Raw genomic sequence first — 56,809 nt, 5'->3', positions numbered from 1 at the left:
CGTACCTGCAGTTCCTGCGCGAACGGAACATGTCGGTGGGGCTGTACGCGCTCGACGCGGGCGCGCTGGACCCGCAGTCGCCGCACGGCCAGGACGAGGTGTACTTCGTGGTGTCCGGGCGGGCGGCGATCACCGTCGGGGAGGAGACGACGCAGGTGGCGCGGGGCAGCGTGGTCTACGTGCCGGCCGGCGTGCCGCACCGCTTCCACCACATCAGCGAGGACCTGCGGGTCCTGGTGGTGTTCTCCCCGCCGGAGGCGTGACCGGTCACGCGCGTGCTCTCCCCCGGGTCTCGGGGGCGGACCCCCTGGTTCCCCTAAGGGTCGGATCAGGGGAGAGCCCGGGCCCCTGAGGCCCCGCCGGGACGGGTGCCCCGCCTAGCCTTGAGGTGTCGGGGACGAAGGGTTCCGGACGGGGCTTCGTGAGTGAAGGAGAGAGCCATGGCCGTACAGGAGATTCTCGCGGGGCTGCCGTGGTGGGTGAAGTGGATCGCCATACCCGCCCTCGTCCTGCTCGTCTTCGGCGGAGCCATCACCAGCGTCCTGACGTTCGTCGTCGGCCTGCTGTTCAAGGTGCTGCTCTTCGTCGCGCTGGTGGCCGGACTCATCTACGCCGTACGGAAGTTCGGCTCCCCGTCGAAGTCCGACCGCGACTGGTAGCACAAGCTACTCATCGGTATTCGGCCTCTGTCGGGCGTTAGCCCGGCAGAGGGAACGCGCTGGTGTAAACAGGGTGGGGGGCGAGGACGAGCCACTACAGTGACAGATCTCCGCCGAGTCGGGGGCTACGGGCGTAGATCTCCGGCAGACCAGCGGTTCCCCGCTCGTCCCTTGAGGGGTCCGTCCATCGGACCCCATCGGTGTACCAGGTCCCAGGCCCGGCGGGCGCGCGGGGGCGGCCCCCGCGAGCGGGTGCAGTCATGCACCCGTTGTCACGCCTGGGGGTGACCTTTGGCCATGGCTACGCAGACAGCTGCGCCGACCCTGATCGGCTCGGTGCAGCGGGCGCTGAGACTTCTGGAGGCCGTGGCCTCCCACGAGGACGGCGCCCCCGCCAAGCAGCTCGCCCGGGAGACGGGCCTTCCGCTCCCCACGACGTACCACCTCCTCCGCACCCTGACGCACGAGGGCTATCTGCTCCGCGACAAGGGTGCCTTCTATCTCGGGGAGGCAGCCGCCAGGCTGGCCGGCGGCGGGGCTGTGCAGAATCGTCGCATCAAGATCGAGGACTCCCTTGCCCGCTGGCGGGACGAGATCGGTGTGCCGGTCTACTTCGCGCTCTACCGCGACGGCGAGATCGAACTGGTCTCCGTGGCGGACACCCCCAACTCCCCCGCGGTGGAGGAGTGGGCCGATTTCCGCGAGACCGGCCACGCCCATGCGATCGGGCAGTGTCTGCTCAGTCAACTGGATCTGAAATCTCGTCAAGACCACCTCGATCGCCACCCGGTGGAAGCCATCACTCCGTACACGGTGCGTAACCGGCGGATGCTTTTGGAGCGTTTGGGCGGTTTGGGGCGAATGGAGGCCCTGGTGGAGCGTCAGGAATATGCGCTCGGCACGGTTTGTGCCGCCATCCCCATCACAGCGGGTTCCACGGCGGCCACTCTGGCCATTTCCCTCCCCCTTCACCAGGAAGAACGGTTGCTCCCAGCAGTCGAGCGGCTACGTACGGAGATCGGAAGCCTCTTCAGTTCGTTCGCCTTCTCTATCAGTATCTGAAAAATCACTCCTTGTGATCCGCTAGCGCGTACAGCACGATTGCGTCAAGAGGGCCACGGGGGATCATTCCTGGCCGTTTCGGTCACAGCTTTCAGCAGCTGTGTTTACACAACTGCTCCATCTACTGCGGGGTACATGATGCGAGAGTCGGTTCAGGCCGAGGTCCTGATGAGCTTCCTCGTCTCCGAGGAGCTCTCCTTCAAGATCCCAGTCGAACTGCGATACGAGACCCGGGATCCCTACGCGGTGCGGATGACCTTTCACCTTCCCGGAGACGCGCCCGTGACCTGGGCGTTCGGCAGAGAGCTGCTGCTCGACGGGATCAACCGCCCGAGCGGTGACGGCGACGTCCACATCGCCCCGACCGACCCCGAGGGCCTGTCGGACGTGTCCATCCGCCTTCAGGTGGGCGGCGACCGTGCCCTCTTCCGCGCCAGCGCCCCGCCGCTCGTCGCCTTCCTCGACCGCACGGACAAGCTCGTCCCGCTCGGTCAGGAACAGACACTCGGCGACTTCGAGGACAGCCTGGAGGCCGCGCTCGGCCGGATCCTCGCCGAGGAGAGCGCCGGCCCGGCCTGACCCGCGCCCGCTCCGTACGTCCGACCCGAGGCGCACCGTTCCGTACGGCCGCCGACCGGGCACGTCTCCCGCGGCCGCCGACCGGCCCCGCCCGCGTACGTCCTTCGTCCGGTCCCGTTCCGCACGTGCGTCGACCGGTCCACCACCCCGTACGGCCGCCGCGCGTCCGTCACTTCGCGGGGCGCCGCCGGCCGCCGCGGCCCGCCGGCCGGACGCCGGCGTTCTCCGCCGGGCGGTCGGCCGACACCACGAGCGCCGCGAGCGCCGTCGTGACCGGCACCGAGGCGACCAGGCCGATCGAGCCCACCAGGGTCCGGACGATCTCCTCCGCCACCAGCTCGCTGTTGGCCACCGTCCCCATGCTGCTCTGCGCGATGGTGAAGAGCAGGAGCAGCGGGAGCGCGGCACCGGCGTAGGCCAGGACGAGCGTGTTGACCACCGAGGCGATGTGGTCGCGGCCGATGCGGATCCCGGCGCGGTAGAGCGCGCGCGGACCCATGCCGGGATCGGCCTGGCGGAGCTCCCAGACCGCCGAGGTCTGGGTCACGGTCACGTCGTCCAGGACGCCGAGCGAGCCGATGATCACACCGGCGAGCAGCAGGCCCGACATGTCGATCTCCGGGTAGAGGCCGTGGATCAGCCCGGTGTAGTCGTCGGTGTTGCCGCTGAGCGAGGCCCAGCCGATGAAGAAGGAACCGAGCAGGCCGATCAACAGCAGCGAGATCAGCGTGCCGAGGACGGCGACCGAGGTGCGCGCGGAGAGGCCGTGGCACATGTAGAGCGCCAGCAGCATGATCGCGCTCGACCCGACCACGGCCACGACCAGCGGGTTCGAACCCTCCAGGATCGCGGGCAGGATGAAGAGCGTGAGCACCAGGAAGCTCACCGCGAGCGCGATCAGCGCCATCACGCCCCGGAACCGTCCGACGAGCACGACCGCGAGCGCGAAGATGCCGGCGAGGACCGCCATCGGCACCTTGCGGTTCACGTCCGTCACCGAATACTGCAGGTCCTCGGGGGCGTCGGGGGCGTAGGCGACCACCACGCCCGTGCCCTCGTCCAGTTGGCGCGGGGCGTCGGGCTGCACGATCTCGACGAAGCGGCGGCCCGCGTCGGGGCCGCTGGTGACCTCGATCGTCGCCTTCTCGCACTGTCCCTGCTGCCCGTTGACCGCCTCGCGCCCCTGCGGCGTGGAGGTGTCGCCGGTGGGCGGCACCTGCGCGGCGTTCACGTCCTTGCAGTCCACCTGCTCGACCGCCACGACCTTGCCCTGCTCGGTCTGCCGGTCGAAGCCGACGCCGGTCCGCTCGTGCGCGGGCGTGCCGCCGGGCCAGAGCACCACGAGGCCGACGACCACGGCGGTGGCGAAGGGGATGAGGACGGCCGCGATGACTCTGCGCAGATGGCGGGAGACGGGCGCGGCGGGCCCGTGGCTGTGGCTGTGACCGTGCCCGTGGCCGGAACCGTGCCCCGGATCGGGGCCGTGACCAGCGCCGTGAGCAGCGCCGTGGCCGGAGCCGGGCCCGTGCTCGTGGCCGTGCGGATCGGGGGTCTGCTGCGAGGAAGTCACCGCCCGATCATCGCAAGAACGGCGGGGGCCCACTGTTCAGCACGCCCGGGAGGGCGCTAGCCTCGTGACACCTTTACACACGCGGGAGCTCGGAGCACCGGGCTGAGAGGGCGCTGATCACCGTACGCGCGTACTGACTGACGTACGTACGGGAGGAGGCTGCGCCGACCGCCGAACCTGTTACCGGGTAATGCCGGCGTAGGGAGATTCGGTCTCATGACCATTCAGGACGCACGCACGCCTGCCTCCGACCAGAACGACCCGAACGGCGCGCGCACGCCGGGTTGGCACAAGGGCTACGTCGAGGGCTCCCGCCCCGACCTCCGGGTGCCGGTCCGCCAGGTGCACCTCACCAACGGCAAGGACGTGACGCTGTACGACACGTCCGGTCCGTACACCGACCCCGCCGTCGACACCGACGTCCGCCGGGGCCTGCTCCCGCTCCGCGAGAACTGGATCATCGCGCGCGGCGACACCGAGGAGTACGCGGGCCGTCCGGTCCGCCCCGAGGACGACGGCATCAAGCACACCTCGCCGCGCGGCGGCGGGCTGAAGAACCTCGACGCGGTCTTCCCCGGCCGCCCGCGGCTGCCCCGCCGGGGCCGCGCCGGCCAGGCCGTGACCCAGCTCGCGTACGCCCGCCGCGGGGAGATCACCCCGGAGATGGAGTACGTCGCGATCCGGGAGAACGTCTCCCCCGAGGTCGTCCGCGAGGAGATCGCGGCGGGCCGCGCGGTGCTGCCGGCCAACGTCAACCACCCGGAGATCGAGCCGATGATCATCGGCAAGCGGTTCCTGGTGAAGGTCAACGCCAACATCGGCAACTCCGCCGTCACCTCCTCCATCGAGGAGGAGGTGGAGAAGATGACCTGGGCGACCCGCTGGGGCGCCGACACGGTCATGGACCTGTCCACCGGCCGCAACATCCACACCACCCGCGAGTGGGTGCTGCGCAACTCCCCCGTGCCCATCGGCACCGTGCCGCTCTACCAGGCGCTGGAGAAGGTCGACGGCCGCGCCGAGGACCTGACCTGGGAGATCTACAAGGACACGGTCATCGAGCAGGCCGAGCAGGGCGTGGACTACATGACCGTGCACGCCGGCGTGCTCCTGCCGTACGTGCCGCTCACCGCGCGCCGCAAGACCGGCATCGTCTCGCGCGGCGGCTCGATCATGGCGGCCTGGTGCCTCGCGCACCACAAGGAGAACTTCCTCTACACGAACTTCGAGGAGCTCTGCGAGATCCTGGCGGCGTACGACGTCACCTACTCGCTCGGCGACGGTCTGCGGCCCGGCTCGATCGCCGACGCCAACGACGACGCCCAGTTCGCGGAGCTGCGTACCCTCGGCGAGCTCAACACGATCGCCAAGCGGCACAACGTGCAGACCATGATCGAGGGCCCGGGGCACGTCCCGATGCACAAGATCAAGGAGAACATCGACCTCCAGCAGGAGATCTGCGAGGAGGCGCCGTTCTACACGCTCGGCCCGCTGACCACGGACGTCGCGCCCGCCTACGACCACATCACCTCCGGCATCGGCGCCGCGATGATCGCCTGGTGGGGCACGGCGATGCTCTGCTACGTCACGCCCAAGGAGCACCTGGGCCTGCCGAACCGCGACGACGTGAAGACCGGTGTCATCACGTACAAGATCGCGGCGCACGCGGCGGACCTCGCCAAGGGGCACCCGGGGGCCCAGGAGTGGGACGACGCGCTCTCCGACGCGCGCTTCGAGTTCCGCTGGGAGGACCAGTTCAACCTGGCCCTCGACCCGGACACCGCCCGTGAGTTCCACGACGAGACGCTGCCGGCGGAGCCCGCGAAGACGGCCCACTTCTGCTCGATGTGCGGCCCGAAGTTCTGCTCGATGAAGATCTCCCAGGACATCCGCCGCGAACACGGCGGGGACCTGAAGAAGGAGGAGATCGAGGCCGGCATGGCCGAGAAGTCGGCGGAGTTCGCCGCCTCCGGCAACCGCGTCTACCTGCCGATGGCGGAGTAGCGGTCGGCCGTACGAGACCCACCCCGGCCCGCGGTCCACGGGGGGATCGCGGGCCGGGGTGCGTCCGGGGGGCGTCAGGTTTCTCGGGACGGTGGGTCGGTGGCGGTGAGGGCGGCCTGGAGGAAGGGGATGACGCCGCGCTCCAGGAGCGCCTCGCGCCAGTCGGCGCGGGCCCGGGCGAGCTCGTCGTCGGGGGCGCCGGACTCGGCCGGGCTGTTGCGGAGGGCCGTCAGGAGGAGGCCGGCGCCGGCGCAGAGGAGTCCGGCCGCGGCGAGCGCGCCGAAGACCAGGCCCGCGGTGAGCAGGGTGGTGCCGAGGGCGGCGTCCGGGGCGAGCAGGTGGACCGTCGCCCCGACCAGGAGGAAGATCGCGGCCGCCGTGCCGGCGAGCACCGGGACGAGGACGGTGAGGACCGCGACGGCGCCCGGCGACTCGTCCGGGCCGGAGCTCCGGGGGCGGTTGGAGGCGACGCGGTGCTCCTCGCGCACCTTGGTGAAGTGCTCGTACTCGCTCGCCGCCGCCGAGGTGATCAGCGTCGTCGCGTTCAGCGCCATCGCGCGGAGCTGGGCGGCCGTCAGCCGCGTGCCGGCACCGACGAGTTCCGGCCGTTCCGGTGCGGTGCGCAGTGCGTCGTCGAGGACCCGCTCGTACTCGGCGCGGTCCTCGGTCAGCAGGTGCGGAGCCACGTTCATGTGCATCCCCCGATGCTCGATGGGCCCGGGACCGGCCGTGGTGAACGGCGGTCCGGGCGGAAGCGGAGGAGAGCCTGCCTAGCTGGGGAGAACGATGGTAGGGCCGTGACCGTGCGCGCTGACAGGGGGTTTCCGGAATTCGCCTGCCGCGGATGCGCAGGGTGAGAGTCAGTCCGCCAGCGGGAGTTGGACCACCAGCAGCTTTCCGGCCATGGTGACGCCGCCGTCCATGGCGATGGCGAGCCCGTCGGCGTAGACGTGCGGACCTTCGACGGCCGGGCGGGAGTCCTCCTCGCCGTCCTCCGTGCCGACCTGGCCCAGGAGGTACGGGATCGGGCTGTGGCCGTGCACGATCCGCGAGCCGCCGTAGGTGCCGAGCAGCTCCTGGACGGCCTGCGGGCCCCCCTCGTCGCGGAAGGCGAAGCGCTTGGTGAACTTCCGGAACAGGTCCCAGACCTCGTCGGCGTCGTTGCGCCGGATGATCTCGTGGACCGTCTCGTTGACGTCCTCGATCGTCTCGCCGTACTCCAGGTACGCGGTGGTGTCCGAGTGCAGCAGCAGGTGGTCGTCCTCGCTGACGACGGCGTCGAGCCGGGACATCCACTGGAGGTGGACGTCCTGGAGGCGGTCCATGTCGTGCTTCTGCCCGCCGTTGAGCAGCCAGGCGGCCTGGAAGGTGGCGGTGCCGGCACCGGAGTTGACGGGGGTGTCGCCGAAGCGCTTGGCGCCGATGAGGAGCAGCTCGTGGTTGCCCATGAGCGCCTTGCAGTAGCCGCCGGCGGCGGCGGCCTCGGCGGAGAGCCGCATGACGAGGTCGATGACGCCGATGCCGTCGGGGCCGCGGTCGGTGAAGTCGCCGAGGAACCAGAGGCGGGCGTTGCCCGCGGCCCAGCCGCCGTTCTCGTCGACGAGGCCCTGGGCGCGCAGGGCGGCCACGAGTTCGTCGAGGTAGCCGTGGACGTCGCCGACGACGAAGAGCGGGCCGGGGCCGTCGCCCGTGGGGGCGGGCGCGGGCGCGGCGGCCGGGGTGACGGGCACCTGGAGGGTGTCGCCGCGCTGGATGACCGGCAGGTCGCGCTCGGTCGGGGTGTAGCCGTCCGGGAAGTCGGCCGGGTAGCCGCTGCCGGGGTGGGGCGCGGCGGCGTGCGCGGTGACGACGGGGGAGGCGGGGGCGGCCTGGGGTACGGCGGCGACGGGCGCGACCGTGTGACCGGCGGCGGCGTGCGCGGCGGGGGCGGCCGTTTCGCGGTACGCGGCGGGCTCGGGGCGCGGCGTCGGCTCCGGGTACGAGGCCGGCTCCGGGTACGAGGCGGGCTCGGGACGCACCGACGGCTCGGCGTACCCGACGGGTTCGGGGTGCGGCGTCGGCTCCGGACGCACCGGCGGTTCGGGGCGGGCCGGCGGCTCGGCGTACGCGACGGGCTCGGGGCGTACCGGCGGTTCGGGGCGGGCCGGGGGTTCCGGGAAGGTGACCGGTTCCGGGTACGCGGCCGGGCGGGTGCCCAGGTGGAGGGTGGGATCGGCGGGCGCGGCGGGCGGCTCGGCCGGGGTGCCCTGCACGGGCACCCGGGCGTACGGGGGTACGCGGAAGTCACGCAATGTCGCCGTGCGCTCCACGGGATCCTGCCCGGCCCCCTGAGTCATCGACCCCTCCACCACCGTCGCGATGCCCTGCACATCGCGGACCGGCCTGGTCGGGGGGTCCGCGGTGTCGTGCGCCCATCATAGGAATGAGGGTCCGCCTGTGTGACGCACCAGGGGTGGTGAATCCGGGTTCGCTCCGGGTTCATCGGTTGTTTCGCCCGAATTGAGAAGGTCCAGTCCAGGGTCGGGCCCGGTGGGGTGGCCGGTTTTGTCGCCTCCGCCCATGGGCAGGGGCGGATCGGCGCCCGTTCACCCGGTCGTGCTCGGCGCGTGCGCGGAGTTGAACACGGAGCGGGCGAGGGTCGTTCGGGGCGTGCGAGAAGCCGTGCGCGGGGAGCGTTCGGGGCGTGCGAAGGACGTACGGGAAGCCGCGCGCGGGGTGCGCGAGGGGTCTCGTACGAAGGGAGCGCGTGGGCCGCGCGGGGGCTTTCGGCGGGGCGTCGTCCCGGCCGCTCTTTCGGCGCGGCCGGGGTCCGGAGGGTGTCGTCAGTCGTTCGCGGGGGAGCGCGGCGGGCTGACCGTCGTCCGCGGCGACCGGCGCTGCGAGGAGGTGCGGACGATGAGTTCGGTCGGTATCACCTGCTCGACCGGTCCGTCCCCTTCGACCCCTTCGATGGCGTCGATGAGGAGCTGGACGACGGCCGTGCCGATGCGGCGCGGTTTGAGCGAGAGCGTCGTGATGGGCGGTTCGGTCGTGGCGTACACGTTGGACTCGCTGCAGCACACGATCAGCAGGTCGTCGGGGACGCGCAGGCCGTAGCGCCGGGCGGCGGCGAGGAGGTCGGTGCCGTTGGGGTCGAAGAGGCCGTAGACGGCGTCGGGACGGTCGGGGCGGGCGAGCAGCCGGTCGGCCGCGACGGCGCCCGCGCACGGATCGTGCGCCGGGTAGGCCTCGTAGACGGGGTCCTGTCCGACCCGCTCGCACCAGTTGAGGTACGCGGTGGTCGAGAGGCGGGTGTAGGTGTCGGTGGTGGTGCCGGTGAGGAGGCCGATGCGGCGTGCGCCGGCGTCGGCGAGGTGGTCGAGGAGGTCGAGGACGGCGGCCTCGTGGTCGTTGTCGACCCAGGCGGTCACCGGGAGCGTGCCCGCGGGGCGTCCGTCGGAGACGACGGGGAGGCCCTGCCGGACGAGCTCGGTGACGACCGGGTCGTGGTCGGAGGGGTCGATGACGACGGTGCCGTCGAGGGCGACGTTCGACCAGACGTCATGGCGTGAGGTCGCGGGGAGGATGACGAGGGCGTAGCCGCGGGCTAGCGCGGCCGAGGTGGCGGCCCTGGCCATCTCCGCGAAGTAGGCGAACTCCGTGAAGGTGAAAGGTTCATCCCCGTACGTGGTCACGGTCAGGCCGATCAGCCCCGACTTGCCGGTGCGGAGCGTGCGGGCCGCCGCGGAGGGCCGGTAGCCCAGCCGGTCGGCGACCTCGCGGACGTGCCGGCGGGTGGCGTCCGGGAGTCGGCCCTTGCCGTTGAGCGCGTCGGAGACAGTCGTGATGGAGACCCCGGCGGCGGCGGCCACGTCCCGGATGCCTGCCCGGCCCTGCCGGCTTCCCCGGGTCTGTGCCCGGCTCACCTGGTGCTTCCCTGCTGCTGTCATGGCGAGCCGATAGTAGGGCGATGAGGGGTGGGTGAGACGGCCGCATATGCAGGCGTTGACAGGCACGTTTCTGCATGGTCGAAAGGCATCAAGAGGAAGAGAATCCAAGGCAGTTGAGGGGTTCTCCATGCGAGTCGATGTCGTCGGACGGGATGGGCCTGGTGTGGGGGCGAGGTCTCGAAGAGGTCTCAACTCACCTCTACGGGGGATGCGCGCCACGGCGCTCGCCACCGGCGCACGCCACCCGACCGCGCGCCCCCTCCCCGGGGGGCGGGTGCCCGGGACGGGGGACCGCACCCTTCGGAGAGGGGAAGGGCGGGGAGAGGGGAAGCCGGCCGGGGGCTCGTCGGGGAGCGCCGGCGGGGAGGTTTTCCACAGCGTTGCAGGGCTGTTGTCCACAGCCCATTCGCAGCGGACGGGAATCCTCATAAAGTGAGAAGCATTGGCGGTACGGACGGTCGAGGAGGCCACACTGTGAGCGAGACGAGCGGGACGAGCGCGTCCACCCCGAAGCTGCGAGCCGAGCTGGACGGCGTCCCCACGTACAAGCCGGGCAAGCCGGCCGCGGCGGACGGCCCGGCCGCCTTCAAGCTGTCCTCCAACGAGAACCCCTACCCGCCGCTGCCGGGCGTGATGGAGAGCGCGCTGGCCGCCGCCGCGAACTTCAACCGGTACCCGGACATGGCCTGCACCGAGCTGGCGGCCGAGCTGGCCGACCGCTTCGGCGTCCCGGTCTCCCACATCGCCACCGGCACGGGCTCGGTCGGCGTCGCCCAGTCGCTGCTCCAGGCGACCTCGGGCCCGGGCGACGAGGTGATCTACGCCTGGCGCTCCTTCGAGGCGTACCCGATCATCACCCAGATCAGCGGGGCCACCTCGGTGCAGGTGCCGCTGACCGCCGACGAGGTGCACGACCTCGACGCGATGGCGGAGGCGATCACCGACCGGACCCGCCTGATCTTCGTCTGCAACCCCAACAACCCGACGGGCACCGCGGTGCGCCGGGCCGAGCTGGAGCGCTTCCTGGACCGGGTGCCCTCCGACGTCCTGGTGGTGATCGACGAGGCGTACAAGGAGTTCGTGCGCGACACCGACATCCCGGACGGCATCGAGCTCTACCGCGACCGGCCGAACGTGGCGGTGCTGCGCACCTTCTCCAAGGCGTACGGCCTGGCGGGGCTGCGGGTCGGCTTCGCGATCGCCCACGAGCCGGTGGCGGCCGCGCTGCGCAAGACGGCGGTGCCGTTCGGCGTGAGCCAGGTGGCGCAGGACGCGGCGGTGGCCTCGCTGCGCGCCGAGGACGAGCTGCTCGGCCGGGTCGGCTCGCTGGTGGCGGAGCGCGAGCGGGTCCGCGCCGGGCTCGTGGCCCAGGGCTGGACGGTGCCGGACGCCCAGGCGAACTTCGTCTGGCTGCGGCTCGGTGAGCGGACCATGGAGTTCGCGGCGGAGTGCGAGCGGCACGGCGTGGTGGTGCGTCCGTTCGCGGGGGAGGGCGTGCGCGTCACGATCGGCGAGACCGAGGCGAACGACCTGTTCCTCAAGGTGACGGAGGGCTTCCGCCAGGGCGCCTGACGGCCGGGCGCACGCCTCCGGGGGTTCCCGGAGCCCGGCGGCTCGGGGGCGTACGTCTCAGCGGGTCGCCCGGGCCCGACGGCTCTGGGGCGTACCCCTCAGGCGAGTTCCACGCGGATCGGGTCGCCGTCGCGGACGGTGGCCAGGATCCGGGGGTCGGCGTCGAGCGAGCCCAGCACGTTGCATGGGCTCGCCAGCCGGCATTCCTCGCCCCGCGAGATCGGGGTGGGTCCGTAGGGGAGGGCGAGGGCGTCGCCGTCGGTCCAGAAGGCCACGGTGCCGGGGTCGACGACCTGGCGCGCCCCGGCCTCGCGCGGGACCGAGACCGGGGTGTCGAAGTAGACCTCCTCGCCCCAGGTGCGGGCGGTGGAGACGATCGGCAGGGCCCCCAGGAGCGCGCTGCTCGTGGGGGTCTCGTCGAGGGTGGCCGTGGTGTGTCCGGCCGGCCAAGTGAGGCGTATCCGTAGGGTCATGGCCCGGATTCAACAATATGTTGAAGGTCTTGGGAAGGTGTGACCTTCGGTACAGCCCCCCGCTCTGCAGTACGGATTTCGTATGAGTCATAATGCTTGTGAATGTGAACGCGTTCACAAGCGTGTCCCTGTTCGTCCCGTAATGAGGGTGATCAAAGGGGCAAAATGCCGATGTGACCACGGCGATGTAAGGAGAAGACGCAGTGGACCTCGCTTTGGCGCCGGAGACCTTGGCGCGCTGGCAGTTCGGCATCACCACCGTCTACCACTTTCTCTTCGTCCCGCTGACGATCTCCCTCGCCGCACTCACCGCCGGTCTCCAGACCGCCTGGGTCCGGACCGGGAAGGAGAAGTACCTCAGGGCGACGAAGTTCTGGGGAAAGCTCTTCCTCATCAACATCGCGATGGGTGTCGTCACCGGCATCGTGCAGGAGTTCCAGTTCGGCATGAACTGGTCGGACTACTCCCGCTTCGTCGGTGACATCTTCGGCGCCCCGCTGGCCTTCGAGGCGCTCATCGCCTTCTTTTTCGAGTCCACCTTCATCGGCCTGTGGATCTTCGGCTGGGACAAGCTGCCGAAGAAGATCCACCTCGCCTGCATCTGGATGGTGTCGATCGGCACGATCCTCTCCGCGTACTTCATCCTGGCCGCCAACTCCTGGATGCAGCACCCGGTGGGCTACCGCATCAACGAGGACCGCGGCCAGGGCGCCCGGGCCGAACTCACCGACTTCTGGGCGGTGCTCACCCAGAACACCGCGCTCACCCAGTTCTTCCACACCATGACGGCCGCCTTCCTCGTCGGCGGCGCCTTCATGGTCGGCATCTCCGCCTTCCACCTGATGCGCAAGCGGCACGTTCCGGTGATGCGGACCTCGCTGCGGCTCGGCCTGATCACCCTGATCATCGCCGGCCTCGGCACCGCCATCAGCGGGGACATGCTCGGCAAGGTCATGTTCAAGCAGCAGCCGATGAAGATGGCCGCCGCCGAGGCGCTCTGGGACGGCGAGGCACCCGCGCCCTTCTCCATCTTCGCCATCGGCGACGTGGACAAGGGCCACAACGAGGTCGCCGTCGAGATCCCCGGGATACTGTCCTACCTCGCCAACGGCGACTTCCACTCGTACGTCCCCGGCATCAACGACGTCAACAAGGCCGAGCAGGAGAAGTACGGGCCCGGCGACTACCGGCCCAACATCCCCGTCGCCTACTGGGGCTTCCGGTGGATGATCGGCTTCGGCATGGCCTCGCTCGCCCTCGGCGTCCTCGGCCTCTGGCTGACCCGCAAGAAGTTCCTGATCGCCCCCGGACTGAGGACCGGTGAGGACGAAGTGCCGAACCTCGTCCTCTTCAAGAACAAGGCGCTGAGCCCGAAGCTCGGCAGGTGGTACTGGATCGTGGCCCTCTGGACCATGCTCTTCCCGCTGATCGCCAACTCCTGGGGCTGGATCTTCACCGAGATGGGCCGGCAGCCCTGGGTGGTCTACGGAGTGATGAAGACCAGCTCCGCCGTCTCCCCCGGGGTCTCCCAGGGCGAGGTGCTCACCTCGATGATCGTCTTCACCACGCTCTACGCGATCCTCGCCGTCATCGAGGTCAAGCTCCTCGTGAAGTACGTGAAGGCCGGCCCGCCCGAGCTCACCGAGAACGACCTCAACCCGCCCACCAGGATCGGCGGGGACACCCGTGACCCCGACCGGCCCATGGCCTTCTCGTACTGAGGCTCAGGAGATCGAGGCATGGAACTCCACGACGTCTGGTTCGTACTCATCGCGGTCCTGTGGACCGGCTACTTCTTCCTGGAGGGGTTCGACTTCGGGGTCGGCATCCTCACCAAGCTGCTCGCCCGGAACCGGGCCGAGAAGCGGGTTCTGATCAACACCATCGGACCCGTCTGGGACGGCAACGAGGTGTGGCTGCTGACCGCGGGCGGCGCGACCTTCGCCGCCTTCCCCGAGTGGTACGCGACCCTCTTCTCCGGCTTCTACCTGCCCCTGCTGATCATCCTGGTCTGCCTCATCATCCGCGGCGTCGCCTTCGAGTACCGCGCGAAGCGGCCCGAGGAGAACTGGCAGCGCAACTGGGAGCAGGCCATCTTCTGGACCTCGCTGATCCCCGCGATCCTGTGGGGCGTGGCCTTCGGCAACATCGTCCGGGGCGTGAAGATCGACCGGAACATGGAGTACGTCGGCACCTTCTGGGACCTGCTCAACCCGTACGCGATCCTCGGCGGGCTGGTCACGCTCACCCTCTTCACCTTCCACGGCACGGTCTTCGTCGCCCTCAAGACGGTCGGCGACATCCGGGTCCGCGCCCGGACGCTCGCGCTCCGGCTGGGCCTGGTCACGGCGGTCCTCGCGGTCGCCTTCCTGCTCTGGACCCAGGTCGACTCGGGTGACGGCTGGAGCCTCGCGGCCATGCTGATCGCGGCGGTCTCGCTGGTCGGCGCGATCGGGGCGATCAAGGCGGGACGCGAGGGCTGGTCCTTCGCGCTCTCGGGGGTGACGATCGCCGCCGCGGTCGCCATGCTGTTCCTGGCGCTCTTCCCGAACGTCATGCCGTCCTCGCTCGACCCCGCGTGGAGCCTGACGGTGACCAACGCGTCGTCGAGCCCGTACACGCTCAAGATCATGACGTGGTGCGCGGCCATCGCCACGCCGCTGGTCCTGCTCTACCAGGGCTGGACCTACTGGGTGTTCCGCAAGCGGATCGGCACCCAGCACATCGCCGACGCCCACTAGGGCACACGCCGGCGCCTGCCAGGGCCGTCGTCGCCCGGGCCCCCGAGGGCCCGGGCGCTCATCCAGAGGGGCATGTTTCACGTGAAACCGATCGACCCGCGTCTGCTCCGGTACGCCCGGGCGACCCGCTTCTTCCTCGTCGCGGTCGTCGTACTCGGCCTGGCCGGGGCGGCGCTGGTGATCGCCCAGGCGATGCTCATCGCCGAGATCGTGGTGGGGGCCTTCCAGAAGGGCCTCTCGGTTTCCGACCTGACCACTCCCCTGCTGCTGCTCGCCGGGGTCGCGGTGGCACGGGGCCTCGTCTCCTGGCTGACCGAACTCGCCGCCCACCGGGCGAGCGCGGCGGTCAAGTCAGAACTCCGCGGCCGGCTCCTCGACCGCGCCACCGCCCTCGGACCCGGCTGGCTCGGCGGACAGCGCACCGGCTCGCTCATCGCGCTCGCCACCCGGGGCGTGGACGCGCTCGACGACTACTTCGCCCGCTACCTGCCCCAGCTCGGCCTCGCGGTCGTCGTCCCGCTGGCGGTCCTCGCGCGGATCGTCACCGAGGACTGGGTCTCGGCCGCGATCATCGTCGTCACCCTGCCGCTCATCCCGGTCTTCATGATCCTGATCGGCTGGTACACCCAGGCCCGGATGGACCGGCAGTGGAAACTGCTCTCCCGGCTTTCCGGCCACTTCCTCGACGTCGTCGCCGGACTGCCCACCCTCAAGGTCTTCGGCCGGGCCAAGGCCCAGGCCGCCTCGATCCGCGCCATCACCGCCGACTACCGGCGGGCGACCATGCGCACGCTGCGGATCGCCTTCCTGTCGTCCTTCGCCCTCGAACTGCTCTCCACGCTGTCCGTGGCGCTCGTCGCGGTCACCATCGGCATGCGGCTCGTCCACGGCACCCTCGACCTCTACACCGGACTCGTCATCCTGGTCCTCGCCCCCGAGGCGTATCTGCCGCTGCGCCAGGTCGGCGCGCAGTTCCACGCGGCGGCGGAGGGCCTGGCGGCGGCCGAGGAGATCTTCGAGGTCCTGGAGACGCCGGTGCGCGGCGGCGGTACCCGGGCGGTGCCCGCCGACGCGCGACTGGAGCTGGACCGGGTGACGGTCCGCCACCCCGGGCGCGCCGAGCCCTCCCTGGACGCGGCGAGCCTCACCGTCGAGCCGGGGGAGACCGTGGCCCTGGTCGGGCCGAGCGGTGCCGGGAAGTCGACCCTGCTCGACGTCGTCCTCGGCTTCACGGAGCCGGAGACGGGCGGAGCCGTACGGGTCGGGGGCGTGGACCTGGCGGAGCTGGACCTGGCGGCCTGGCGGGAGCGGATCGCGTGGGTGCCGCAGCGGCCGTACCTCTTCGCCGGGACGATCGCCGAGAACGTACGGCTCGCCCGGCCGGAGGCCGGTGACGACCAGGTGCGGGCGGCGCTGCGCGAGGCCGGCGCGGACTCCTTCGTGGACGCGCTGCCCGAGGGTGCCGCGACCGTGCTGGGCGAGGACGGGGCGGGACTGTCGGCCGGCCAGCGGCAGCGGCTCGCGCTCGCCCGGGCCTTCCTCGCGGACCGTCCGCTGCTGCTGCTCGACGAGCCGACGGCGGCGCTGGACGGGGAGACGGAGGCGGGGATCGTCGACGCGGTGCGGCGGCTGGCCCACGGCCGGACGGTGCTGCTCGTGGTGCACCGACCGGCGCTGCTGGCCGTCGCGGACCGCGTGGTGCGGATCGGGACGGCGGCCGGACCGGAGGACGTACCGGCGGACGGATCGGCGGACGCGTCGGCCGACGGGAGTGCCGGTGGTGCGGAGGCCGGCGACGGTTCCGTCGACGGGGTGCGCCCCGGGGCCCAGGCCCTGGTCCCGGCCCTGGAGGAGCCCGCGCCCGCGGCGGGCGCGGCGGCGGGACGCGGTGTCCTCGCCCGCGTCCGGGCGATGGCCGGGCAGCTCAAGGGGCGGATGGCGCTCGCGCTGCTGCTCGGGAGCCTGGCGCTCGGCGCGGCCGTGGGCCTCATGGCCGTGTCCGGCTGGCTCATCTCGCGGGCCTCGGAGCAGCCGCCCGTGCTGCACCTGATGGTCGCCGTGACCGCCACCCGGGCCTTCGGCATCGGACGGGCCGTCTTCCGGTACGCCGAGCGGCTTGTCTCGCACGACGCCGTGCTGCGGATGCTCGCCGAACTGCGGGTCTCCGTCTACGCCCGGCTGGAGCGGATCGCCCCCGCGGGGCTGCGCCGCACCCGGCGCGGCGACCTGCTCGCCCGGCTCGTCCACGACGTCGACGCCCTCCAGGACTACTGGCTGCGCTGGCTGCTCCCGGCCGGTGCCGCGCTCCTCGTCGGGCTCGGATCGGTCGGCTTCACCGCCTGGCTGCTGCCCGAGGCGGGCGCCGTGCTCGCGGCGGGCCTCCTCCTCGCGGGCGTGCTCGTGCCGCCGCTGGGCGCCGCGCTGGCCCGGCGGGCCGAGCGACGGCTCGCCCCGGCGCGCGGGGTGCTCGCGACCGCCGTGGCCGATCCGCTGCGCGGCTGCGCCGAACTGACCCTGGCGGCGGCGCTGCGGGACCGGCTCGACCGCGCGCGGGCCGCCGACCGCACCCTCACCGGCATCGCCTCCCGGCAGTCCGCCGCCGCCGCGCTCGGCGCGGGGCTCTCGGCCGTGGTGTGCGGCCTGACCGTGGTGGCCGCGGCCTGGGTCGGGGTGCAGGCCGTCCGGGACGGCCGGCTCGACGGGGTCGCCCTCGCCGTCGTCGTCCTCACCCCGCTCGCCGCCTTCGAGGCCGTGACCGGGCTGCCGCTCGCCGTCCAGTACCGGCAGCGGGTCCGGCACAGCGCGGAGCGGGTCTTCGAGGTGCTGGACGCGCCCGTCCCCGTACACGAGCCGGCCGTGCCCGCCGCTCCCCCGGCCGGGCCGTTCCCGCTGGAGCTGGCGGGGATCGGCGCCCGGTACGCCGGACAGGAGCACCCCGCGCTCGACGGGTTCGCGCTCACCCTGGACGCCGGGCGGCGGGTCGCCGTGGTCGGCGCCTCCGGCTCCGGCAAGACCACGCTCGCCCAGGTGCTGCTGCGGTTCCTCGACGCGGAAGCCGGTACGTACAAGATCGGCGGGGTGCCCGCGTGGGAGCTCGACGGCGACGACGTCCGCCGCTTCGTCGGGCTCTGCGCGCAGGACGCGCACCTCTTCGACAGCTCCCTGCGCGAGAACCTGCGGCTGGCCCGCACCGACGCGAGCGACGAGCAACTGCGCGAGGCGCTCCGCAGGGCCCGGCTCCTCGACTGGGTGGACGTCCTGCCCGACGGGCTCGACACCCTGGTGGGCGAGCACGGCTCGAAGCTCTCGGGCGGCCAGCGGCAGCGGCTCGCGCTGGCCCGCGCGCTCCTCGCCGACTTCCCGGTCCTCGTCCTCGACGAGCCGGCCGAGCACCTGGACCTGGCCACCGCCGACGCGCTCACCGACGACCTGCTGCGCGCGACCGAGGGCCGGACCACCGTCCTCATCACCCACCGGCTGCGGGGACTCGACGCGGTCGACGAGGTGGTGGTCCTGGACGGCGGCCGGACCGTGCAGCGCGGACCGTACGCCGAGCTGGCCGCCGAGGACGGGCCGCTGCGCCGGATGCTGGAGCAGGAACGGGCGGCCGACCTCCTCCTCGACGCCGTGGGGACGGCCACCGACAGCCGTCCGACTTTTCTCGCCAAATAGGACTAACTAGGCTCAGGTCCATGACCGCTGCCGCCACGCCCGATTCACCGGACCCCCTGGTCGCCGCCACCGAGGCCACCCGGAGCCTCCAGGGGCTGTCCACGGAGCTCACCGCCCGCGTGCCGCAGCTGCTCGAAGCGATGCGGTCGGTGGGCACCGGGCTCGAACTGCACACCACCCTCGACCGGATCTGCGAGACGGCCGCGGAGCTGGCGGCCGCCCGCTACGCGGCCATCGGGGTCGTCGACGAGGAGGGCAAGGGCCTCTCCGACTTCGTCACGTACGGCGTCGGCGAGGACGTGGCCCGGCGCATCGGGCACCGGCCCGACGGGCACGCCGGGCTGCTCGGCGCGCTCATCCGCGAGCCCCGGACGATCCGGCTCGCCGACCTCTCCACCGACCCCCGGTCGGCCGGCTTCCCGCCCGGCCACCCGGTCATGCGGAGTTTCCTCGGCGTCCCCATCCGCGTCCAGGGCGAGATCTTCGGCAACCTCTACCTCGCGGAGAAGCGCAGCGGCGAGGAGTTCAACGACTACGACGAACACATGGTCCGGGTCCTCGCCACCGAGGCGGGCATCGCCATCGGCAACGCCCGCCTCTACGAGGCCGCCCGCCAGCGCGAGCGGTGGATCGACGGCTCGGTCGCCGTGACCACCGCCCTGCTCTCCGGCGGCGACGCCGACGACGCCCTCGCCGTCGTGGCCGAACAGGCCCGGCGGCTCGCCGACGCGGACGCCGGCATCGTGCTGCTGCCGGCCGAGGACGGCGGCCTTGAGATCGTCGCCGTCTCCTCGGCCCGGCCCACCAAGTCCCTCGGCATGGTGATCCCGCCGGAGAGCCGGGTCGTGGAGCTGCTCCTGGAGGGCGAGGCGGTCTTCGTCCAGGACGCCTCCTCCGACCCGCGCATGATCAGCCGGCTGACCTCCGCCTACGGGCCGAGCATGCTGCTGCCGTTGCAGAGCGGCGGCCGGGTCCTGGGCGCGCTCGCGATGCCCCGCGCCCGGGGCGCCCGCCCCTTCTCGGAGGCCGAGCGGACCCTCGCCACCCAGTTCGCCTCGCAGGCCGCGCTCGCGCTGATGATGGCCGAGGCGCAGCGCGACCGGGAGCGGCTCGCGGTCTTCGAGGACCGCGACCGGATCGCCCGCGACCTCCACGACCTCGTCATCCAGCGGCTCTTCGCCACCGGGATGATGCTGGAGAGCGCGCAGCGGAAGGCGATCGTGCCGGCCGTCCAGGAGGGCGTCGGCAAGGCCGTGGACGAGCTGGACGTCACCATCCAGGAGATCCGCACGGCGATCTTCGCGCTCCAGCAGGGCCCGGCGGAGGCGCCGTCGGGGCTGCGCACGCGGGTGCTGCGGGAGATCAACATGGCGGCGGTGCCGCTGGGCTTCAAGCCCGCGCACCGCTTCCTCGGCGCGATCGACGCCACGGTCGGCGAACTGACCGGCAAGAACCTGATCGCCGCGCTCCGCGAGGCGCTCTCCAACGCCTTCCGGCACTCGTCCGCGAGCCGCATCGAGGTCGTCGTCGACGCGACCGTGACCCTGCCGGACGGTTCGCCCGGGGTACGGCTCACGGTCGCGGACGACGGCGTGGGCATGCCCGAGGGCGGCCGCCGCAGCGGCCTGCGCAACCTCGCCCGGCGCGCCGAGTCCCTCGGCGGTGCGAGCTGGTGCGGTCCGGGTCTCGCCGAGGACGGCGGCGGCACGTCGGTGGTGTGGGAGGCGCCGCTCTAGGGTGCGGGGGCGGGTCTCGTCTAGCGGGTGCTCGGTTCCGCCGCTTCGGCGACGAGCTGTTCGATGACGACGGCGACGCCGTCGTCGTTGTTGCCGATGGTGCGGCCCGAGGCGGCGGCGACGACCTCCGGGTGGGCGTTGCCCATCGCGTACGAGCGGCCGGCCCAGCTCAGCATCTCGATGTCGTTCGGCATGTCGCCGAAGGCCACCACCTCCTCGGGCGCGATGCCGCGCTGCTCGCAGCAGAGCGCGAGCGTGGACGCCTTGGAGACGCCGAGGGCGCTGATCTCGATGAGCGCGGTGGGGCTGGACCGGGTGAAGGAGGCCAGGTCGCCGGCGGTCTCGCGGGCCGTCGCCAGGAAGACGTCGGGGTCGAGTTCGGGGTGCTGGGCGAGCAGTTTGAGGACGGGGGCGGCGGCGCCGGGCGCCTCCTCGTACAGCAGCTTCTCGGCGGTGGCGACGGTGGCGCCGGGGTCGAGGAAGAAGGGCGGGTACTGCGGCTCGTAGTGGATGCCGGTGGTCAGCTCGACGGCGAAGCTGGTGCCGGGGGCGGCGGCCCGCAGGGCCCGTACGACGTCGAGGGCGACGGGCCGGTCCAGCGGCCGGACCTGCACGAAGGCGCCGCCGGCGTGCAGGTCCACGACGGCCGCGCCGTTGGCGCAGATGGCGAGGCCGTGGCCGTGGACGTGGGCGCTGACGACGTCCATCCAGCGGGCCGGGCGGCCGGTGACGAAGAAGACCTCGATCCCCGCCCGCTCGGCCGCGGCGAGGGCGGCGACGGTCCGCTCGGAGACGGACTTGTCGTCGCGCAGGAGGGTGCCGTCGAGGTCGGTGGCGACGAGACGGGCGGCGGGCCTGGAGGACGGGCGGGGAGAGGTCACCTTCTTATGGTGCCGCAAGAGGCGCACGGGCGTGCGGGTCCCCGCACATTTGAGTGGGACATGACGTGAGGGCTCGTCGCGCGGTGGGGACGGGCCTGTCGCGTGGTGCGGACGTGTCCTGCTGTGGGTGCCCGCCGCTCCCCGCGGCCGGTCACGCCGTGAGGGCCCGTACGAGCGTCTCGGCCACGGCCCGCTGACCGGCGGCGGACAGGTGGACGCCGTCCTCGGTGTGGAGGTCGGGGCCGGTGCCGGTGGGGCGGGTGGCGTCGCGGGTGTCGACGGTTCTGCCGGGGAGGGTGAGGACGAGGTCGGCGACGGCGTCGACGTCCTCGCGGAGCCAGCCGATGCCGGCCCGCCGGAAGTGCGGGTACGCCTCGGCGCGCGCGTGGTCCATGGCGCTCGGGGTGAGCCAGGTCCAGCGGTCGGGGTCGGTGAGCCCGGAGTGCTCCCGCAGCGCGCGCAGGTTCCGTGCGGTCTCGGCCGGGCCGGTCAGCAGGACGCCGTCGGGGTGGTCGGGGGTGCGGGCGAGCCGCTGGGCGTCGTTGGCGCCGAGCATGCACAGGACCCGGTCGGGGCGCAGGAGGCCCAGCCCCGGGAGGTGGGTGAGGGCCTGGGAGGTGGTGAGGCCGGAGACCGAGAGGTCGACGAGGGTGATGGCGTCGGGCAGGAGGTGGCGCAGGACCGCGCGCCAGGACAGCCGGTCGGCGGTGGTGCTCTCGCCGAGGACGGCGATCCGCTCCCCGGGGCGGAAGGGGAGCCGGGCGACGCGGGCGGCGAACTCCGGGTCCGCGAGGAGTCCGGCGGCGGTCCGGCGGGCCTGCTCGTCGAGGTCGTGGAGCAGCTCGCGGTAGGCGTCGGGGGTCAGGCCGAAGAGGCCGGCGACGGTGGCCTCGGAGAGGTCGCCGAGGTAGCGGAGGTTCTTCTCGGGCTGCTGGAAGCGGATCAGCCTCGCGGTGGGCGGGGCCTGCGGGGCGGGTGCCGTACGGCCCTCGGCGCGGGTGGTCATGCGCGGGTCTCCTCGGGGTGCGGGGCGCCGGTACGGGCCCGGACGCGGGGGTCGGAACGGTGGCGGGGCAGCAGGAACCCGGCCGCGATCAGCCACAGCAGGCCGCCGAAGCGGGCGATCGGGAGCAGGATGGCGGCGCCGTCGAACAGCAGGGTGAGGGTGGACAGTTCGGCGAGGGCGGCGAGGACGAGGCCGCCGAGCGCGAGCCCCCGGGGTAGCAGTCCGGCGAGCAGTCCGGGGACGGCGACGCCGGCGACGAGCAGGCCCAGCGCGACCACGTGGCCGGGGCCGCCGGTCGCGAAGGCCAGTGTCTGGAAGGCGCGGACGACACCCGTCTGGCCGAGCACCTCGGGGCGGGAGAGCGTCCAGCTCAGCAGGGCGGACAGGGCGAGGAAGCCCGAGGCGAGCAGGCCGCCGGCGAGGGCGATGGTGGCGCCCGGTGCCCGGACGCCGAGCCGGTGGAGGCGGGCGGAGGCGGTGGCGGCGTAGATCGCGAGCGGTACGGACGCGCCGAACTGGAGCGTCGCGGCGATCCGGACGGCGTCGGTGTGGTCGCGGAAGTAGGCGGCGATGTCGTCGGTCGCGTCGGCGCCGCCGAAGGGCGAGGGGAAGGTGGCGCCGCCCGCCATGACGATGCCGGCGGCGAGCCCGGCGACGAAGAGGGCGGTGAAGACGAGGGCGAGCGGTCCGAGCGGAGGCCCGCCCTGGGCCTCGTGGCGCCGGGCGGTCGGGTTCTGGACGGCCATGGTCGTTTCCGTTCTCAAGGGAGAATGGTTCACCTTGGAGAATCATTCTTTTCGAGTACGATAACTCCGTGAGCAGCCAGGGGCAACAACCAGCGGAAGAGCACGGGCCGGCCGACGGGCATGACCAGCGGATTCCGGTGCCGCGCGGTGCGGCGTTCCTGCTCGCGCAGCTCGGGGCGCACGCGGCGGGACGTTTCGGCGAGCGCGTCGGCGGGCTGGGACTCGCCCCGCCGGACGTCGGCCTGCTGCGGATGATCGCCACCGACCCCGGCCGCAGCCAGCGCTCCCTCGCCGCCGACCTGGGCGTGGTGCCCAGCCGGGTCGTCGCCCTCATCGACAACCTGGAGCGGAAGGGCCTGGTGGAGCGGCGGCGCAGCACCGAGGACCGCCGCAACTACGAGCTGTACGTCTCCGAGGCCGGGCGCGCCGCCCTCGCCGGGGTCCGCGAGGTGGCCGCCGCCCACGAGGACGACCTGCTGGCCGCGCTGGACGGGGCCGAGCGGGCCCGGCTCGCGGAGCTCCTCGGCCGCGTCGCCGCGCAGCAGGGACTCACGCCGGGCGTCCACCCCGGCTACCGCAACCTCTCGAAGCGGGCGGGGCGGCGGGAGGAGTAGGCGGAGGGGAGCCGGTGACGGGAGGGACGGCGTCGGGTGGGTCGGCGTCGGGAGGAGCCGAGGCAGGGCGGGCCGGCGTCGGGTGAGTCGGCGTCGGGAACCGTCGGCAGGAGGACTCCCGCGGGACCGACGTACGCTCGGTGCATGAGCCTGCGCCTGAGTACCGTGATCCTGCCTGTCGACCGCTGGCACGAGGGCGGCCGCGCCACCTGGCAGCGCGCCGAGGAACTCGGCTTCCACGCCGCGTACACCTACGACCACCTGTCCTGGCGCAGCTTCCGGGACGGCCCGTGGTTCGGCGCGGTGCCCACCCTCACCGCCGCGGCGACCGCGACGGACCGGCTGCGCCTGGGCACCCTCGTCACCTCGCCGAACTTCCGGCATCCGGTGACGCTGGCCAAGGAGCTGATCTCGCTCGACGACATCTCCGGCGGCCGGATCACCCTCGGCATCGGCGCCGGCGGCAACGGCTTCGACGCCACCGCGCTCGGCCAGGAGCCGTGGACGCCGAAGGAACGGGCCGACCGCTTCGCCGAGTTCGTCCCGCTGCTCGACCGGCTGCTCACCGAGGACGCCGTGACGGAGAGCGGCACGTTCTATTCGGCCGACGAGGCCCGCGACATCCCCGGCTGTGTGCAGCGCCCCCGGCTGCCCTTCGCGGTGGCCGCGACCGGCCCGCGCGGCATGCGGCTGGCGGCCCGCCACGGGCAGGCGTGGGTGACGACCGGCGACCCCAAGCTGTACGAGTCGGGCACGGCGGCCCAGTCGGTCGAGGCCCTGCGCGGCCAGATCGAGCGGCTCGGCAAGGCGTGCGCGGAGATCGGCCGGGACGTGGCCGAACTCGACAAGGTCCTGCTGACCAGCTTCACCCCGGAGAAGAACGCGGTGCTCTCCTCCCTGGAGGGATTCGTGGACTTCGCCGGCACCCACCGTGACCTCGGCTTCACCGAGATCGTGATCCACTGGCCGATCCAGGACTCGGACTTCGCCGCCGACCAGGCCGTCTTCGAGAGCATCGCCACGGAGGCGCTCGGCCGGCTGGGCTGATCAGGGCCGCCGGAGCGGAGGACGGTTCAGCGGACCCGGCCGCTCAGCCAGGGGGTGAGCGTCATCATCGGGATCAGCTCCTTGTAGGTCTCGCCGCCGGGCACCGGGACGATCAGCCACTGGCCGGGCGGGAAGAACCGTCCCTTCACATGGGCCAGCCCGGTGTGGATCGCCCGCACGAAGCCGGGTACGGCGTCCCGCGGCACGTCGGCGAACTCGACGCCGTCCACCATGATCCGGGCGTCGTCCTCGGGGTAGAGCTGCACGGAGAGGTACGGGGAGCCGCCGAGCTCGATGAAGGCCTCGTGCGGCAGCGAGCCGTCCTCGTCGAGCACGCCGAAGGCCCCGGCGGAGGTGCGGCGGGAGGTCTGGTCCGCGCCGATGTCGTCGGTGACCGTGATCTCCAGGCGGAACTCCTCGGCGAGCGCGCGGACGGCGCCGACGGCGGCCTGGGTGCTGGGCAGATGCGGGTGAGCCATGCCTCGATCATGCCCCAGCGGCGAACGGCCTCCAGGGCGATGACCTGCGCGAGGCCGCCCCTCAGCCGGGGAAGCGGATGAACTCCGGTGGTACGGCTCCGGTCAGCCAGACCCCGTTGGCGCTGACCCGGAACACGTGGCCCGCCCGGTGCATCGCGCCCGCGTCCACGCTCAGCACCACCGGCCGGCCGCGCCGGGCCCCGACCCGGGTGGCCGTCTCGCGGTCGGGGGAGAGGTGCACGTCGTGACGGGCCATGGGTCTCAGCCCCTCCGCCCGGATCGCGGACAGCCGGTCCGCGACCGTACCGTGGAAGAGGTACGCGGGCGGCTCGGCGGCCGGCAGGTCCAGGTCGACCTCGATCGTGTGGCCCTGACTGGCACGGATCCGGGTGCCTTCGACGGCGAACCGCTTCTTGTCGTTGGAGGCGATCACGTGGTCCAGCTCGGCGCGGCTGATCGGGAAGCCGTGGGAGGCCGCGGCGGCGAGCAGGGCGTCGATCTCGGTCCAGCCGTGCGCGTCCAGGACCAGGCCGATCCGCTCGGGCTGGTGCCGCAGATGCTTCGACAGGTACTTCGACACCTTCACCGTGCGACGTTCGTCCATCGTTCTTCCCCTCCGGGTTTGGTCCACAGCCAACATGGGTTATCCACAGGCCAGTTGGTGATTCTGTGGACAACTACCCAGAAGAATCAAATGGTTTATTGAAGTGTGGGAGAATTGCGGGCATTTACCGCCAATGCGTCCAATGTCCTTTTATTGACCTCGCGTTCGGCCGCCGCCGTCATGAACGCCGCGACGCCCTCCGGGCCCACCAGCGCCTGTACGGCCCGGATCGTGTCGGCCGGGACCTGCACCGGGCGCGGCTCGTCCCCCTGCGCGGGCAGCGGGTCGGGGGAGAGGTGGATCTGGAGGTGACGGGTCGCCAGGATCTGCATGGCCCTGGCCAGTTCGGCGTCCACGGTCTGCTGCGCGAGCGGCCGGAGGCGCCGCACCATCGTCGCCGCCTCGGCCGCGTCGGAGTCGGTCGGCGGCCGGTGCTCCAGATAGCGGGAGAAGACGTGCTCGGTGGTGAACTCCAGGAAACGGACCGCTATGTGCTCGACCTGCTCCCGAAGTTCCCTCAGGTGCCCGGTGATCGCGGACAGCGGCACGCCCGCCGCGTGCAACTCCACGGCCACCGCCAGCTCCTGGGGGCTGGGAACCAGGTACTCCTCGGTGTCCCGGCCCGGGATCCGCTCCAGGACGCCCAGCTCGACCGCCTCCCGGACGGCGTCCTCGTCCGGGGTGCCGCCGAAGCGGGCGTCGAGCTCCGCGCGGGTGATCCGGGCCGCCTCCTCGTCCGTCCACGGCCCCTGGACCTCCGCGACCAGCCCGAGCACCCCGCCGAGCCCCCGGCCGGTGTCCCACGCGTCGAGGAGCTCCTTGATCGAGGCCAGCGTGTAGCCCCGGTCCAACAGGTCCGCGATCTGCCGCAGCCGGGCCAGATGGCTGTCCCCGTACACGTTCGACCTGCCCCGCCGCTCGGGGCGGGGCAGCAGACCGCGGTCCTGGTAGGCGCGGATCGTCCGGACCGTGGCCCCGCTGTGATGGGCCAGATCCTCGATCCGGTACTCCGGTCGTACTGCTGACTGCTCGGACAAAACCGCTCCCACCGGACGCTCGCTCCACCCCGCGAGGGGCTCCTGCTGCGAGGGATCGTACGGCCGTCCGCCCGGCCCCCCGGTCCCGGGCGGACGGCCGGGCCGCTACGCCGGCGGCTGCCAGCGGGCCAGGGCCCGCAACGCGCCCGGGGCCAGCCGGGAGAGGGCGTGGGCGCCCCGCGCCTCCGGAGTGACCGGCACGACCGCGCGGTCGTGCAGCACCGCGCCCAGGATCGCGTCCGCGACCTTCTCCGGCGGGTAGTTGCGCAGCCCGTACAGCCGCGAGGCCTTCCGCTGCCGCCGCTTCTCCTCCGCCGCGTCCGTGACCCCGACGAAACGGGTGGTCGCGGTGATGTTGGTGTTGACGATGCCGGGGCAGATCGCGCTCACCCCGATGGACCGGTCCGCCAGTTCGGCCCGCAGGCACTCGCTGAGCATCAGCACCGCCGCCTTGGAGGTGCTGTACGCCGGGAGCGCCCGCGAGGGCTGGAAGGCCGCGGCCGAGGCGGTGTTGACGATGTGGCCGCCCTGGCCGCGCGCCACCATCTGCGCCCCGAAGATCCGGGACCCGTGGATCACGCCCCACAGGTTGACGTCCAGGACCCGCTTCCACTCCTCGCTGGTGGTCTCGAAGAAGGAGCCGGTGAGGCCGATGCCCGCGTTGTTGACGAGGACGTCGACGATCCCGTACTCGTCGGCCACTTTGGCGGCCAGCTTCTCCATCGCCTGCTCGTCGGAGACGTCCACCGCCTCGCCCCACGCCTCGGGGGCGCCGATCAGCCGGGCCATCTCCGCCGTCCGGGCCGCCCCCTCGGCGTCCCGGTCCACGGCGACGACCCGGGCCCCGGCCTCCGCGAAGGCGAAGGCGGTCGCCCGCCCGATGCCGCTGGCGGCTCCGGTGACCAGCACCAGCTGGCCGCCGAACCGCTCCGCGTACTCCGGCCGCACCCCGCTCTTCGCCTCGGGCTCCGCCACCGGCCGCAGCGCCCGGGTCTCCGGCTCCTCGTGGGTGCGGACGAAGTCCCTGATCCACGAGGCCAGTTGGTCGGGACGGGTGCGCGGCACCCAGTGCTTCGCCGGCAGGGTGCGGCGGGTCAGCTCCGGCACCCAGGCGCCCAGGTCGTCGTAGAGCCGCTCGGAGAGGAAGGCGTCCCCGGTCGGGGTGATCAGCTGTACGGGCGCGTGCGCGAAGGCGTCGGGCCGGGGCCGGGAGAGGCGCGCCCGGACGTTGTCCCGGTAGAGCCAGGCGCCGGTGGCCGCGTCGCCGGGCAGCGAGGATGTCGGGTAGTCGCCGGCCGGGACCTTCTCCATCCTCTCCAGGAGCTTCGGCCAGCGCTTGCCGAGCGGGCCGCGCCAGGCCAGCTCCGGCAGCACCGGGGTGTGCAGCATGTACACGTACCAGGACTTGGCGCCCTGGCCGAGGAGCTGCCCGACCCGGCGCGGGGTGGGCCGGGTCATCCGGCTCTTGATCCAGTGCCCGAAGTGGTCGAGCGACGGACCCGACATCGAGGTGAAGGAGGCGATCCGCCCCTCGGTGCGCGGCACCGTGACGAACTCCCACGACTGCACCGAGCCCCAGTCGTGCCCGACGAGGTGGACCGGCCGGTCCGGGCTGACCGCGTCGGCGACGGCCAGGAAGTCGTCGGTCAGCTTCTCCAGGGTGAAGCCGCCCCGCAGCGGCGCCGGGGCCGTCGAACGCCCGTGGCCCCGGATGTCGTACAGCACGACGTGGAACTCCTCGGCGAGCCGCACCGCGACTTCCGACCAGACCTCCTTCGAGTCCGGGTAACCGTGCACGAGCAGCACCGTCGGCCGGTCGGCGTCGCCGAGCTCGGCGACGCACAGCTCGATCCCGCCCGTCCGGACCCGGCGCTCCCGCGCGCCCTTCAGTCCCGCGCCCGCCATCAGACCGCTCCTTCGTTCCAGCGCCGCACGTGCGGCAGGTCGTCGTCCAGCCAGAAAGCGCTCTGCTCGGGGTCCCGGGAGTCGGTGACGACCAGGATCTCCTCGAACTTCGCGCCCGTCCCCCGGAATCCGAGGTGCGGCTCGACCGCCCAGAGGCCCGGAGTGGGCGGGTGGTCGGAGAACTTGTACGGCGACCAGAGCGGCGACCAGCCGTCCCGGTGCCCGTGCACGGCGTCGCTCAGCAGCCCCTTGAGGGACTGGGTGCCGAAGCCGAACAGGGTGGGGGCGAACCGCCGCTCCCGCACCCGGTCGATCTTGTGGGCGATCACGCCGAACGGATAGGCCCGGTGCCGGTTGGCGTACCCCTGGCGGACCATGAGCCGGTCCACGTCCTCGTATATCTCGCGCAGGCTGCGGCGCTCGCGCACCTCGCGGAGGATCAGCTCGCGGTGCGCGCGCAGATCGGCGAGGAGCTTGTCGTGCAGCGGGTTGAGCCCGAGGCAGCCGCTGTAGCCGATGTCGGCCGTGTACCCCTTGTACACGGGCGCCATGTCGAGGATGAAGGGCATCCCCGCCTCCAGGCGCCGGTCGGTGGGGAAGAACTGCAGCGGGATCTTGAAGTCGACGAAGGCGGTGCGGTCGCCGAACCAGGCGAACGGGCGGTGGAACCAGTCCTTCACCCCCCGCTCGTACAGCCACTCGCGCTGCATCCGCGCCGCCTCGCGCTCGGTCACGCCCGGCCTGAGCTGGGCCGCGACCGCTTCCGCGCAGGCGTAGGAGAGCTGCTGTACTTCCCTGAACCCCCGCAGGTCCGCGGTCAGTTCGCTTGCCACTGCTGAGGTCATGCCACCCGCCCGTCCGGTGTGAGCGTCCGGTCGCCCTACGCGTCCGTAACTTGACACCGATGAATGTGACAATGCCCGGCGGCTACGTCAAGGGGTGTGCACGAGCCCCTGTGGAAAACTCCCCGGGGCCGGGACCCCGACGACTTTCGTCGCGACCTCCCTCAGGGTTCGTACTCCCTAAGTCGGAGAGGGTTCGATCCGTAGGTCTGACGACCTCTGTGGCGCGCGCCACTACCTTCGGAATGTGACTGTGATCGCCACCGAAAGCCTCAGCAAGCGGTTCCCCCGGGTGACCGCTCTCGACCGGCTCTCCCTGGACATCGGGCCCGGTGTGACCGGACTGGTGGGTGCCAACGGAGCCGGCAAGTCCACGATGATCAAGATCCTGCTCGGACTCTCCCCCGCCACGGAGGGCCGCGCCGAGGTCCTGGGCCTCGACGTCTCGACGCACGGACCCGAGATCCGCGAGCGCGTCGGGTACATGCCCGAGCACGACTGCCTCCCGCCGGACGTCTCGGCCACCGAGTTCGTCGTCCACATGGCGCGGATGTCCGGCCTGCCGCCGACCGCCGCCCGCGAGCGGACGGCCGACACCCTGCGCCACGTCGGTCTGTACGAGGAGCGCTACCGCCCCATCGGCGGCTACTCGACCGGCATGAAGCAGCGGGTGAAGCTGGCCCAGGCCCTGGTCCACGACCCCAAGCTGGTCCTGCTCGACGAGCCGACCAACGGCCTCGACCCGGTCGGCCGGGACGAGATGCTCGGCCTGATCCGCCGGGTCTGGACCGACTTCGGCATCTCCGTGCTCGTCACCTCCCACCTCCTCGGCGAGCTGGAGCGGACCTGCGACCACGTCGTCGTCATCGACGGCGGGAAGCTGCTGCGGTCCAGCTCCACCAGCGACTTCACCCGCACCACCACGACCCTCGCGGTCGAGGTCACCGACTCCGACGACCACCCGGACGGCACCGCCGCCCTGCGCGCGGCCCTCGCCGCCGCCGGCGTCACCCTCCACGCGGGCGTGGAGGAGGGCCTGCCCGGCGCCGGTCACATCCTGCTCCTGGAGGCCCCCGGCGAGGAGACGTACGACCTGGTGCGCGACACCGTCGCCGACCTCGGCCTCGGCCTGGTCCGCATGGAGCAGCGCCGCCACCACATCGCCGAGGTATTCCGTCCCGAGGCCGCCGAGCAGCACGAGGAGGTCAAGGCCCGATGAGCACCCCCGCCCCCGAGGCAGCCCCCGACACCACCCGGATCCACAACATCGGATACCGGTCCTACGACGGCCCCCGACTCGGCCGCTCCTACGCCCGCCGCTCGCTCTTCTCGCAGTCCCTGCGGGGGGCGTACGGCCTGGGCCGCAGCGCCAAGTCGAAGGTGCTCCCGATGCTGCTCTTCGGGGTCATGTGCGCCCCGGCGCTGATCATCGTCGCCATCTCGGTGTACACCAAGGCCGACGAGCTCTTCGTCGAGTACACCCAGTACGCGGTCCTCCTCCAGCTCGTCATCGCCGTCTACCTGGCCTCCCAGGCCCCCCAGTCGGTCTCCCGCGACCTGAGGTTCCGGACGGTCCCGCTGTACTTCTCCCGCCCCATCGAGCGGGTCGACTACGTGCTGGCCAAGTACGGGGCCATGGCCTCGGCCCTCTTCATCCTCACCGCGTCCCCGCTGCTGATCCTGTGGATCGGCTCGATGCTGGCCAAGATGGACTTCGTCGAGCAGGCCAAGCTGTTCGGCCAGGGGCTCGTCTCCGTCGCGGTCCTCTCGGTGCTCTTCAGCGGTGTCGGCCTGGTCATGGCCGCGCTCACCCCGCGCCGCGGCTTCGGCGTCGCCGCCGTGATCGCCGTCCTCACCATCACCTACGGGGCGGTCTCCACCCTCCAGGGCATCTCCTACGCCACCGAGAACACCGGCGCCGTCCCGTGGCTCGGCCTCTTCTCCCCCCTCACCCTCGTCATCGGCCTGCAGAACGCCTTCCTCGGCGCGCCCGCGTCCTTCCCCGGCGAGGTGCCGGTAGGGGCCGGGGCCGGCGTGGTCTACCTCGTGGTGATCCTCGGCCTCATCGCCGCCTGCTACGGCATCCTGATGGCCCGCTACCGGAAGGTCGGACTGTGAGTGCCCTCCCGTCGACCGCCACCACCCCTCTAAGGAATGGGCCGCGCCCATGAGCACTCTCCACATCGACCACGTCTCGCGCTGGTTCGGGAACGTCGTCGCGGTCAACGACATCACCATGTCGATCGGGCCCGGCGTGACCGGTCTGCTCGGCCCCAACGGCGCCGGGAAGTCCACCCTCATCAACATGATGGGCGGCTTCCTCGACCCCTCCACGGGCAAGGTGACCCTCGACGGCGAGCCGGTCTGGCGCAACGAGTCGGTCTACCGCTCCATCGGCGTCGTCCCCGAGCGGGAGGCGATGTACGACTTCCTCACCGGCCGCGAGTTCGTGGTGGCCAACGCCGAGCTCCAGGGCCTCGGTGCCGCGGAGGCCCAGCGGGCGCTGGCCACCGTGGAGATGGAGTACGCGCAGGACCGGAAGATCGCCACGTACAGCAAGGGCATGCGGCAGCGCGTGAAGATGGCCTCGGCCCTCGTCCACGAGCCGTCCGTGCTGCTGCTGGACGAGCCGTTCAACGGCATGGACCCGCGCCAGCGGATGCAGCTCATGGAGCTGCTGCGCCGGATGGGCGCCGAGGGCCGCACGGTGCTGTTCTCCTCGCACATCCTGGAGGAGGTCGAGCAGCTCGCCTCCCACATCGAGGTGATCGTCGCGGGCCGGCACGCCGCCTCCGGCGACTTCCGCCGGATCCGCCGTCTGATGACCGACCGGCCGCACCGCTACCTGGTCCGCTCCAGCGACGACCGGGAGCTCGCCGCCGCCCTGATCGCCGACCCGTCGACGGCCGGCATCGAGGTCGACGCGGTCGACGGCGGACTGCGGATCCAGGCCGTCGACTTCGGACGGTTCACCGAGCTGCTGCCGAAGGTCGCGCGGGAGCGGGGCATCCGGCTGCTGACGGTCTCGCCCTCCGACGAGTCCCTCGAATCCGTCTTCTCGTATCTCGTCGCGGCCTGAAAGGAGCACGACCCCGATGTACGACCCCACGGTCGCCCGGCTCACCTACCGGGCCCTCCTCGGCCGCCGCCGGGCGGCGATCCTCTTCCTCCTGCCGGGCCTGCTCCTGATCATCGCCGCGGCCGTCCGGGCCATCAACGGCGCGGACGACCAGGTCGCGGCCGACCTCCTCGGCGGCTTCGCGCTGGCCACGATGGTCCCGCTGATCGGCGTCATCGCCGGCACGGGCGCGATCGGCCCGGAGATCGACGACGGCTCCATCGTCTACCTGCTCTCCAAGCCGGTGAAGCGGCCGACGATCATCATCACCAAGCTGATCGTGGCCATCGCCGTGACCATGGCCTTCTCGGCCGTGCCCACGCTGATCGCCGGCTTCATCCTGAACGGCAACGGGCAGCAGGTCGCCGTCGCCTACACGGTGGCCGCGCTGGTGGCCTCCATCGCCTACAGCGCGCTCTTCCTGCTGCTGGGCACGATCAGCCGGCACGCCGTGGTGATCGGCCTCGTCTACGCCCTGGTCTGGGAGGCGCTCTTCGGCTCCCTGATCGCCGGCGCCCGCACCCTCAGCGTCCAGCAGTGGGCCCTCGCCCTCGCCGAGAAGGTCACCGGCGAGGGGCTGATCAGCTCGGACGTGGCCCTGCCGACGGCGACGGTCCTCCTGGTCGTCGTCACCCTCGGCGCCACCTGGTTCGCCGGCCACAAGCTGCGCACGCTGACGCTGGCCGGCGAGGAGTAGCCGCTCCTCCGGACGGGAGGTCAGACGGTACGGTCGCGGGCGGCGAGCAGTCCGACGCCCGCGGCCGCCGCGCAGACCCCGAGCACCAGCGCGATCGGCAGCGTCCAGGAGCCGGTCGCCTGGTGCAGGGCACCGGCCGCGAGCGGTCCCGCGGCGGCCATCAGATAACCGACCGTCTGCGCCATCCCGGAGAGCCGGGCGGCCGTCGGGGCGTCCTCGGTCCGCAGCACGATCAGGGTCAGGGCGAGCCCCAGGGCCCCGCCCTGGCCGACGCCGAGGACCGCGGACCAGAGCCAGGCGCCCTCGGCCGGGGCGACGAGCAGCCCGGCGTAACCGGCCGCGACCATCGCCGTCACCAGCACCACCAGCGGGCGCTGGCTGCGCCTGCGGCCCGCGAGCAGCGGCACCACGAAGGCCCCGGCGATCTGGATCAGGTTGTTGAAGGCGAAGACCACCCCGGCCTCGGAGCGGCTCATCCCGTGGTCGGTGAAGATCGTCGGCATCCAGGCGATCAGCACGTACGACCACAGCGACTGCAGGCCCATGAAGAGGGTCACCTGCCAGGCGAGCGCCGAGCGCCACACGCGCGTGGGCGCGGCGCCGGCGGCCGGGACGGCCCGCACCTCGTGGCCGGTACGACCCCGGGCGATCAGCACCTGCGGCAGCCAGCCCACCGCCGCCACGACGGCGAGCAGCGACCAGAAGCCGAGCGAACCCTGCCAGCCGCCGCCGAGCGCGTCCTCCAGGGGGACGGCCGCCGCCGCGGCGAGCGTGGCACCGGCGACCATGGCTCCCGTGTAGACCGAGGTCATGGTGGCGGCCCGGTCCGGGAAGTCCCGCTTGATCAGACCCGGCATCAGCACGTTGAGCAGGGCGATCGCGGTGCCCACGAGCACCCCGCCGCCGTACACGGCCAGGACCGACGGCAGCAGGCGTACCAGGATGCCGCCCGCGAGCAGCAGCAGCGCGGCGAGGACCGTCCGCTCGGCGCCGAAGCGGCGGCCCAGCCAGGGCGCGACCAGCGCGCCGAGGCCCAGGAAGAGCACCGGGATCGAGGTGATGAGGGAGCCGGCGGTCGAGGAGAGGCCGAAGCTCTCGGCGATCTCGCCGACCAGCGGGGCCACGCTCGCCAGCGCGACCCGCATGTTGAGCGAGGCGAGCACGATGCCGACGAGCAGCAGCACCGGATGGGCGAGCAGCGCCCGCCGCGCGGCCGCCCCCGCCGCCGAGGGACGTACGTCGGCCTCGGCGTCGACCAGCACGCGCGCGGGGCCCGTCTCCGTGCCCCTCACGACCGTGCCCCGCCGTCCGGGGCGGACGTGCCGGACTCCCGGTCCAGCAGCGCCGCCACCGTCTCCGCCGGTATCCGCAACAGCTCGCGGGCCTGGCGTTCGGCGGCGTCCGCGTCGCCCGCCTCGACGGCGGCGACCAGGGCCTCGTGGGCGTCGATGTCGACCGGCGGCATCGCGCGGTCGCCGAGCGCCTCGACCAGGACCTCGTGCACCTGGGTGGAGAAGAAGCGGTAGACCTCGATGAAGGCGGCGTTGTGGGTGGCGCCGACCACGGCGAGGTGGAAGGCCAGGTCCGCGTCGGCGTCCCGGTCGCCCTCCTCGCGCAGGGTGGTCAGGGCGGCCCGCAGCCGCAGCAGGTCGTGGGTGTCCCGGCGCTCGGCGGCGAGCCGGGCCGCCTCCGCCTCCAGGGCGGTCCGCACCTCCAGGACGTCGCGGGCGCCCGCGTGCCGGACCCCGCGCAGGACGGCGGCCGGGTCGGCGGTGGAGCGGACGAAGGTGCCGTTGCCCTGCCGGGACTCCAGGAGCCCGGAGTGGACGAGGACCCGGATCGCCTCGCGGACGGTGTTGCGGCCGACACCGAGCTGCTGCGCGAGTTCGTGCTCGGTCGGGATGCGGTCGCCGACGGACCACTCGCCCCCGGCGAGCTGCTCCCGCAGCTGTTCCACCGCGGAGTCCACCAGCGAGGTCCGCCCCGCCGCTCTCAGTGCCGCCATCCGCTCCGTACCTCCGTACCCGACCGATTCACCCGGTTGCCCAGTCATCCTACAAGTAATCCACAGGAGTGCTCACGGTCACCGAGGCACCGCCCTCCGTCCGGACTACTGTGGGCTCGTACGTGCACCGAACACCCTCATCACCCTCGGGAGTCAGTCATGTCAGACCGCTTCGACGTCGTCGTACTCGGAGCTGGCCCCGGCGGCTACGTCGCCGCCATCCGCGCCGCCCAGCTGGGCAAGCGGGTCGCGGTCGTCGAGGAGAAGTACTGGGGCGGTGTCTGCCTGAACGTCGGCTGCATCCCCACCAAGGCGCTGCTCCGCAACGCCGAACTGGCGCACATCTTCCACCACGAGGCCAAGACCTTCGGCATCAAGGTCGACGGCACGGTGACCTTCGACTACGGCGACGCCTACCGCCGCAGCCGCACGGTCGCGGACGGCCGCGTCAAGGGCGTCCACTTCCTGATGAAGAAGAACGGCATCACAGAGTTCGACGGCCGGGGCACCTTCCTCGACGCGAACACCCTCCAGGTGGCGAAGGCCGACGGCACCACGCAGACGATCACCTTCGACAACTGCATCATCGCCACCGGTGCCACCCCGCGCCTGCTGCCCGGCACCGCCCTCAGCGACCGGGTCGTCTCCTACGAGCAGCAGATCCTCGCCGAGGACGCCCCGAAGTCGATCGTCATCGCCGGCGCCGGCGCGATCGGCATCGAGTTCGCGTACGTGCTGAACAACTACGGCACCAAGGTCACCATCGTCGAGTTCCTCGACCGGATGGCCCCGCTGGAGGACGAGGAGGTGTCGAAGGAGCTGGCGAAGCAGTACCGCAAGCTCGGCATCGACGTCCTCACCTCGACCCGCGTCGAGGCCATCGACGAGACCGGCCCGCAGGTCCGCGTCACCGTCACCGGCAAGGACGGCGCCAGCAAGGTCCTGGAGGCCGACAAGGTCCTCCAGGCCATCGGCTTCGCCCCGAACGTCTCCGGCTACGGCCTGGAGAACACCGGTGTCGCCCTCACCGAGCGCGGCGCGATCGACGTCGACGGCCGCTGCCGCACCTCGGTGCCGAACATCTTCGCCATCGGTGACGTCACCGCGAAGCTGATGCTCGCGCACACCGCCGAGGCCATGGGCGTCATCGCCGCCGAGACCCTCGCGGACGCCGAGACCATGGAGCTCGACTACGCCATGATCCCGCGCGCCACCTACTGCCAGCCGCAGATCGCCAGCTTCGGCTACACCGAGGCGCAGGCCCGCGAGAAGGGCTACGACGTCAAGGTCGCCAAGTTCCCCTTCATGGCGAACGGCAAGGCCCACGGCCTCGGCGACTCCACCGGTTTCGTCAAGATCGTCGCCGACGCGAAGTACGGCGAGATCATCGGCGCCCACCTGATCGGCCCGGACGTCACCGAGCTGCTGCCCGAGCTGACCCTGGCCCAGCAGTGGGACCTCACCGTCCACGAGGTCGCGCGGAACGTGCACGCCCACCCGACCCTGGGCGAGGCCGTCAAGGAAGCGATCCACGGCATCGCCGGCCACATGATCAACTTCTGAGGCCCGGCTCCGTCCCGGCGGCGGAGCACGGTCCCGGGTGATAGGCACTGAGAGGTGCCGAGCGAAACCTCCCCGGGTGGCGAACCGTCCCGACCGATCAGGTCGTGGGTGCGTTCGTCACCCGGTACGCATCTCTGGCTCGCGGTCATCGCGGTCACCAGCCTCGTCCTCGCGCTCTCGCCCGACGGCTTCGACACCTATCTGCTGCACCGCAACAGCAGCAACCTCCACCAGCTGGCCCACCACCCGGTCCGTGCCCTCCTCGCCAGCGCGTTCTGGATCCAGGACCCCGGCGCCCTGCTCTTCTACGCGGTCCTCTTCGAGCTCTTCCACGCGCCCGTGGAACGCTGGCTCGGCACGCCGAGGTGGCTCTTCACCGTCGCCACCGCGCACGTCGTGGCCACCCTCGTCAGCCAGCAGGTGGTCCTCTTCGCGATCACCCACCACGACGTGCCGCGCAGCATGGCCCACGTGGTCGACATCGGCGTGAGCTACGGCCTCGCCGCCTCCGTCGGCATCCTCACCTACCGGCTGCACGGCGTCCTGCGGTGGCTGTACCTCGCGGGAGCCGTCGCCTTCTTCCTCGCGCCGCTGCTCGCCGACCGCACGTACACCGACCTCGGCCACGCGCTCTCGCTCGCCGTCGGCCTCGCCTGCTACCCGCTCACCCGCCACCCGGACGGCGCAGGGCCGGACGGAAAACCGTTCGCCCCCGAACGGAGGTCCGGAGCACACTAGTTGTGCGGGGGACACGGGGGATCTCCCGAGGGGCGGCCGCTTCGAGCGCGTGGACTCCGGTCCGCGCGGGCCGCCCCTTTCTCGTACGAGGAAGGGCCCGCCTCCCCAGGGAGGCGGGCCCTTCTCCGTAGGTCCTCGGCGGTGGTCCTAGGAGGCCAGCAGGCGCTCCAGGACGACCGCGATGCCGTCCTCCTCGTTGGAGGCCGTCACCTCGTCCGCGATCGCCCGCAGCTCCTCGTGCGCGTTGCCCATCGCGACCCCGCGCGCGGCCCAGCCGAACATCGGGATGTCGTTGGGCATGTCGCCGAAGGCGATGGTGTCCGCCGCCTTCGCGCCGAGCCGGCGCGCCGCCAGGGAGAGGCCGGTGGCCTTGCTCAGGCCGAGCGGCAGGATCTCCACGATCCCCGGACCGGCCATGACCACGTCGACCAGGCCGCCGACGGTGGCGCGCGCGACGGCGGTCAGCTCGTCGTCGGACATCGTCGGGTGCTGGATGTAGAGCTTGGTGAGGGGCGCCGCCCACACCTCGGCCGGGTCCTCGTAGGGCACGTACGGCAGCGGGCCCTCCTGCGCCTGGTAGCCGGGTCCGATCAGGACCTCGCCCTCCAGGCCGTCCCGGCTCGCGGCGATCGCCAGCGGGCCGGCCTCCGCCTCGATCTTGGAGAGGGCGAGCCCGGCGAGCTGCCGGTCCAGGGTGAGGGAGGTCAGCAGCCGGTGCTCACCGGCGTGGTAGACCTGCGCGCCCTGGCCGCACACCGCGATCCCCTCGTAGCCGAGGTCGTCGAGGATGTGCCGGGTCCAGGGCACCGCCCGTCCGGTGACGACGATGTGCGCGGCGCCCGCCGCCGTCACCGCGGCGAGTGCCTCCCGGGTACGGTCCGAGACGGACTCGTCGGCCCGCAGCAGCGTGCCGTCGAGGTCCGTCGCGACCAGACGGTAGGGGAAGGCGCTCACTTGGCGATCGGCTCCAGGACCTCGCGCCCGCCCAGGTACGGCCGGAGGACCTCCGGGACGCGCACCGAGCCGTCGGCGAGCTGGTGGTTCTCCAGGAGGGCGACGATGGTGCGCGGGACGGCGCACAGCGTGCCGTTCAGCGTGGCGAGCGGCTGGACGGTCTTCTTGCCGCCCTGCTCCTCGCGCATGCGGACCGAGAGGCGGCGGGCCTGGAAGCTGTCGCAGTTGGACGCCGAGGTCAGCTCGCGGTACTTGCCCTGGGTCGGGATCCACGCCTCGCAGTCGAACTTGCGGGAGGCGGAGGCGCCGAGGTCGCCGGTGGCGACGTCGATCACCTGGAAGGGCAGCTCCAGGGAGGTGAGCCACTGCTTCTCCCACTCCAGGAGCCGCTTGTGCTCGTTCTCCGCGTCCTCGGGCGCGACGTAGGAGAACATCTCGACCTTGTCGAACTGGTGGACGCGGAAGATGCCGCGGGTGTCCTTGCCGTACGTGCCGGCCTCGCGGCGGAAGCAGGGCGAGAAGCCCGCGTACCGCAGCGGCAGCTTGTCGGCGTCGATGATCTCGTCCATGTGGTACGCGGCGAGCGGGACCTCGGAGGTGCCGACCAGGTAGTAGTCGTCCTTCTCCAGGTGGTACACGTTCTCCGCGGCCTGGCCGAGGAAGCCGGTGCCCTCCATGGCGCGCGGGCGGACCAGCGCGGGGGTGAGCATCGGGATGAAGCCGGCCTCGGTGGCCTGCGCGATGGCCGCGTTGACCAGCGCGAGCTCCAGGAGGGCGCCGACGCCGGTCAGGTAGTAGAAGCGCGAGCCGGAGACCTTGGCGCCCCGCTCGACGTCGATGGCGCCGAGCGTCTCGCCCAGCTCCAGGTGGTCCTTGGGCTCGAAGCCCTCGGCGGCGAAGTCGCGGATGGTGCCGTGCGTCTCCAGGACGACGAAGTCCTCCTCGCCGCCGACCGGCACGTCCGTGTGGACGATGTTGCCGAGCCGGAGGAGGAGCGCGCGGGCCGACTCGTCGGCGTCGTTCTGCTCGGCCTCGGCGGCCTTGACGTCGGTCTTGAGCTGATCGGCCCGCTGGAGGAGCTCGGCGCGCTCGTCCGGGGTGGCCTTGGGGATCAGCTTTCCGAGCGACTTCTGCTCGGAGCGGAGCTCGTCGAAGCGGACGCCGGACGACCTGCGCCGCTCATCGGCGGAGAGCAGGGCGTCGACGAGGCCGACGTCCTCTCCACGGGCGCGCTGGGAGGCGCGAACACGGTCGGGGTCCTCACGGAGCAGGCGAAGGTCAATCACCCCACCAGGCTACCGGTGTGCGCTCGCGCGACCCCACCGGATATGCGGGCGCGTGTTGGTATGCCCGAATTGGGGTTCTTGTTGCGGTCCTGGAAATTCCGGGGAATCGAGTTATCCACAGGGTGTGAGGAAGTTCTGTGGATTCAGGGTCCGCCACCTCCGAATTGCGTGATCAAACCCGATTCACGCACTCATTTCGAGGGGAATCGCTCGCTCCGGAGGGTGAGGGAGGCGGGGTGGCTCTGACGTACGCAGGGGTGGGCCCTGTGGATGGAGCGCATGCGCACGAGGGGTGACGAGGGTGATTTGTCGACCTTGTCGGAGGCGGGTGTCGACTTGTCCCCAGCCTGCGCGTCGAGCCTGTGGATAACTAAGGGGAGAAACCAAAAAGTATGCAGGTAGGGCTAATAAAGCCTGCCTGTGGACGAACGGACGCACAAACCGCGCCGCTCGGTCACCATCGCGGTCAGGCCCTTCCGTCCTGGGCCCTCGCCAGCCAGTCGGAGGCAGCCGTGAACTCCTCGTCCGAGGTCCCCCGCCGCAGCGGCCTGACGTCCGCGCGGGACGCGCCCGCCCGCGGATACGAGCCGAGGAAGCGCACCTGCGGACAGATCCGCTTCAGACCCATCAGCGCCTCGCCGACCCGCCGGTCCGAGACGTGGCCCTCGGCGTCCACCGCGAAGCAGTAGTTCCCGATCCCCGCCCCGGTCGGCCGGGACTGGATCAGCATCAGGTTCACTCCACGCACCGCGAACTCCTGGAGGAGTTCCAGAAGGGCACCCGGATGATCGTCACCCAGCCACAGCACCACCGAGGTCTTGTCCGCGCCGGTCGGCGCCGCCGGCCGGGCCGGCCGGCCCACGAGCACGAAACGCGTCTCCGCGTTCTCGGCGTCGTGGATCTCCTTGACCAGTGCCTCCAGGCCGTACGTCGCCGCCGCGAACTCACCCGCGAAGGCCGCGTCGAACCGCCCCTCCTGCACCAGCCGGGCGCCGTCCGCGTTGGACGCCGCCGACTCCCACACCGCCTCCGGGAGGTGCTTGCGCAGCCACTGGCGCACCTGCGGCTGGGCCACCGGATGGCCCGTCACTGTCTTGACGTCCGACAGCGCGGTCCCGGGGCGCACCAGCAGCGCGAAGGCGATCGGCAGCAGCACCTCGCGGTAGATCATCAGCGGCTCGCCCGAGGCCAGCTCGTCGAGGGTCGCCGTCACGCCGCCCTCGACCGAGTTCTCGATCGGGACGAGCGCGGCGGCCGCCTCCCCGTTCCGTACGGCGTCGAGCGCGGCCGGGACGGAGACCATGGGGACGAGCTCCCGCGTGGCCGCCTCGGGCAGGCTCCGCAGCGCGGCCTCCGTGAACGTGCCTTCGGGGCCGAGGTAGGTGTACCGGGTGGCGGACATACCGTCACCCTAATGCGGACCGGGACCCCCGCCCTCCCCGTCTCAGCCCTCGGCCCCCGGCGGTCACCGGCTCCCGGCCGGCGGCGGGGCTCAGCCCTCCAGCAGCCGCTGTCCGACGTACTCGCCCTCGGCGGCTCCGCCCGGCACGGCGAAGAGGCCGCTGGACTCGTGCCGGATGAACGGCGACAGCGCGTCGCCCCGGTCGAGCTTGCGCTGCACCGGCACGAAGCCACGCAGCGGGTCGGCCTGCCAGCAGACGAAGAGGAGACCGGCGTCCGGGGTGCCGTCCGCGCCGATCCCGTCGTGGAAGGAGAAGGGCCGCCGCAGCATCGCCGCGCCGCCGTTCTGTTCGGGGGCGGAGATCCGGGCGTGGGCGTTGTCGGGGATCGCGAGCTTCCCGTCCGGTCCCCGCTTGTCCAGGTCCAGCGGGGTGGTCTCCGAGCCGCCGGACAGCGGGGCCCCGTCCGCCTTGCGGCGGCCGATGACCCGCTCCTGCCGCTCCCGCGGCAGCCCCTCCCAGTCGTCCAGGAGCATCCGGATCCGCCGCACGACCGCGTAGGAGCCGCCCGCCATCCAGTCCTGGGCGCCCGTCGCCCCGGTGGGGACGAAGATCCGACGGTCGAAGTCGGGGTCGGTGGTCTTCGGGTTGTTGGTGCCGTCGACCTGGCCCATCAGGTTCCGGGCCGTCATCGGCCGGGCGGTCGCCCCGGCGGAGCGGTTGAAGCCGTTCATCTGCCAGCGCACCCGGGCCGCGTCCCCGGCGTCCTTCTGGAGCGCGCGCAGCGCGTGGAAGGCGACCAGGGCGTCGTCCGCCCCGATCTGCACCCACAGATCGCCCTCCGAGCGCTTCGGGTCGACCGCGTCGGAGGAGAAGGCGGGCAGCGGGTCGAGCTGCGCCGGGCGCCGGGCGGCCAGCCCGGTCCGGTCGAAGAAGGTGCGGCCGAAGCCGAAGGTGACCGTGAGGGAGGACGGGCCCGCGTCCAGCGCGATCCCGGTGTCGCCGGACGGGACCTCTCCGGCCATCAGCGTGCGCGCCGTCGCCGACCAGCGGCGCAGCAGCGCGGCGGCCTCCTTGCGCCCGGCGCCCGCCGCGAGGTCGAAGGCGACGAGATGGCCCCGTGCCTGGAGCGGGGTGGTGATCCCGGGCTGGTGCCTCCCGTGGAACACCACCTCGGTGGACCCCACCGAGGTGAGGGCACGGGAGCCGCCGGCACCGGTCGTCACGGAGCCGTCGTCCGAGACGGCCGTCGCGATCCCGGCACCGCCGGCGGCGCCGATCACCAGGCCGGCCGCGCCCGCCGCGCCGACGGTGCCGAGCAGCCGGCGCCGGGAGATGTCGAGGTGGCCGCTGTCGGACGCGGGGGAGCCGTCGGACACGGGGCCGGTCACGGGGTTGCTCACGGGCATTCAGCCGATCTTGACGTTCTTCTCGATGGTGGTCTGGTCGATCTCGGAGGTACGGACCGTCACCTGGATCCGCCATTCGCCGGGCAGCGGGAGCTGGACGCCGCTCGCGCTCCAGTGTCCGGTCTGGATCCGGTCGGGGGCGACGGGCAGCGGGCCCACGCCCTTCTCCTCCAGGGTGAGGTTCACCTTGATCTCGGGGACGTCCAGCGGCTTGCCGTTCGGGCGTTCCACGAAGAGGTGCAGGGCGTTGGCACCGGTGCGTCCGGGGTCGAGGCTGAGCCGGACGACGCCCTTGCCGTCCACGCCGCCGGTGTCGAAGGGGAGCCGGAAGTCCACCGGACGGTCGGGCACGGCGGTCGACCCGGCCGTCGTCCCGCCGGTCCGGGCGGCCTCCTCCTCGGTGCGGCCGGGTTCGGTGGAGGTGAGGACGGTGGTGACGGCGAGCAGGACGACGGCGACGGCGGCCTCGGTCAGCACCGAGCGGCGCAGTCCGGTCCGCTCGGGATCCGCGTCCCGGGCCTTCTTCCGCCGGGCGGTGGCCACGGCGGCCCGCTGCCGGGCGAGCTGGGCGGCCCGCTCGGGGTCGATCTCCTCCGGGGCGTCCTCGCCGTCGGCGTCCGCGTCCGCGGGGCGGTCGTCCCCGGCGTCCTCGTCGTCAGGGGCCTCGTCGGCAAGGCCCTCGTTCTCCAGGCCCTCGTCCTCGAGATCCTTCTCCGCGCCCTCCGCCTCCGACCCGGACTCCGGCTCCGGAAGCGTCGGGGCCCGTTCCGCCAGGCGTCGGGTCCAGCGGCGGGATATCCAGGCGATGCCGACGAGCACGGCCATCAGGCCGATCTTCACCAGGAGGAGCTGCCCGTACCGGGTGCCGGTGAGGGCGGACCAGGAGCCGACCTGGCGCCAGGACTGGTAGATGCCGGTGGCGACCAGGACGGCGACCGAGACGAAGGCGACCCGGGAGAAGCGTTCGACCGCCGCGCGCTCCACGGAGGGCGCCCGGTAGAGCGCGACCAGCAGGGTGGTGAGCCCGCCGAGCCAGGTGGCGACCGCGAGGAGGTGCAGGATGTCGACCGGCATCGCGATGCCGGGCTGGATGCCGGTGGAGGCGTGCTCGGCCAGCGCCCAGGTGCCGGCGATGCCCGCGGCGACCACGGTGCCGCCGAGGCCCAGGCCGAAGGCGAGGTCCTTGCGCTCCTTCGGGTCGGTGCGGCGGGCGTACGCGCCGAAGAGGACGGCGACGAAGAGCGCGGCCGCCCCGAGCAGCAGCAGCCGGGAGGTGAGCGCCGCCCCGGTCTTGGTCTGGAGCACGGCCTGGAGCCCGTCCAGGTCGAAGACGTCGGCGAGCTTGCCGGAGCCGGTGTACGGACCGCGCAGCAGCAGCATGACCAGGGTGGCGCCGGTGAGGGTCAGCCAGCCCCGGACGACCGTCTGCTGCACGGGCCGGACGCCCGCGCCGCGCGGCCAGCACAGCAGCACGAAGGCGCCGCCGCCGACGAGGACGGCGAAGCCCGCGTACGACAGATAGCGCGCGATCCCGTAGAGGGCGCCGACGACCCCGCCGCCGGCCGCCTGCTCGGGCAGCGCGACCGAGGTGGCGGACGGGGCGCCGATGGAGAAGGTGAAGGCCCCGGCGATGGGGTGGCTGTCGGCGGAGACGGTCTGCCAGGCGACGGTGTAGGTGCCGTCCGGCAGACCGGCCCGCAGGGCCACGCCGTACTTGACGACGGCGCCGCTGCACAGGTCGATGATCTCGCCGGTGTCGGCGCGCCGGCCCGAGGGGTCGAGGACCCGGATCGAGTCGGGGCTCATCGCGACCTGCTCCGAGAAGGTGAGGCCGACCTCCTTGGGGGCGGTGGCGACCACCGCCCCGTCCTGCGGATCGCTCCCGGTCAGCGCCGCGTGCGCGGAGGCGGGGGCGGCGCCGGCGAGGAGCACGCCCAGGAGGGCGGCCGCGAGAACGAGCAGCCGGGCCAGGGCGGTGCCGAGGCGCGGGGCGGTGGGTGTCGTCACAGTGTCACTCCGTCAACGAGCTCAGTGCTGCTGCGGGTTGTGGTTGGTGGCCTCGACGGGCAGCTCGACCGTGATCGGGTCGGCCTTCTCGAAGTGCAGCTCGACGCTGACCTTCTCGCCCTGCTTCGGCTTCTTCTTCAGTTCCATGAACATGAGGTGGTTGCCGCCCCGGTCCAGCTTCAGCTCCCCGTTCGCGGGGATGTCGAACGCCTTCACCATCTGCATCTTCTGGTTCTTCGTCTCGTGCATGGTGACGTCGTCCGAGAGCGGGCTGGTGACCGAGGTCAGCTTGTCGGCGGTGTCACCGGTGTTCTCGATGGTGAGGAAGCCGCCGGCCATGTCCGTCACGGGCTGGGGCATGTACGCGCCGCTGACCTTCAGCTCGGGCTTTCCGCTGTCGGACGAGCACCCGGTGAGCGCGAGCGCGGCGGCGAGCGCCACGGCGGCGGACAGGGCGGTGGTGCGGCGGGTCACGGGTTCTCCCCCTTGATGATCTTCGGCAGGTCCTTGGCGTAGTCGTCGACGGTGGCGTCCTCCCCGTACAGGACGTAGCCCTGGTCGGTGGTGGGGGAGAAGGCGACGACCTGGGCGCCGTGCATGGAGACGACGGTGCCGTCCTTCTCCTTCTTCGGCGGGTCGATGCCGATGCCGATCGAGCGGGCACCCGCCTGGATCGCCGAGAAGTCGCCGGTGAGCCCGGTGAAGGACGCGTCGCCGAAGCCGGGCAGCCACTTGGCCAGCGAGGCGGCCGTGTCCCGCTCGGGGTCGGTGGTGACGAAGACGACCTGGAGCTTGTCCTGGTCGGCCTGGGGCAGCTGCTTCTTGGCGACGGCGATGTTGCTCATCGTCAGCGGGCACACGTCGGGGCAGTTGGTGTAGCCGAAGTAGATGAGCGTCGGCTTGCCCTTGGTGCGCTCGCGCAGGTCGTAGCTCTCGCCCTTGGTGTCGGTGAGGACCAGGTCGGGCTTGGTGAAGGGGCGGTCCAGGACGGTGGCGGCCCGGGTCTTCTCGGTGACGCCCTCGATCTGGGCGACGCCGGAGGACGCGGTGTCCTTCGTGTCGTCGTCGCCGAGGCCGACCGCGGCGACGATGCCGAGGGCGGCGACGATCGCGACGGCGGCGACGATCAGCGGGGTGCGCCGCCCGGGGCGGCCGGTGGTGCCGTCCCCGCCGCTCTGCGACGGGGACGTCTTCTCTGTGGACATTGCGGTGACTGTCTTTCGGAGTGCTGGACGTGCTGGACGGCCCGGCGGGCCGGGTGTGACGGCCCGCCGGGAGGGTGCCGTCAGGCCGAGCGACGGCGGCCGGCGAGGACGCCGAAGGCGATGCCGGCGAGGCCGACGAGGATGCCGACGACGCCGAGCACACGGGCCGTGGTGTCGGTGGAGGAGTCCGAGGCGGTCTCGGTGGTGGCGTGGCCGCCGTCGGCCTCGTGACCGGCCTTCGCGTCGGCGGAGGCCGAGCCGGAGGCGGTGGGCGCGGCGGAGGCGGCGCCGCCGTGGTGGTCCTCGCCCGCGGGCGAGAGCTTCAGGACGGGAGCCGGGTACTGGGGCTCCTCGGAGCCCTTCTGCTCCTCGATCCAGCGCACGACCTCGTCGTTGTCGTACGTCTGGATGGCCTTGAGGACCAGCTGGTCGGTGTTCTCCGGCAGCTGGCCGAGGGAGAGAGGGAACTGCTGGAACTGGCCGGGGCCGATCTTCGAGCCGTCCGCGGTCCAGGTGACCTTGGAGACGGCCTCGTTGATCTGCTTGCCGTGCAGCGTCAGCGGCTTGTCCAGCTTGGTCTTGGTGACCTCGGCCTTCCAGCCAGGCACCGGCTGCGGCATGACGGAGGCGAGCGGGTGGTCCAGCGGGAAGTTGACCTCCAGCTTCACGGTGGAGGCGTTGTCGCGCTCGTTCGGGACCTTGACGTTGACGGTGGCGTAGCCGCCCTGGGCGGCCTGGCCCTGCGGCTGCACGCCCACGTGGGCGAAGGCGGTGCCCGACAGGAGCACGACGGAGGCGGCGGCGGTGCCGGCGGCGAGGGCGACGCGGGACAGGTTCATGAAGACACTCCGGCTCGGTGGGGGGTCCGCGGAGGGACCCCGGAAGAGGGAAGGCGGTCCGGTGCCGCGCCACGTGCACCGGGCGGAGCCGGGCGGTGGGCGCGGGCGGGCGCGGTCCCGCTCCCCCTGGAGCGGACCGCGTCAGGCTGCGAGGACGCAGGCGTCGGCCGGCGGGCCGCGGCGGATCACCGTGTGCTGGAGTGCCCCGGCCGCCGGCGGCGTCGGGGAGTCGAAGGCGGTGCGGGGACGGCCGCGCGGACCGGCCGGGGCCGACGCCGCCAGCCCGGCGAGCAGGGCCCGGACGAGCCGGAGCGCGGCGCGCAGGACGCGTACCAGGGTGCCCTCGGCGAGCTCGGCGGCCCGCTCTTCGGACAGCTCGGCGAGCCGGACCAGGGCGAGGTCGCCCCGGCGCAGCAGCCAGCCGGCCACCAGGGCGGCGAGCAGGTGCCCGAGGAGCATCGGCAGGCTCGGCAGCAGCGCGTCGGCGGGTGACGCCCCGGCACCGTGCATGCCCGGGTGGGCGTGCGCGGCGACGGCCGGGTCGATGCCGGCGCGGCTGAGGATCCCGGCGGCGTCGCCGGGGGTGAGGGAGGCGGCGCCCGCCCCGCAGACGAGCTTGGCGGCCATCCGCACGAGCGAGTCGTCGGCCTGGGCGCTCAGGGCGAGCTGCCGCTGGCCGAGGCCGAAGAGCAGGTGGAGTCCGAGCTGTCCGCCGGCGAGGGCGGCGACGACGAAGCCGAGGGAGCGCTCGCGTCCGGTGAGCAGGACCGTGACCCCGAAGACGCCGAGCAGTCCGGCGAGCAGGGTCCACAGGGCGATGCCCGCACAGGCGGCGAGCGCGTGACCCAGCGCGGACAGCACGACGCAGACCGCGGTGAACACCGCGGCCCTCAGCAGCCGTGGAGCGAGCGCGGGGGCAGACATGGCGGCCCCATCATCGCACCAGGGCACCCGCCGCCATGAGGCAGGTCCGCAAGGTCGTTCTTGGGGGTGTTCGGGAGGAGATACACCGGACATACACCGGGTTCGGGGCCCCTCGCGTCCGCCGAACGGGCGCTCTTGACGCCTCCGCGTGCTTACGGACCGCCCTGGGCGGCAATAGCTAGGGGTATGTCGAGCCGCTGCCGGGAGGCTGGAGCATGAGCATCTGGTGGTCACTCCATCTGCGGCGCGAGGCCGCGAGCGTACCGCTCGCCCGGCGCCTGTTCCTCGGCACCATGGAGACGGCCGGGGTCGATCCCGAGGTGTCCTACGACCTGTCGGTGGCGCTCACCGAGGCGTGCGCCAACGCGGTCGAGCACGGGGGCGGCCCGGTCGCGGGGCGGGGCTCGGAGGCGTACCGCGTGACGGCCTTCCTCGACGGCGAGACCTGCCGCATCGAGGTGACGGACGCCGGTCCCGGCTTCCCCGGCGTGCGGTCGGCGCCCGCTCCGGCGGCCTGTCCGGACGCCGAGGACGGCCGCGGCCTCCGCCTGATCGAGGAGCTCTCCGACCACGTCCACTTCGGCCGCTCGGGCCGCGGCGGCGCGGTGGTCAGCTTCGACAAGATCCTCAAGTGGAGGGACAGCCCGTCCCTGCTGATGGCGTGACCCCGTCCCCGCCGACGACGTGACCGGACCGACGACGTGGCCCGGCCGAGGGAATGGGAGAAGGCCCCGCCCGGCGGTCGCCGGGCGGGGCCTTCTCGCGGTCGTCAGCCCTTCAGGGCGGCCATCCACGCCTCGACCTCGTCGGAGCGGCGCGGCAGCTGGTCCGACAGGTTCCGGTTGCCGTCCTCGGTGACGAGGATGTCGTCCTCGATCCGGACGCCGATGCCGCGGTACTCCTCCGGCACGGTCAGGTCGTCGGCCTGGAAGTAGAGCCCCGGCTCGACGGTCAGGCACATGCCCGGCTCCAGCGTGGTGTCGACGTACGCCTCGGTGCGCGCGGCGGCGCAGTCGTGGACGTCCATGCCGAGCATGTGGCCGGTGCCGTGCAGGGTCCAGCGGCGCTGGAGGCCCAGCTCCAGGACGCGCTCGGCCGGGCCCTCGACGAGGCCCCACTCGACGAGCTTCTCGGCGAGCACGCGCTGGGCGGCGTCGTGGAAGTCGCGATAGGCGGCGCCGGGCTTCACCGCGGCGATGCCCGCCTCCTGCGCCTCGTACACGGCGTCGTAGATCTTCCGCTGGATCTCCGTGTACCGGCCGTTGATCGGCAGGGTGCGGGTGACGTCGGCGGTGTACAGCTCGGTGGTCTCGACGCCGGCGTCGAGCAGGAGCAGGTCGCCGGAGCGGACGGCGCCGTCGTTGCGGACCCAGTGCAGGGTGCAGGCGTGCGGGCCGGCGGCGCAGATGGAGCCGTAGCCGACGTCGTTGCCCTCGACGCGGGCGCGGAGGAAGAAGGTGCCCTCGATGTAGCGCTCGCTGGTGGCCTCGGCCTTGTCGAGGACCTTCACGACGTCCTCGAAGCCGCGGGCGGTGGAGGCGCAGGCCTTCTCCAGCTCGGCGATCTCGAAGGAGTCCTTGATCAGCCGGGCCTCGGAGAGGTAGACGCGCAGCTCTTCGTCGCGCTCGGCGGTGACCTTGTCGGTGAGGGCGGTCTCGATGCCGGCGTCGTGGCCGCGCACGGCGCGGACCGGGCCGGTGGCCTCGCCGAGGGCGGCGGCCAGCTCGCGCACGTCCTTCGCCGGGATGCCGAGCAGCTGCTCCGCCTCGGTGAGGGAGTGACGGCGGCCGACCCACAGCTCGCCCATGCCGTCGAGCCAGAACTCGCCGTTCTCGCGGTCCGAGCGCGGGAGCAGGTAGATCGTGGCCTCGTGCCCGGTCTTCGTCGGCTCCAGGACGAGGACGCCGTCGTGCGTCTGGTCGCCGGTGAGGTACGCGTACTCGGTGGAGGCGCGGAAGCTGTACTCGGTGTCGTTCGACCGGGTCTTCAGGTTGCCGGCCGGGACCACCAGGCGCTCGCCCGGGAAGCGGGCGGAGAGCGCGGCGCGGCGCGCGGCGGTCTCGGCCGCCTGCGCGATCGGCGCGAGGCCGGTCAGCTCCGTGTCGGCCCAGCCGGACTTCATGTTCTCGGCGAGCTCGTCGGAAACGCCCTGGTACAGGCCGTTCTTCCGCTGCTTGATCGGCTCTTCGGCCTCGTCCGGGGTCTCCGGAGTGAGCTCTTCGGCCACGGGTCTGCCTCCTCTTGGTACGACACTGAACCCCCTCCATCGTACGGTCGTACGGAAGGGGGCCCAGGGCCGGAAGACCTGTTACCGCGCGGACGCCGGTGCGATCAGTCGAAGCGGGCGGCGAGCAGGACCACGTCCTCGCCCTCCACGGTGGGGTCGAGCCCTTCCGGGAGCAGGGTCCGCAGCACGTGGTCGGCGATCGCTCCCGGATCGTCCCGGTCCGTCCGGGGCACGCTCGCGGCGGCCGCGTGGAGCCGTGCGAAGGCCCGGTCGATGGGATCGCCGGTACGCCGCAGCAGCCCGTCCGTGTAGAGCAGCACCGTTTCTCCGGCCGCGACCTCCAGCTCCACGCTCGGAGCCTCCCAGCAGGAGAGCATCCCGAGCGGGGCGGAGAGCGAGGTCTCCACGTACTCGGTGCGGCGCTCGCCGATGAGCAGCGGCGGGGTGTGACCGGCGCCGGCCAGGACGATCCGGCGGCGGGCGGTCTCGGCGTGGGCGAAGAGGGCGGTGGCCGAGCGGGCCGGTTCGGTGAGCCGGAGCAGCAGCTCCAGGTCGGAGAGGACGGCGACCGGGTCCTCGCCCTCCATCACCGCGTACGCCCGCAGCGAGGCGCGCAGCCGGCCCATCGCGGCCAGGGCGCTCGGCCCGGTGCCGGAGACGGAGCCGACGGAGAGCCCGAGGGCGCCCTCGGGCAGCGGGAGCGCGTCGTACCAGTCGCCGCCGCCCCGGGGACCGGTGTGGTGGCGTGCGGCGAGCCGGACCCCGGGGACGCGGGGGAGCCGGCTCGGGAGCAGCTCCTCGGCGACGGTGGAGACCTGGACGCGGGCCCGTTCGACCTGGAGGAGGCGGGCGAGGTGTTCGGTGGCGAAGCGGCCGTAGAGGCCGATGAGGTGGCGCTGGCGGTCGGTGGGGGCGGCCGGCTCGTCGTAGAGCCAGACGCCGGCGCCGATCCGGCCGGCCTCCTCGGTGGCGAGGGGGAGGGCGTAGCTGGCGGCGTAGCCGAGCCGGGCGGCGACTTCGCGGTGGCGGGGGTCGAGGCCCTCCTCGGTGCGCACGTCGGGGATGGCGATGGGGTCCGGGACGCGGGCGGGGGCACCCGGGTCCGCCGGGTCGGGGAGCCCGTCGAGGAGGCGGCCGTAGCTGGAGGTGCCGCGGGGGACGGTCTCGATGGTGCCGAGGTCGGCGTGGGCGAGGCCGAGGCCGACGGTGGCGGTGGGGCCGAGGCCGTCGGCGGGTTCGAGGACGGCCATGCCGCGGCGGGCGCCCACGAGGGCGGCTCCCGCGCCGAGGACCTCGTGGAGGGCCTCGTCGAGGGTGGCGGTCCGGATGAGCCGCTCGGTGAATTCGTGGAGGGTGGTGAGGTCGGAGACCCAGCCGGCGAGGCGGTCGGTGATCAGGGCGTTGGGGGCGGGGGCGGCGTCGGCCGGTGCCGCCGCGGCGGGGACGCCCGCGAGGGGCGCCTTAGTGTGCGGTGGAGCGGGAACCGTGGAGTCGATTCCGGCCACTTTCGCAAGGTGCTTCGGCAGGTGTGGGGAACTCATCCCGGTCGGCTTTCCGACCGGTGCGTTCGAGGCCATGGCATCGCAAACCCCCATGTCATAGAGCACCGCTCGATGTCTCCACATGTACACGCACCCGAGGAGCGATGTCCAGCATTGTCCCCGTGGGACTTGTGGTGTCCGGGGGGCGTTCCGGGAGGTCGTGCGCAGGGGTTGAAGTGGGCTGGAAGTTGGCTGAAAATTGCCCTCGGTGTGCACCATTTGCGGTCGACTGGCGTCGTTTGAAAGCGCGTCATTCTGAGCGTGTGGGGTACGTAATCGATGACAGGCAGGGGCAGTTGACAGCGCCCCGGGATCGAGAAGCGGAACCCCGGCGTCGTACGTGCCGCAGGCCGCGGCCCGTCCCCGCGTGGCGGGGATCGTGTTCTGAACCGGCTTCGACCTGACTGTGACCCGGCCCCGTTCCGGCCGGCCCCGCCCCCGAGCGGGGCGACGCACCGCCGACGCTGTACGCGCTGATACGCACGGTGAAGAGATCTGCACATGGTGTGATGTGGATTCGGCGTTCAACGGAAAGGAACGAGCGCTCATGCGCGAGATCCTCGGAAGGCGACGCAGGCTCCGGTTCCGGCGCAAGGCGAGGACCGCACGGCAGGAAGCGGCGGTCACCTTCGCGGTCGGGTGGGACTGGCCCGTCCTGCCCGGCGTGGGCCTGGCGGAGCCCGCCGGCACGGCGGAGAGCCCCGGCCGCGGCGGCCTGTGGACGAGGCCCCGGACCGGCCGCGCGGACCGGCCGGGGGCGGAGCGGTCCGGTCAGGGCCGCGCGGAGCGGCCCGGACCCGGCGGCGCGGCCCGCACCGGCGGCGCCGACCTGGTGTGCGCCTGCCCCGACCCCGGCTGCGTGGTCCCCGGCGCCCACCCCTTCGACCCCGGCCTCCTGGCCGCCACCACCGACGAGCGGATGATCCGCTGGTGGTGGACCCGGCGCCCGGACGCCCCGGTCCTGCTGGCCACCGGCGGCCGTGCCCCGTGCGCGGTGAGCCTCCCGGCCCCGGCGGGCGCGCGCGCCCTGCGGGACCTCGACGCGATGGGCATGCGCCTCGGCCCGGTGGTCGCGACGCCGACCCGCTGGTCGATCCTGGTCGCCCCGTACGGCCTCGAACGGCTCGGCGAGCTGCTGTACGCGAAGGACAGCGTGCCCAGCTCGCTGCGCTTCCATGGAGAGGGCGGCTATCTGTTGCTGCCGCCGTCCACGGCGGGCACCGGACAGGTCCGCTGGGAGCGGGCGCCGCTCGCCGGCTCGGCCCGCCCGTGGCTGCCGGACGTGGAGGCCGTCGTCGACGCCCTGGTAGCGGCCAGCACCGCCACTCCGGGCGGCGGGAGCCGGCTCGCGTACTGAACCGGCCTGGGTGCGGAGCGGCCCACGCGCGCGTGCCGGGTGACCCGGCCGCCCGACGCCGTTCACCCGAACGGGTGTGTCCTGGGCCGACGCGTACGGGAATCGGGCGCGCGGCCCGCCGGGTGCCCGCCCGGCGCCGGTAGGTTCGCCCCACCGTCCGTGATCGTTTCCCGAACAGAGCAGGTGGGTCGCATGAGTCGGCTGAGCCCGGCGCACCTCCGCATGGCCGGCCTCGGCACCGCCGTCGCGATCGCCGTCCTGGTGCCCCTGGCCGCCAAGGCGGGCGACAGCGGCGGGGCCCCCTCGAAGGCGGCGCCCCCGGCCTCGGCCGACGCGAAGCCCGACGGCGGCCCGGGCGCCGCCGGAGGCGGGACGGTGGGGGAGCTGCTCGGCGACCTGGGGCTCGGCCGGGAGGCCCGTACGCCCGGGAGCGGCCCGTCCGTCGCCGCCTCCCCGGCCTCGCCGGCGGCCCGGGCGGGCGGGAAGGACGCCGTCGCCTTCGCCGAGGCGCCCGAGCGGGTCAGCCGCTGCGGTCCCGAAGTCGCCTCGCCCGAGGGCGTCGAGGCGCAGACCTGTGTCCTCTCCGAGGGGCCGGACGTCTGGGCGCGCACGTACTACCGCAATGCCACCGGTCGGGAGATCGACGCGATTCTGACCCTCATGGCGCCCGGCGGGCGGACGGTCCAGGTGCGCTGCGGGGTGCCCGCGCGGGACGAGCCGGACACCTGCGAGACCCCGAGGGAACCGGGGGCGGGAGCGGCGACTTCGTATACGGCCGTGGCGGAATTCGCGGGGGACGACGAGGGCGGCGATGCGCCGCTGTTGCTCCGCTCGGGCAGCAACACGGCCGACGAAGAAGCGAGTTGAGCAGCGGCCCCGGCGCGACGGCGGGGCGGGCATGGAAACGCCCGGTCGCTGGCGACGGGGGATGCACCAGCGACCGGGCTTCCAGAACGGTAACAAGAGATCTGCGGTTCGCAAATTCGATCTCGGTTATTCGGACAGGGATTTACCGCTCCGTAGGTTCCGCTGTGGCGGAAGTCACCGACTGGTCGGTCTGTCAGTCACCGATACCACCTGGGGTATCAGCTGAGAGTGACCTGACGGTTCGTGAGGCCGCCGCGCGCCCGACGCTCCTCGGCGGTGAGCGGTGTGTCGACGGCGAGCGCCTCGGCCAGCCGCTCGGCGAACTCGGCGGCGGGCTTCTCGCACTCCTCGGCGGTCATCGCCGACGGCAGGTCCCACACCGGCACCATGAGGCCGTGGGCGCGGAACGAGCCGACGAGCCGGGTGTCCGCGCCGAGCGAGGTGGTGCCGGCGACGTGGAGGCGGGCGAGCGCGTCGAGGAGCTTCTCCTCCGGGTGCGGCATGACCCAGCGCAGGTGGTTCTTCTCCGGGGTCTCGCACCAGTACGCGGCGTCGACCGAGGCCAGCTTCACGGTCGGGATGGCGGCGGCGTTGGCCCGCTCCAGGGAGGCGGCGACCTCGGGGTCGGCGCCGTCCGCCGACGCCGGGATCCAGAACTCGAAGCCGGTGTGGACCTCGGGCGCGAACACGGCGTCCGTGTCGAGCAGGTCCTGGAGGCGCGGGCCCTCGGGGTCGACGCGGCGCGGCGGCACCGGGTTGCCCGGCTCGGTCTCCAGGGCGCGCTGGAGCGTGTCGGCGAGGTCCCGGGCGAGGTCGCCGGAGGTGCCGTCGTTCTGCAGGGCGAGCAGGACGGAGCCGTCGTCGCGGCGGAGCGCCGGCCAGGCCATCGGCAGGACCGTCGCGAGCGTCACCGACGGCACGCCCTCGGGCAGGCCGCCCTTGAGGGTGAGCGGCACGGTGGCGGCGGGCACCAGTTCGCGCAGGGCGACCAGGTCGCACTCGCCGGGCAGGCCCTCGAAGGGGCGCTGGACGTGCTCGGTCGCGGCGTGCGCGGCGGCCCGGCCGTGGCACGCCTTGTAGCGGCGGCCCGAACCGCACGGGCACGGCTCGCGCGCGCCGACGACCGGGATCTCCCCGTTCGTGACCTGTGCCTGGCCGCTCTTGGCGGCCTTCGTCTGGGGGCGCTTCTTGGCCATGGTGTGGCTTTCTCCCGATCGCGGTGCTGTGTCGGGCGCGAGCCTAGCCGTCCGGACGCCCCCGGGAGCTCAGCCGTGCCACGACCACCCCTGGCGCGGCTCCGCCGTCACGCCGTCCCGGGTACGTCGCCGTCGAGGCGGACACCGGGCCGGAGTCGTACCGGCTGAAGTCGTACCGGCCGGAGTCGTACCGCTTCCGAGTCCAACTGCCCCGGAGCCGTACCGCCCCGGGGGCGAACCACCACGGAGCCGTACGCCCGGAGTCGTACCGCCGGACCGGCGGGGAACCGGCCACCCACCAGGGACGCCCCTCCCGGGGCGTCGGCACGGGTCCGTCGCGCCGGTCCGGTCAGTCCAGGTCGTCGTACGCGTCGAGGAGGTCGAAGCCGGATCCCCCGGCGCCGACGCGGGTCGCGAAGTCCTCGCGGCGGTGGCCTTCGGTGACGCGCACCCAGACCGTGACCTCGCCCGTCGCGCTGTCGCGCACGCCCCAGTCCTGGGACAGGACGCCGATGATGTGGAGCCCGCGTCCGCCGCGTGCCGTGACCGAGGGCGTGGACGGGACGGGTCTGGTGGGACCGCCTCCGTCCGTCACCTCGACCGTCAGCCCGCCCGACGGATCCAGCCGCCAGGCCGCCAGCACGTCGCCCTCGCCCCGGTCGCCCCGGCCCAGCGGCCTGCCGTGCCGGCAGGCGTTGCTGAGCAGTTCGGACAGGATCAGGACCGCGTCGTCGACGACCGATTCCGACACCCCGCCGCGGAACAGCTCGTCCCGCATCCGGTGTCGCGCTTCCCCCACGCCCGCAGGGCCATGGGGTACGGCCATGCTCGACGACGTGGGCACCTTCTGTGCCACCACCAACGCCACCCCCGAGACCTCCTTCGCCCCACGCCACCGTGTGGATGCCCCGGCTACCGCGACCGGAAACCGCCTGTTCCGGGTGGGGTGGAGCACAAGTGACGATCGCGTACGCGCCGAACGCGCCGGTGCACTCCCCCGCGGCCGCCCCCGCCGGGGGACTGGAGCCGTGACTCAGGCGCGCCCGAGGTGCTTGAGGACCTGCTTGGGACGGTTGGTGATGATCGCGTCGACCCCGAGCCGCAGACAGAGCTCGACGTCCTCCGGATCGTCCACCGTCCAGACGTGGACCTGGTGACCGGCCTTCTGGAGACGCAGGATGACGGCCGGATGGTGCCGGACGATCCGGATGGAGGGCCCCGCCACGCGCGCGCCCGCGGGCAGGCGTCCGTCGCGCAGCCGGGGGGTGACGAACTGGGTGAGGGAGACCGTCGGGAGCGTCGGCGCGGCGGCGGAGATCCGGTGCAGCGATCTGGCCGAGAAGCTCATGACCCGGACCGGGGACTCCTCGGGCGCCACGGGCGCGTGCAGGCCGAAACGCTTCAGGAGCGCGAGGAGCCGGTCCTCGACCTGGCCCGCCCAGCGGGTGGGGTGCTTGGTCTCGACGGCGAGCTCGACCCGCCGTCCCGCGTCGGAGACGAGCTCCAGGAGCCGTTCCAGGGTGAGGACCGAGGTGTACTCGGGGTCGCCCCAGTCCGGGCTCTCGCCCGGCTCGCCGGAGTCCTCGCGCTCCTTGAACCGCTTCCAGGCGCCGAAGTCCAGCGCGGAGAGGTCGGCGAGTTCGAGGGCGGAGACGGCTCCGCGGCCGTTCGATGTACGGTCGACACGACGGTCGTGGACGCAGACCAGGTGGCCGTCGGCGGTGAGCCGTACGTCGCACTCCAGGGCGTCGGCGCCGTCCTCGATGGCCTTCACATAGGCGGCCAGGGTGTGTTCCGGCGCGTCCTCCGAGGCCCCTCGGTGGGCGACGACCTGGACGGGGCCGGGGTGCGGTTGCTGCCGTGCGTGGGTCACCGCGTCATGGTGCCATTGGCGGGGCGGCCCGGGCACCCCGGACCTGTCCGTTCTGCCCAGTTATAAAGGATGGGGTGCGGACGCACAGCTCCGCCTTACCGCGGCCTGACGCCGGGTGGGAAAAGCTGTGCCCAGCACCCTGGAGCGAAGTATCACCGTCCCCGCGCTGTGAACGAGGAGAGCGAGCTGTGAGCACCGAGAACGAGGGCACCGAGGTTCCGGCGGACCCGACTGCCCCGTCCGCCCCCGCCACGCCGCCCGTCCCCGCCACGCCGCCCGCCGCGCCGGCGCCGCAGCAGGCCGGGGCGCCGGCGTCGGAGGCCCCCACCCAGATCCAGCCGCCGGTCCAGCCCCCGGCCCCGCCGGCGCAGGCTCCGGCCGCCGCGCCCGCCGCCGATCCGGCCGGCACCACGCAGGCGCCCGCGTACGCTCCCGAGCCCGCCAC

The 56,809-nt window shown here is 72.6% G+C and carries 50 protein-coding genes and 1 pseudogene (1 of these 51 cut by a window edge); 22 read left to right on the top strand and 29 right to left on the bottom strand.

The features are described from left to right. From IE321_RS01695 to IE321_RS01680, 4 genes are all read left to right on the top strand, one after another. Window positions 1-263, top strand: the 3' portion of a protein-coding gene (locus IE321_RS01695) for a cupin domain-containing protein (protein ID WP_190221452.1). 55 nt of this gene lie to the left of the window's left edge; 263 of the gene's 318 nt are visible here — the last part of the coding sequence; its start codon lies beyond the left edge, outside the window; its stop codon occupies window positions 261-263. A 177-nt stretch (window positions 264-440) separates the two neighbouring features. After that, window positions 441-659 (top strand): DUF5326 family protein, encoded by a 219-nt coding sequence (locus IE321_RS01690; protein ID WP_043222638.1) that lies wholly within the window; start codon window positions 441-443, stop codon window positions 657-659. A 297-nt stretch (window positions 660-956) separates the two neighbouring features. Next, entirely contained in the window at window positions 957-1,721 is a 765-nt protein-coding gene (locus tag IE321_RS01685; protein WP_190221451.1) for an IclR family transcriptional regulator, read from the top strand. Window positions 1,722-1,859: 138 nt separating this feature from the next. Then, entirely contained in the window at window positions 1,860-2,300 is a 441-nt protein-coding gene (locus IE321_RS01680) for an SsgA family sporulation/cell division regulator (protein ID WP_030493805.1), read from the top strand. A gap of 169 nt (window positions 2,301-2,469) precedes the next feature. Here the strand turns inward: IE321_RS01680 and IE321_RS01675 are convergent, their stop codons facing one another. Beyond that, a complete protein-coding gene (locus IE321_RS01675) occupies window positions 2,470-3,870 on the bottom strand; it encodes a YibE/F family protein (protein WP_229916270.1) in 1,401 nt (466 codons plus the stop codon). A gap of 216 nt (window positions 3,871-4,086) precedes the next feature. Between IE321_RS01675 and thiC the strand changes: the two genes are divergently transcribed. Beyond that, a complete protein-coding gene (gene thiC / locus IE321_RS01670; RefSeq protein WP_226652182.1) occupies window positions 4,087-5,874 on the top strand; it encodes a phosphomethylpyrimidine synthase ThiC in 1,788 nt (595 codons plus the stop codon). Window positions 5,875-5,948: 74 nt separating this feature from the next. Here the strand turns inward: thiC and IE321_RS01665 are convergent, their stop codons facing one another. The 3 genes from IE321_RS01665 to IE321_RS01655 all read right to left on the bottom strand — a co-directional run bounded on the left by IE321_RS01665 (window position 5,949) and on the right by IE321_RS01655 (window position 9,803). Then, window positions 5,949-6,572 (bottom strand): hypothetical protein, encoded by a 624-nt coding sequence (locus tag IE321_RS01665; protein ID WP_226652183.1) that lies wholly within the window; start codon window positions 6,570-6,572, stop codon window positions 5,949-5,951. A 162-nt stretch (window positions 6,573-6,734) separates the two neighbouring features. After that, on the bottom strand, window positions 6,735-8,210 hold the full coding sequence (locus IE321_RS01660) for a metallophosphoesterase (RefSeq protein WP_190221449.1): 1,476 nt from the start codon (window positions 8,208-8,210) through the stop codon (window positions 6,735-6,737). A 486-nt stretch (window positions 8,211-8,696) separates the two neighbouring features. Further along, complete coding sequence (locus IE321_RS01655) at window positions 8,697-9,803, bottom strand: LacI family DNA-binding transcriptional regulator (protein ID WP_051841848.1); 1,107 nt, start codon at window positions 9,801-9,803, stop codon at window positions 8,697-8,699. A 474-nt stretch (window positions 9,804-10,277) separates the two neighbouring features. Here IE321_RS01655 and hisC point away from each other — a divergent pair, with 474 nt between their 5' ends. After that, window positions 10,278-11,375, top strand: a complete 1,098-nt coding sequence (gene hisC, locus IE321_RS01650; RefSeq protein WP_043222622.1) for a histidinol-phosphate transaminase — start codon at window positions 10,278-10,280, stop codon at window positions 11,373-11,375. A 98-nt stretch (window positions 11,376-11,473) separates the two neighbouring features. On the opposite strand, the gene IE321_RS01645 is transcribed toward hisC, so the two are convergent. Next, on the bottom strand, window positions 11,474-11,848 hold the full coding sequence (locus IE321_RS01645; protein ID WP_043222619.1) for a cyclophilin-like fold protein: 375 nt from the start codon (window positions 11,846-11,848) through the stop codon (window positions 11,474-11,476). A 203-nt stretch (window positions 11,849-12,051) separates the two neighbouring features. Here IE321_RS01645 and IE321_RS01640 point away from each other — a divergent pair, with 203 nt between their 5' ends. The 4 genes from IE321_RS01640 (at window position 12,052) to IE321_RS01625 (ending at window position 19,997) form a co-directional block, all read left to right on the top strand. Then, window positions 12,052-13,569: a cytochrome ubiquinol oxidase subunit I gene (locus IE321_RS01640; RefSeq protein WP_190221448.1), complete on the top strand. Its 1,518-nt coding sequence runs from the start codon at window positions 12,052-12,054 to the stop codon at window positions 13,567-13,569. A gap of 18 nt (window positions 13,570-13,587) precedes the next feature. Further along, window positions 13,588-14,589 (top strand): cytochrome d ubiquinol oxidase subunit II, encoded by a 1,002-nt coding sequence (gene cydB / locus IE321_RS01635; protein WP_190221447.1) that lies wholly within the window; start codon window positions 13,588-13,590, stop codon window positions 14,587-14,589. A gap of 81 nt (window positions 14,590-14,670) precedes the next feature. Beyond that, window positions 14,671-18,261 carry a thiol reductant ABC exporter subunit CydD gene (gene cydD / locus IE321_RS01630; protein WP_190221446.1) on the top strand — a complete coding sequence of 1,197 codons (3,591 nt, stop codon included), beginning with the start codon at window positions 14,671-14,673 and terminating at the stop codon, window positions 18,259-18,261. Window positions 18,262-18,281: 20 nt separating this feature from the next. Continuing rightward, the gene (locus IE321_RS01625) at window positions 18,282-19,997 is read left to right on the top strand and encodes a sensor histidine kinase (RefSeq protein WP_043222611.1); all 1,716 of its coding nucleotides are present in this window, start codon (window positions 18,282-18,284) and stop codon (window positions 19,995-19,997) included. Between the two features lie 20 nt (window positions 19,998-20,017). Here the strand turns inward: IE321_RS01625 and IE321_RS01620 are convergent, their stop codons facing one another. From IE321_RS01620 to IE321_RS01610, 3 genes are all read right to left on the bottom strand, one after another. After that, on the bottom strand, window positions 20,018-20,878 hold the full coding sequence (locus tag IE321_RS01620) for a Cof-type HAD-IIB family hydrolase (RefSeq protein WP_043222609.1): 861 nt from the start codon (window positions 20,876-20,878) through the stop codon (window positions 20,018-20,020). A 151-nt stretch (window positions 20,879-21,029) separates the two neighbouring features. Next, window positions 21,030-21,884, bottom strand: a complete 855-nt coding sequence (locus IE321_RS01615; RefSeq protein ID WP_190221445.1) for an SGNH/GDSL hydrolase family protein — start codon at window positions 21,882-21,884, stop codon at window positions 21,030-21,032. Further along, window positions 21,881-22,648 carry a hypothetical protein gene (locus tag IE321_RS01610; RefSeq protein ID WP_226652186.1) on the bottom strand — a complete coding sequence of 256 codons (768 nt, stop codon included), beginning with the start codon at window positions 22,646-22,648 and terminating at the stop codon, window positions 21,881-21,883. Before IE321_RS01610 ends, IE321_RS01615 begins: the two co-directional genes overlap by 4 nt. 50 nt (window positions 22,649-22,698) lie before the next feature. Here IE321_RS01610 and IE321_RS01605 point away from each other — a divergent pair, with 50 nt between their 5' ends. Together IE321_RS01605 and IE321_RS01600 are read left to right on the top strand one after the other, a co-directional pair. Next, complete coding sequence (locus tag IE321_RS01605) at window positions 22,699-23,244, top strand: MarR family winged helix-turn-helix transcriptional regulator (RefSeq protein ID WP_079021925.1); 546 nt, start codon at window positions 22,699-22,701, stop codon at window positions 23,242-23,244. Between the two features lie 144 nt (window positions 23,245-23,388). Further along, complete coding sequence (locus IE321_RS01600) at window positions 23,389-24,291, top strand: LLM class flavin-dependent oxidoreductase (RefSeq protein WP_043222606.1); 903 nt, start codon at window positions 23,389-23,391, stop codon at window positions 24,289-24,291. Between the two features lie 26 nt (window positions 24,292-24,317). Here the strand turns inward: IE321_RS01600 and IE321_RS01595 are convergent, their stop codons facing one another. The 5 genes from IE321_RS01595 to IE321_RS01575 all read right to left on the bottom strand — a co-directional run bounded on the left by IE321_RS01595 (window position 24,318) and on the right by IE321_RS01575 (window position 29,161). Beyond that, the gene (locus IE321_RS01595; RefSeq protein ID WP_190221444.1) at window positions 24,318-24,770 is read right to left on the bottom strand and encodes a hypothetical protein; all 453 of its coding nucleotides are present in this window, start codon (window positions 24,768-24,770) and stop codon (window positions 24,318-24,320) included. Window positions 24,771-24,831: 61 nt separating this feature from the next. After that, window positions 24,832-25,374, bottom strand: coding sequence for an RNA 2'-phosphotransferase (locus tag IE321_RS01590; protein ID WP_190221443.1), 543 nt, complete (start codon window positions 25,372-25,374; stop codon window positions 24,832-24,834). A gap of 95 nt (window positions 25,375-25,469) precedes the next feature. Then, window positions 25,470-26,411: a MerR family transcriptional regulator gene (locus tag IE321_RS01585; protein WP_190221442.1), complete on the bottom strand. Its 942-nt coding sequence runs from the start codon at window positions 26,409-26,411 to the stop codon at window positions 25,470-25,472. A gap of 105 nt (window positions 26,412-26,516) precedes the next feature. Next, complete coding sequence (locus IE321_RS01580; protein WP_190221441.1) at window positions 26,517-28,316, bottom strand: SDR family oxidoreductase; 1,800 nt, start codon at window positions 28,314-28,316, stop codon at window positions 26,517-26,519. Beyond that, window positions 28,316-29,161: a M24 family metallopeptidase gene (locus tag IE321_RS01575; RefSeq protein ID WP_190221440.1), complete on the bottom strand. Its 846-nt coding sequence runs from the start codon at window positions 29,159-29,161 to the stop codon at window positions 28,316-28,318. The genes IE321_RS01580 and IE321_RS01575 overlap by 1 nt, the downstream gene beginning before the upstream one ends. Before the next feature lie 250 nt (window positions 29,162-29,411). On the opposite strand from IE321_RS01575, the gene IE321_RS01570 reads away from it, so the two are divergent. From IE321_RS01570 to IE321_RS01555, 4 genes are read left to right on the top strand one after another with little or no spacing between them, the layout of a single operon-like run. Continuing rightward, on the top strand, window positions 29,412-30,377 hold the full coding sequence (locus tag IE321_RS01570; RefSeq protein ID WP_190221508.1) for an ABC transporter ATP-binding protein: 966 nt from the start codon (window positions 29,412-29,414) through the stop codon (window positions 30,375-30,377). After that, on the top strand, window positions 30,374-31,276 hold the full coding sequence (locus IE321_RS01565; RefSeq protein WP_043222585.1) for an ABC transporter permease: 903 nt from the start codon (window positions 30,374-30,376) through the stop codon (window positions 31,274-31,276). Before IE321_RS01570 ends, IE321_RS01565 begins: the two co-directional genes overlap by 4 nt. A gap of 49 nt (window positions 31,277-31,325) precedes the next feature. Then, complete coding sequence (locus tag IE321_RS01560) at window positions 31,326-32,237, top strand: ABC transporter ATP-binding protein (RefSeq protein WP_043222582.1); 912 nt, start codon at window positions 31,326-31,328, stop codon at window positions 32,235-32,237. A 16-nt stretch (window positions 32,238-32,253) separates the two neighbouring features. Then, a complete protein-coding gene (locus IE321_RS01555) occupies window positions 32,254-32,973 on the top strand; it encodes an ABC transporter permease subunit (protein ID WP_043222580.1) in 720 nt (239 codons plus the stop codon). 20 nt (window positions 32,974-32,993) lie between these two features. On the opposite strand, the gene IE321_RS01550 is transcribed toward IE321_RS01555, so the two are convergent. Then, window positions 32,994-34,265: a CynX/NimT family MFS transporter gene (locus IE321_RS01550; RefSeq protein WP_226652187.1), complete on the bottom strand. Its 1,272-nt coding sequence runs from the start codon at window positions 34,263-34,265 to the stop codon at window positions 32,994-32,996. Beyond that, a complete protein-coding gene (locus IE321_RS01545) occupies window positions 34,262-34,978 on the bottom strand; it encodes a FadR/GntR family transcriptional regulator (protein WP_190221439.1) in 717 nt (238 codons plus the stop codon). Before IE321_RS01545 ends, IE321_RS01550 begins: the two co-directional genes overlap by 4 nt. A 159-nt stretch (window positions 34,979-35,137) precedes the next feature. Between IE321_RS01545 and lpdA the strand changes: the two genes are divergently transcribed. Both lpdA and IE321_RS01535 read left to right on the top strand, forming a co-directional pair. Further along, window positions 35,138-36,541: a dihydrolipoyl dehydrogenase gene (gene lpdA, locus IE321_RS01540; RefSeq protein ID WP_043222574.1), complete on the top strand. Its 1,404-nt coding sequence runs from the start codon at window positions 35,138-35,140 to the stop codon at window positions 36,539-36,541. A 108-nt stretch (window positions 36,542-36,649) separates the two neighbouring features. Next, window positions 36,650-37,279, top strand: a complete 630-nt coding sequence (locus tag IE321_RS01535; RefSeq protein WP_226652188.1) for a rhomboid-like protein — start codon at window positions 36,650-36,652, stop codon at window positions 37,277-37,279. Between the two features lie 147 nt (window positions 37,280-37,426). Here IE321_RS01535 and IE321_RS01530 read toward each other — a convergent pair whose 3' ends face one another. The 9 genes from IE321_RS01530 to IE321_RS01490 form a co-directional block, all read right to left on the bottom strand. After that, complete coding sequence (locus IE321_RS01530) at window positions 37,427-38,233, bottom strand: HAD family hydrolase (RefSeq protein WP_043222571.1); 807 nt, start codon at window positions 38,231-38,233, stop codon at window positions 37,427-37,429. Then, window positions 38,230-39,519 carry a serine--tRNA ligase gene (gene serS / locus IE321_RS01525; protein WP_043222570.1) on the bottom strand — a complete coding sequence of 430 codons (1,290 nt, stop codon included), beginning with the start codon at window positions 39,517-39,519 and terminating at the stop codon, window positions 38,230-38,232. The genes IE321_RS01530 and serS overlap by 4 nt, the downstream gene beginning before the upstream one ends. Before the next feature lie 466 nt (window positions 39,520-39,985). Next, window positions 39,986-40,921 (bottom strand): prephenate dehydratase, encoded by a 936-nt coding sequence (gene pheA / locus IE321_RS01520; RefSeq protein ID WP_043222569.1) that lies wholly within the window; start codon window positions 40,919-40,921, stop codon window positions 39,986-39,988. Between the two features lie 90 nt (window positions 40,922-41,011). Continuing rightward, window positions 41,012-42,328, bottom strand: a complete 1,317-nt coding sequence (efeB, locus tag IE321_RS01515) for an iron uptake transporter deferrochelatase/peroxidase subunit (RefSeq protein ID WP_190221438.1) — start codon at window positions 42,326-42,328, stop codon at window positions 41,012-41,014. Next, window positions 42,329-44,335 (bottom strand): copper resistance CopC/CopD family protein, encoded by a 2,007-nt coding sequence (locus IE321_RS01510; protein ID WP_190221437.1) that lies wholly within the window; start codon window positions 44,333-44,335, stop codon window positions 42,329-42,331. It abuts the gene before it with no gap. A 21-nt stretch (window positions 44,336-44,356) separates the two neighbouring features. After that, window positions 44,357-44,809 carry a copper chaperone PCu(A)C gene (locus IE321_RS01505; protein ID WP_190221436.1) on the bottom strand — a complete coding sequence of 151 codons (453 nt, stop codon included), beginning with the start codon at window positions 44,807-44,809 and terminating at the stop codon, window positions 44,357-44,359. Further along, a complete protein-coding gene (locus IE321_RS01500; RefSeq protein ID WP_190221435.1) occupies window positions 44,806-45,540 on the bottom strand; it encodes an SCO family protein in 735 nt (244 codons plus the stop codon). Before IE321_RS01500 ends, IE321_RS01505 begins: the two co-directional genes overlap by 4 nt. 80 nt (window positions 45,541-45,620) lie before the next feature. After that, window positions 45,621-46,379, bottom strand: coding sequence for a YcnI family copper-binding membrane protein (locus IE321_RS01495; RefSeq protein ID WP_190221434.1), 759 nt, complete (start codon window positions 46,377-46,379; stop codon window positions 45,621-45,623). A 141-nt stretch (window positions 46,380-46,520) separates the two neighbouring features. Then, entirely contained in the window at window positions 46,521-47,303 is a 783-nt protein-coding gene (locus IE321_RS01490; RefSeq protein WP_190221433.1) for a hypothetical protein, read from the bottom strand. Between the two features lie 215 nt (window positions 47,304-47,518). Between IE321_RS01490 and IE321_RS01485 the strand changes: the two genes are divergently transcribed. Then, the gene (locus IE321_RS01485; protein WP_043222555.1) at window positions 47,519-47,968 is read left to right on the top strand and encodes an ATP-binding protein; all 450 of its coding nucleotides are present in this window, start codon (window positions 47,519-47,521) and stop codon (window positions 47,966-47,968) included. A 104-nt stretch (window positions 47,969-48,072) separates the two neighbouring features. On the opposite strand, the gene IE321_RS01480 is transcribed toward IE321_RS01485, so the two are convergent. Both IE321_RS01480 and IE321_RS01475 read right to left on the bottom strand, forming a co-directional pair. Next, entirely contained in the window at window positions 48,073-49,530 is a 1,458-nt protein-coding gene (locus IE321_RS01480) for an aminopeptidase P family protein (RefSeq protein ID WP_043222553.1), read from the bottom strand. 104 nt (window positions 49,531-49,634) lie between these two features. Further along, on the bottom strand, window positions 49,635-51,125 hold the full coding sequence (locus IE321_RS01475) for a PP2C family protein-serine/threonine phosphatase (protein WP_190221432.1): 1,491 nt from the start codon (window positions 51,123-51,125) through the stop codon (window positions 49,635-49,637). A gap of 493 nt (window positions 51,126-51,618) precedes the next feature. Here IE321_RS01475 and IE321_RS01465 point away from each other — a divergent pair, with 493 nt between their 5' ends. Both IE321_RS01465 and IE321_RS01460 read left to right on the top strand, forming a co-directional pair. Then, window positions 51,619-52,428: a bifunctional DNA primase/polymerase gene (locus IE321_RS01465; protein ID WP_229916268.1), complete on the top strand. Its 810-nt coding sequence runs from the start codon at window positions 51,619-51,621 to the stop codon at window positions 52,426-52,428. A gap of 192 nt (window positions 52,429-52,620) precedes the next feature. Next, window positions 52,621-53,295: a hypothetical protein gene (locus IE321_RS01460; RefSeq protein ID WP_372470259.1), complete on the top strand. Its 675-nt coding sequence runs from the start codon at window positions 52,621-52,623 to the stop codon at window positions 53,293-53,295. Window positions 53,296-53,513: 218 nt separating this feature from the next. Here the strand turns inward: IE321_RS01460 and IE321_RS01455 are convergent, their stop codons facing one another. From IE321_RS01455 to IE321_RS01445, 3 genes are all read right to left on the bottom strand, one after another. Then, the gene (locus IE321_RS01455; RefSeq protein ID WP_190221431.1) at window positions 53,514-54,491 is read right to left on the bottom strand and encodes a DUF5926 family protein; all 978 of its coding nucleotides are present in this window, start codon (window positions 54,489-54,491) and stop codon (window positions 53,514-53,516) included. A gap of 349 nt (window positions 54,492-54,840) precedes the next feature. Then, a complete protein-coding gene (locus tag IE321_RS01450; RefSeq protein WP_079021923.1) occupies window positions 54,841-55,446 on the bottom strand; it encodes an ATP-binding protein in 606 nt (201 codons plus the stop codon). 78 nt (window positions 55,447-55,524) lie between these two features. Then, the gene (locus tag IE321_RS01445) at window positions 55,525-56,364 is read right to left on the bottom strand and encodes a glycerophosphodiester phosphodiesterase (protein ID WP_190221430.1); all 840 of its coding nucleotides are present in this window, start codon (window positions 56,362-56,364) and stop codon (window positions 55,525-55,527) included. A gap of 188 nt (window positions 56,365-56,552) precedes the next feature. On the opposite strand from IE321_RS01445, the pseudogene IE321_RS01440 reads away from it, so the two are divergent. Next, window positions 56,553-56,809 (top strand): annotated as a pseudogene (locus IE321_RS01440) (protease); the annotation flags it as partial.

The organism is Streptomyces hydrogenans, from assembly GCF_014656075.1.
GTDB lineage: Bacteria > Actinomycetota > Actinomycetes > Streptomycetales > Streptomycetaceae > Streptomyces > Streptomyces hydrogenans.
The sequence above is the reverse complement of the archived record's forward strand: the minus strand, read 5'-3'. Positions and strand labels throughout refer to the sequence as shown.

Coding starts and splice junctions, on each gene's coding strand:
- IE321_RS01495 (WP_190221434.1), bottom strand. CDS start 46,379: ATGAACCTGTCCCGCGTCGCCCTCGCCGCCGGCACCGCCGCCGCCTCC.
- IE321_RS01615 (WP_190221445.1), bottom strand. CDS start 21,884: ATGACCACCCGCGCCGAGGGCCGTACGGCACCCGCCCCGCAGGCCCCG.
- IE321_RS01660 (WP_190221449.1), bottom strand. CDS start 8,210: ATGACTCAGGGGGCCGGGCAGGATCCCGTGGAGCGCACGGCGACATTG.
- IE321_RS01465 (WP_229916268.1), top strand. CDS start 51,619: ATGCGCGAGATCCTCGGAAGGCGACGCAGGCTCCGGTTCCGGCGCAAG.
- cydB (WP_190221447.1), top strand. CDS start 13,588: ATGGAACTCCACGACGTCTGGTTCGTACTCATCGCGGTCCTGTGGACC.
- IE321_RS01575 (WP_190221440.1), bottom strand. CDS start 29,161: ATGACCTCAGCAGTGGCAAGCGAACTGACCGCGGACCTGCGGGGGTTC.
- IE321_RS01545 (WP_190221439.1), bottom strand. CDS start 34,978: ATGGCGGCACTGAGAGCGGCGGGGCGGACCTCGCTGGTGGACTCCGCG.
- IE321_RS01680 (WP_030493805.1), top strand. CDS start 1,860: ATGCGAGAGTCGGTTCAGGCCGAGGTCCTGATGAGCTTCCTCGTCTCC.
- thiC (WP_226652182.1), top strand. CDS start 4,087: ATGACCATTCAGGACGCACGCACGCCTGCCTCCGACCAGAACGACCCG.
- IE321_RS01560 (WP_043222582.1), top strand. CDS start 31,326: ATGAGCACTCTCCACATCGACCACGTCTCGCGCTGGTTCGGGAACGTC.
- IE321_RS01595 (WP_190221444.1), bottom strand. CDS start 24,770: ATGGCTCACCCGCATCTGCCCAGCACCCAGGCCGCCGTCGGCGCCGTC.
- lpdA (WP_043222574.1), top strand. CDS start 35,138: ATGTCAGACCGCTTCGACGTCGTCGTACTCGGAGCTGGCCCCGGCGGC.
- IE321_RS01665 (WP_226652183.1), bottom strand. CDS start 6,572: ATGCACATGAACGTGGCTCCGCACCTGCTGACCGAGGACCGCGCCGAG.
- IE321_RS01580 (WP_190221441.1), bottom strand. CDS start 28,316: ATGGCGGGCGCGGGACTGAAGGGCGCGCGGGAGCGCCGGGTCCGGACG.
- IE321_RS01600 (WP_043222606.1), top strand. CDS start 23,389: ATGAGCCTGCGCCTGAGTACCGTGATCCTGCCTGTCGACCGCTGGCAC.
- IE321_RS01655 (WP_051841848.1), bottom strand. CDS start 9,803: ATGACAGCAGCAGGGAAGCACCAGGTGAGCCGGGCACAGACCCGGGGA.
- IE321_RS01485 (WP_043222555.1), top strand. CDS start 47,519: ATGAGCATCTGGTGGTCACTCCATCTGCGGCGCGAGGCCGCGAGCGTA.
- pheA (WP_043222569.1), bottom strand. CDS start 40,921: ATGTCCGCCACCCGGTACACCTACCTCGGCCCCGAAGGCACGTTCACG.
- IE321_RS01500 (WP_190221435.1), bottom strand. CDS start 45,540: ATGTCCACAGAGAAGACGTCCCCGTCGCAGAGCGGCGGGGACGGCACC.
- IE321_RS01690 (WP_043222638.1), top strand. CDS start 441: ATGGCCGTACAGGAGATTCTCGCGGGGCTGCCGTGGTGGGTGAAGTGG.
- IE321_RS01685 (WP_190221451.1), top strand. CDS start 957: ATGGCTACGCAGACAGCTGCGCCGACCCTGATCGGCTCGGTGCAGCGG.
- IE321_RS01625 (WP_043222611.1), top strand. CDS start 18,282: ATGACCGCTGCCGCCACGCCCGATTCACCGGACCCCCTGGTCGCCGCC.
- IE321_RS01565 (WP_043222585.1), top strand. CDS start 30,374: ATGAGCACCCCCGCCCCCGAGGCAGCCCCCGACACCACCCGGATCCAC.
- IE321_RS01455 (WP_190221431.1), bottom strand. CDS start 54,491: ATGGCCAAGAAGCGCCCCCAGACGAAGGCCGCCAAGAGCGGCCAGGCA.
- efeB (WP_190221438.1), bottom strand. CDS start 42,328: ATGCCCGTGAGCAACCCCGTGACCGGCCCCGTGTCCGACGGCTCCCCC.
- IE321_RS01645 (WP_043222619.1), bottom strand. CDS start 11,848: ATGACCCTACGGATACGCCTCACTTGGCCGGCCGGACACACCACGGCC.
- IE321_RS01475 (WP_190221432.1), bottom strand. CDS start 51,125: ATGGGGGTTTGCGATGCCATGGCCTCGAACGCACCGGTCGGAAAGCCG.
- IE321_RS01490 (WP_190221433.1), bottom strand. CDS start 47,303: ATGTCTGCCCCCGCGCTCGCTCCACGGCTGCTGAGGGCCGCGGTGTTC.
- IE321_RS01590 (WP_190221443.1), bottom strand. CDS start 25,374: ATGGACGAACGTCGCACGGTGAAGGTGTCGAAGTACCTGTCGAAGCAT.
- IE321_RS01460 (WP_372470259.1), top strand. CDS start 52,621: ATGAGTCGGCTGAGCCCGGCGCACCTCCGCATGGCCGGCCTCGGCACC.
- IE321_RS01555 (WP_043222580.1), top strand. CDS start 32,254: ATGTACGACCCCACGGTCGCCCGGCTCACCTACCGGGCCCTCCTCGGC.